This is a genomic window from Pseudomonas sp. zfem004, assembly GCF_032621715.1.
Classification (GTDB): domain Bacteria; phylum Pseudomonadota; class Gammaproteobacteria; order Pseudomonadales; family Pseudomonadaceae; genus Aquipseudomonas; species Aquipseudomonas sichuanensis.
Map to the genome: position 1 here is coordinate 1 of NZ_JAVYJF010000018.1, position 57,671 is coordinate 57,671.

A 57,671-nucleotide genomic window follows, 5' to 3' on the forward strand; every position below is an offset into this window, starting at 1 on the left:
GCGCCGGCTTCGCCGGYSYGYGMTGGCGTCGGTACAGTCGTTTTTGTCATTCCGGTCCGCCCCTTACGAGGGCAACCACCTGGAGATTCAACGCAATGAGCCAACCGATCGTCGTGGCGGCGCTGTACAAGTTCGTCACCCTGGAAGACTACCTCGAGCTGCGCGAGCCGCTGCTCAACGCCATGCTGGAAAACGGCGTCAAAGGCACCCTGCTGCTGGCCCACGAGGGCATCAACGGTACCGTGTCGGCCACCCGTGAAGGCATCGACGGGCTGCTGGCCTGGCTGCGCAACGATCCGCGCCTGGTGGACGTCGACCATAAAGAGTCTTACTGCGACGAGCAGCCGTTCTACCGCACCAAGGTCAAGCTCAAGAAAGAGATCGTCACCCTCGGCGTGCCGGGCGTGGACCCGAACAAGGCAGTGGGCACCTACGTCGAACCGAAAGACTGGAACGCCCTGATCAGCGACCCTGAAGTGCTGCTGATCGACACCCGCAACGACTATGAAGTAGCCATCGGCACCTTCAAGGGCGCCATCGACCCGAAGACCGAGACCTTCCGCGAGTTCCCCGAATACATCAAGGCCAACTTCGACCCCAGCAAGCACAAGAAAGTGGCCATGTTCTGCACCGGTGGCATCCGTTGCGAAAAAGCCTCGAGCTACATGCTCGGTGAGGGCTATGAAGCGGTCTATCATCTCAAGGGCGGCATCCTGAAATACTTCGAGGAAGTACCTCAGGAAGAAAGCCTGTGGGACGGCGACTGCTTCGTCTTCGACAACCGGGTCACCGTGCGTCATGACCTGAGCGAGGGCGAGTACGACCAGTGCCACGCTTGCCGCCACCCGATCGATGCGAAGGACCGCGAGTCCGAGCACTATTCGCCAGGCGTGAGCTGCCCGCATTGCTGGGACAACCTGAGCGAGAAGACCCGGCGCAGCGCCATCGACCGCCAGAAGCAGATCGAGCTGGCCAAGGCGCGTAACCAGCCGCACCCGATCGGTTTCAACTACAAAGCCGAGGCCTGATGCATGTCCGCACGCCTGCTCTATGTGATGGACCCGATGTGCTCCTGGTGCTGGGGCTTCGCCCCGGTGGCCGAAGCGCTGATCGCCCAGGCGCGCGAGGCCGGTGTCAGCACCCGCCTGGTACCGGGCGGGTTGCGTAGCGGTGGCAGCGCCCTGGACGCCTCGACCCGCAAGTACATCCTCGAGCATTGGCAGGCGGTGCATGACGCCACCGGGCAACCTTTCCAGTTTGAAGGCGCGATGCCGGACGGTTTCGTCTACGACACCGAGCCCGCCTGCCGCGCCCTGGTTGCGGCGCGTGAACTGGACGAGCAGCGCGCCTGGAATCTGCTCAAGCTGATCCAGTCGTCGTTCTACGAGCAGGGCGTGGATGTCACCCGCGCCCCGCAACTGGTCGAGCTGGCCGAACAGGCCGGGTTCGATCGCGAGGCATTCTCCCTGCGCTTCGCCAGCCATGACACCCGCGCCGCCACCACGGCCGATTTCGCCTGGGTGCAGGACCTGGGCATCGCCGGCTTCCCCACGCTGCTGGCCGAGCGCAATGGCCAGCTGGCCCTGCTGACCAACGGCTATCAGCCGCTGCAGAGCCTGCAACCCTTGCTCGGCCGCTGGCTGCAGCAGGCCGTTTGTGCTTGATCTGCCCGGGTCGCCAGACCCTAACCCTGGGAAGCCCCCCGCTGTGCCCGATCGCCTGAGCTGGGCGGAAATCCGCCGCCTGGCCCTGCACCACAAGAAAGCCCTGTGGAGCGCCAACCTGGTGGCCGTGTTCGCCGCCCTGTGCAGTGTGCCGATCCCCTTGCTGCTGCCGCTGCTGGTGGACGAAGTGCTGCTGGGGCATGGCGATGCCGCGCTCAAATGGATGAACCACCTGCTGCCCAGCGGCTGGCAGGTGGCCGCCGGTTATATCGGCCTGATGCTCTTTGCCACGCTGACCCTGCGTCTGGCCGCGCTGGCCTTCAACGTGGTCCAGGCCAAGCTGTTCGCCGGCCTTGCCAAGGATATCGTCTACCGCCTGCGCATCCGCCTGATCGAGCGGCTCAAGCGCATCTCGCTGCAGGAGTATGAAAGCCTGGGCAGCGGCACGGTGACGACGCACCTGGTCACCGACCTGGATACCCTCGACAAGTTCGTCGGCGAAACCCTCAGCCGCTTTCTGGTGGCGGTGCTGACACTCACCGGCACGGCGGCGATCCTGATCTGGATGCACTGGCAGCTGGCGCTGCTGATCCTGCTGTTCAACCCGCTGGTGATCTACTTCACCGTGCAGTTGGGCAAACGCGTCAAGCACCTGAAAAAGCTCGAGAACGACAGCACTGCACGCTTCACCCAGGCACTGACCGAAACCCTCGATGCCATCCAGGAGATCCGCGCCGGAAACCGCCAGGGCTATTTCCTCGGCCGCCTTGGCCTACGGGCCCGCGAGGTGCGCGACTATGCCGTTGCGTCGCAGTGGAAAAGCGATGCCAGTGGCCGGGCCAGCGGGCTGTTGTTCCAGTTCGGCATCGATATCTTCCGCGCCGCCGCCATGCTCACCGTGCTGTTCTCCGACCTGTCCATAGGCCAGATGCTGGCGGTGTTCAGCTACCTGTGGTTCATGATCGGGCCGGTGGAGCAACTGCTCAACCTGCAATACGCCTACTACGCCGCAGGCGGTGCCCTGAGCCGGCTCAACGAGCTGCTGGCGCGCGCCGACGAGCCGCAGTACCCGGCGGCCAGCGACCCGTTCGCCGGGCGTGAGACGGTGGGGATCGAAGTGCGTGACCTGCGTTTCGCCTATGCCGAAGAGCCGGTGCTGGACCAGTTGAACCTGTCCATCGCCCCGGGTGAGAAGGTGGCGATCGTCGGCGCCAGTGGGGGTGGCAAGAGCACCCTGGTGCAACTGTTGCTGGGGCTGTACAGCGCCCAGGCCGGGACCATCCGCTTTGGTGGTGCGAGCCTTCAGGAAATCGGCCTGGAGACCCTGCGCGAGCACGTCGCGGTGGTGCTGCAGCACCCGTCGCTGTTCAACGACAGCGTGCGTGCCAACTTGACCATGGGCCGCGACTGCAGCGACGACGCTTGCTGGCAAGCGCTGCGTATCGCCCAGCTGGATGCCACCATCGCGGCACTGCCCCAGGGCCTGGACAGCGTGGTCGGCCGCTCCGGGGTGCGCTTGTCCGGCGGCCAGCGCCAGCGCCTGGCGATTGCGCGCATGGTTTTGGCCGAGCCCAAGGTGGTGATTCTCGACGAGGCCACCTCGGCCTTGGATGCCGCCACCGAGTACAACCTGCACCAGGCTTTGGCGCGTTTCCTCAGCGGGCGCACCACGCTGATCATCGCCCACCGGCTGTCGGCGGTGAAGCAGGCCGACCGGGTGCTGGTGTTCGATGGTGGGCATGTGGCCGAGGATGGCGATCACCAGCAATTGATCGCCGAAGGTGGCTTGTACGCCAAGCTGTACGGGCATCTGCAGCAGACCTGAGCCCGTTCCGTGCGGGGCTTTTCATGCCTGTGAAGAATGGCCTGGCTGTGGGGGCTACGTGGGAGCGGGCTTGTCCCGCGATACAGGTGTCACGCTAATCGCGGGTCAAGCCCGCTCCCACGGTCCCTGCTTGACCAAGGCATGAAATCCCGCTTTCAAAAAGCACGCCGCAGGCATGGCAAATGGCCTACGCTGTGCTGTGTCTAGGTCGATTCGTGCCTTATCTGCCGCCGTGACAGGGACTACATGAAGGGAAATCGGACTCTCGAGGCGCCAAGGCTGCTGGGCATCATCTGGCCTTTCGTTGCCGTTGTGGTTTTCCAGGTGCTGCTGGGCAGCCTCAGCCTTTATGCGCTGTCCTCGGTGCGTGCCTACGTGGCGGGGGAAAGTCTCTGGTCCAAGGCACAGAAAGACGCCATCTACTACCTGAGCCTGTACGCCGACGACCGGCATCCGCTGACCTACCAACGCTATCGCCAGGCCATTCTGGTGCCCCAGGGCGATCACAACCTGCGCCTGGCGCTCGACCGGCCGGAGCCGGACATCGAGGCCGCGCGCAAGGGCATCCTGCAGGGCGGCAACCACCCGGACGATGTCGCCCGGATCATCTGGTTCTACCGCAACTTTCGCAACATCAGCTACATGCAGACCGCCATCGACTATTGGGATATCGGCGACGACTACTTGCGCCAGCTCGACGTGCTGGCCGGTGAGATGCGTGAGGGCTTTGTCGGCGGTACCGTCGACGCAGGCCAGGTGGCGCAATGGAAGGCCCGCATCGTCGCCATCAACGATGGCGTGACCCCGGCGGCCAAGGCCTTCAGCGATGCCCTGGGCGAGGGCTCGCGGGCGCTGCTCAAGGTGCTGATGCTGACCAACCTGGTCACCGCGCTGTTCCTCATCGCCATGGCCTGGCTGCGCTCAAGCAAGCTGCTGGCCCAGCGCCAGGCGTTCGCCAGTGCCTTGCAGGAAGAGCGGGAGCGGGCGCAGGTCACCCTCGAGTCGATCGGCGATGCGGTGATCACCACCGACGTCGATGGCTGTATCACCTTCATGAACCCCGCTGCCGAGCAGCTGACTCACTGGCAGGCGGCCCAGGCCGAGGGCCTGCCACTGGCGGCGTTGTTCAGCCTGCTCGACGAGAACGCCGAGAAGGACAGCCGGACCCTGGTCGAGCAGGTGCTCAGCGGCAGCCTCAAGGGCAGCGACGAACATGCCCGGTTGATCCAGCGTCTGGATGGCAGCACGGTCTCCATCAACCTGGTGGGTTCGCCGATCCTCACCGACGGCCAGGTCAGCGGCATCGTCGTGGTGCTCCACGACATGACCCAGGAGCGTCAATACATCGCCAACCTGTCATGGCAGGCGACCCATGACGCCCTCACCGGGCTGGCCAACCGCCGCGAATTCGAATATCGCCTGGAACAGGCGCTCAACACTCTGGCGCGCCAGGCCGGGCGGCACTCGTTGATGTTCCTCGACCTCGACCAGTTCAAGCTGGTCAACGACACCTGTGGCCATGCCGCCGGCGACGAGTTGCTGCGGCATATCTGCGCGGTGCTGCAGTCGGGCCTGCGCGAGGGCGACACCCTGGCGCGCCTGGGCGGCGACGAATTTGGCGTGCTGCTGGAGAACTGCCCGCCGGAGCAGGCCGAGCGAATTGCCGAGCAACTGCGCCAGGTGGTGCAGAGCCTGCATTTCGTGTGGAAGGGCCGGCCATTCGTCACCACCGTGAGTATTGGCCTGGTGCATATCGCCCAGGCGCCGAGCACCCTGGAGGCCTCGCTGCGGGCGGCCGACATGGCCTGCTACATGGCCAAGGAGAAAGGGCGCAACCGGGTCCAGGTGTATCACGCCGACGACAGCGAACTGTCCATGCGCTTCGGCGAGATGGCCTGGATCCAGCGCCTGCATGTGGCGCTGGAGGAGAACCGCTTCTGCCTGTACGCCCAGGAGATCGCTCCGCTGCAAGGGCAGGAAGGCCCCGGCCATATCGAGATCCTGTTGCGCCTGCACGATGAAAGTGGCCGCACCATCCTGCCCAACAGCTTCATTCCGGCGGCCGAGCGTTACGGGTTGATGACGGCCCTGGATCGCTGGGTGGTGCGCAGTGTGTTCCAGGTGATCCGCCAATGCCTGGACGAGGGACGCGAAGGGCCCTTGGCCCTATGCGCGATCAACCTCTCGGGGGCGAGCATCGGTGACGACAACTTCCTCGAATACCTGCAACGGCTGTTTGGCGAGTTCGATATCCCGCCACGGCTCATTTGTTTTGAAATAACCGAAACCAGTGCAATAGCCAATCTTGGGAGCGCTATTCGATTCATCAATGAATTGAAAGGGCTGGGTTGCAAGTTCTCCCTCGATGACTTCTGCGCCGGGATGTCGTCATTCGCCTATTTGAAACATTTACCGGTAGACTTCCTGAAGATCGACGGAAGTTTTGTCAAAGACATGCTCGACGATCCGATCAATCGGGCTATGGTTGAGGTCATCAATCATATCGGTCATGTGATGGGCAAGCGCACCATCGCCGAGTTCGTCGAGACGCCGTTGATCGAACAGGCTTTGCAGGAAATCGGCGTGGATTACGCCCAGGGTTATCTCATCGAGCGGCCGCAGGTCTTCACCTGCGACAGCCTGCAGCGCCAAAGGATTGCCGCGAGACCCCTGTTGCACCGGGCGCCGGGGACCTTTCGCTGAATACAGCCCGGAAATCACAGGGAATCAAGGAGCTGACAGTGATTGATGCATTCATAAGGATCGGACCCTTGATGGATCCGGCCAGTTATCCGGATTGGGCCCAGCAACTGATCGAGGATTGCCGCGAAAGCAAGCGCAGGGTGGTCGAGCACGAGTTCTACCAGCGCCTGCGCGATGGTCAGTTGCGCCCGGCGACCGTGCGCCAGTACCTGATCGGCGGTTGGCCGGTGGTCGAGCAGTTTTCGCTGTACATGGCCCACAACCTCACCAAGACCCGCTACGGGCGCCACGCCGGTGAAGACATGGCGCGGCGCTGGCTGATGCGCAATATCCGCGTCGAACTCAATCATGCCGACTACTGGGTGCACTGGTGCCAGGCACACGGTATTCACCTGCACGAATTGCAGGCGCAGGAAGTGCCGCCAGAGCTCAACGGCCTCAACGACTGGTGCTGGCGGGTCTGCGCCACCGAGTCACTGGCCATCGCCATGGCTGCCACCAACTACGCCATCGAAGGCGCCACGGGCGAGTGGTCGGCGGTGGTCTGCGCGAATGACACTTACGCCCAGGGGTTCCCCGACGAAACCCGCAAGCGCGCGATGAAGTGGCTGAAGATGCACGCCCAATACGACGATGCGCACCCGTGGGAAGCGCTGGAGATCATCTGCACGCTGGCGGGCGAGAACCCTACGTTGGGGCTGCGCACCGAACTGCGCCGGGCGATCTGCAAGAGCTATGACTGTATGTTCCTGTTCCTGGAGCGTTGCATGCAGCTGGAAGGGCGCCAGCAAGGGCGTATGCGCCCGGCGCTGGCGGCGGGCTGAAACAATCGCGGGGCAAGTCGCATCGGCGCACCGCCGCTCCCACGCTTTGGACTGCCTCAAGAAGTTGGACACTAATCCAACCCTAGGGGGGTAGTCCGAAGCGTGGGAGCGGGCTTGCCCCGCGATGGGTTTTACTGCGCGTTCAGCGCCTGGCCGTTCACTTCCTTGCTGTCCGGCCCCATCAGGTACAGATACACCGGCATGATCTCTTCAGGCAGCGGATTGTTCTGCGGGTTCTCGCTCGGGTAGGCCTGTGCCCGCATCGCCGTGCGCGTGGCGCCTGGGTTGATGCTGTTGGCGCGTACCGGTGCCACGCCTTCCAGTTCGTCAGCCAGGGTCTGCATCAGCCCTTCGGTGGCGAACTTCGACACGCCATAGGCGCCCCAGTAGGCCCGGCCCTTGCGCCCGACGCTGCTGGAGGTGAACACCACCGAGGCGTCATCCGACAGCTTGAGCAGCGGCAGCAGGGTGCTGGTGAGCATGAAGGTGGCGTTGACGTTGATGTGCATCACGCGCATGAAGTTGTCGCCCGACAGCTGCTCCATCGGCGTGCGCGGGCCGATGATCGAGGCGTTGTTGAGCAGGCCGTCGAGGCGGCCGAACTGCTCCTCGATCATCACCGCCAGTTCGTCGTACTGGTGCGGCAGGGCGGTTTCCAGGTTGAACGGTATGACCGCTGGCTGCGGATGACCGGCGGCTTCGATCTGGTCGTAGACCTCGTTGAGGTTGGCTTCGGTCTTGCCCAGCAGCAGGACCGTGGCGCCCAGGGCGGCATAGGCCTTGGCGGCGGCGGCGCCGATGCCGCGGCCGGCGCCGGTGACCAGGATGATCCGGCCTTTGAGCAGGTCGGGGCGGGCGGTGTAGTCGAACATGTGATTTGTCCTTCGGGTTCGGTGATGCGACACAGTCCCTGTGGGAGCGGGTTTACCCGCGAACCCCGGCATCGCCGGGGTCTTGCACCGCGGTGGATTCTTCGCGGGTAAACCCGCTCCCACAGACAGGCGCTGTCAAACGGAAATCAGCAGCCGCACAGCGCGCTGTCGATCACCTTGCGCAGCTCCAGCGGGTGGTCCACCACCACGTCGGCGCCCCAGTTGTTGGGGTTGTCCTGTGGATGAATATAGCCATAGCGCACGGCGGCGGTGCGGGTGCCGGCATCGCGGCCAGACTCGATGTCGCGCAGGTCGTCGCCGACGAACAGCACACTGGCCGGGTCCAGGTTCAGCGTCTTGCAGGCGAGGATCATAGGCTCCGGGTCGGGCTTGCTGCGCTTGACGTGCTCGGGGCAGATCAGCAGCGCCGAGCGCTCGGCCAGGCCCAGGCGCTGCATGATCGGCTCGGCGAAACGCACCGGCTTGTTGGTGACCACGCCCCACAGTAGGTTGCCGCGCTCGATGTCGGCCAAAAGCTCGGCCATGCCGTCGAACAGCTTGCTGTGCACTGCGCAGTCGCGCTGGTAGCGATCGAGGAATTCCAGGCGCAGGGCCTCGAAGCCGTCGGCGTCCGGGTCCATGGCGAAGGTCGCGGCAACCATGGCGCGGGCGCCGCCGGAGATCTCGTCGCGGATGCGCGCGTCATCGATGGCCGGCAGGCCGCGTTCGGCGAGCATCGCCTGGCAGATGGCGATGAAGTCCGGCGCCGTGTCCAGCAGGGTGCCATCCATGTCGAAGAGTACTGCTCGCAGGCGCATGCTCATTCCTCGCGCAGGGTCTGGATCATGTAGTTGACGTCGACGTCGTTGTTCAGCTTGTAGTGCTTGGTCAGCGGGTTGTAGGTGAGGCCGATGATGTCCTTCACTTCAAGGCCCGCAGCGCGGCTCCAGGCACCCAGTTCGGAGGGGCGGATGAACTTCTTGAAGTCGTGGGTGCCGCGCGGGAGCATCTTGAGGATGTACTCGGCGCCGACGATGGCCAGCAGGTAGGCCTTCGGGTTGCGGTTGATGGTCGAGAAGAACACCTGGCCGCCGGGCTTGACCATGCGGTAGCAGGCGCGGATCACCGAGGATGGGTCGGGCACGTGCTCGAGCATTTCAAGGCAGGTGACCACGTCGAACTGCTGGGGCATTTCCTCGGCCAGGGCCTCGGCGGTGATCTGCCGGTATTCGACTTCGACGCCGGACTCCAGCTGGTGCAGTTGGGCCACCGCCAGCGGTGCCTCGCCCATGTCGATGCCGGTGACGGTGGCGCCGCGCTGGGCCATCGCTTCACTGAGGATGCCGCCGCCGCAGCCGACATCGAGCACTTTCTTGCCAGCCAGGCTGACCCGCTCGTCGATCCAGTTGACGCGCAACGGGTTGATGTCGTGCAGCGGCTTGAACTCGCTTTCGCGGTCCCACCAGCGGTGGGCCAGGGCTTCGAATTTGGCGATTTCGGCGTGGTCGACGTTGCTCATCTGAACAGTCCTCTGAAGCTTCGATAAAGAGTGTCACGGGGCGGCAGCCGTGGCTGCCGGCCAGTCATTCGTTGTGCCCGCCGATGCGGGCTCCCCAGGCGCGGGCGGTGGCGGCCAGGGCCTGCTCGTCCATCCGCGTCAGGCGGCGGTCCTGCACCAGGGGGTGGCCGGCGACCCAGACGTCCTTGACGCAGTCGCGGCCGGTGGCATAGATCAGTTGCGAAACCGGGTCGTGCACCGGTTGCTGGGCCAGGCCGGACAGGTCGAACACGGTCAGGTCGGCGGCCTTGCCCGGTTCCAATGAGCCGGTCACGTCCTCAAGGCCCAGCGCCCGTGCGCCATTGAGCGTGGCCATGCGCAGTGCGCGGTGGGCATCCAGGGCGGTGGCGCTGCCGGCGACGGCCTTGGCCAGCAGGGCGGCGGTGCGGGTTTCGCCGAGCAGATCGAGGTCGTTGTTGCTGGCCGCGCCATCGGTTCCGACAGCCACGTTCACACCGGCCTGCCACAGGCGCTCCACCGGGCAGAAGCCGCTGGCCAGCTTGAGGTTGGATTCCGGGCAGTGGACCACGCTGGTGTTGCTTTCTACCAGCAGCGCCAAGTCCTCGTCGCTGACCTGGGTCATGTGTACCGCCTGCAGGTTGGGGCCGAGCAGGCCCAGGCGGGCAAGGCGCGCCAGCGGGCGCTCGCCGGTGTCGTTGAGCGCCTGCTCGACTTCGCTGGCGGTCTCGTGGATGTGCATGTGCAGCGGCGCGTCGAGCTGGTCGGCGATGATGCGGATCTGTTCCAGGTTCTGGTCACTGACCGTGTAGGGCGCGTGCGGGCCGAGGGCGATGCTGATGCGCGGGTGGTGACGCAGGTCGCCGAACAGCTCGATGGCCAGTTGCAGGCCTTCTTCAGGGCTGCGTGCGCCGGGGATCGGGAAGTCCAGCAGGGGCACGGCGATCTGTGCGCGGATGCCGCTGCGGTGCACGCGGTCGCAGGCTTCGCGGGGGAAGAAATACATGTCGGCGAAACAGGTGATGCCGCCCTTGAGCTGCTCGGCGATTGCCAGGTCGGTGCCGTCGCGCACGAAGGCTTCGTCGACCCAACGCCCCTCCGCAGGCCAGATATGCTCTTGTAGCCAGGTCATAAGCGGCAGGTCATCGGCCAGCCCGCGGAACAGGCTCATGGCGGCATGGCCATGGGCGTTGACCAGCCCGGGGCTGAGCAGGCAGTCGGGCAGTTCGCGTACCGCGTTCGCCTGGGGTGCCCGCTCACGCGGGCCGAGCCAGGCGATCAGGCCGTCGCGAATGCCCAGCGCGTGCCCCGTCAGTACCACCCCCGCCGGCTCCACGGGCACCAGCCATTGCGGTACGAGCAGCAGGTCGAGAGGGGGAGTGGCGGTGGGCATGCGCGGCATATACCTGGGTCGGTTCGGCGAAACGCGCAGTATACCCGAGCGTCCGGGGCTGAGGGTCGCTATAATCGCCGGCTTTTGATGCCAGGGCGACGGGGAGAGGCGATGCGCGAGCAACTTTTGGCGGCGGAGACGGTGACGGGCATCGAGTGGCGCGACGGCGCGTTGCACCTGCTCGACCAGCGCCTGCTGCCGCTCGAGCAGCATTGGCTGGCCTGTACCGACGTTGCGGCGGTGGTCGAGGCGATCGGCGACATGGCCGTGCGCGGCGCTTCGGCAATCGGCATCTGCGCCGCCTACGGGCTGGTGCTGGCCTTGCGTCAGCGGCTGGCCGAAGGCGACGGCTGGGAAGAGGCCCTGGAAGAAGATTTCATGATGCTGGGCGAGGCGCGCCCCACGCCGGCCAACCTGTTCTGGGCGCTCAACCGCATGCGTGAACGCCTGCAGCGCCTTCGCCCTGAAGAGGACGTGCTGGCGGCGTTGGAGGCCGAGGCGGTCGCCATCCATGAAAGCGATCGGGAGGCCAACCTGACCATGGCCCAGTTCGGCGTCGAGCAGATCCGCAAGCACCAGGGCAGCGAGCAGGTGCTGCTGACCCATGGCAATGCCGGGGCGCTGGCCAGCGGTGGTTTCGGTACTGCGCTGGGGGTGATCCGGGCCGCGGCGCTGGAAGGCATGGTCGAGCGGGTCTACGCCTGTGAGTCGCGCCCGTGGTTGCAGGGCTCGCGCCTGACGGCCTGGGAGCTGGCCGCCGATGGCGTGCCGGTGACCGTGGTCGCCGATTCTGCCGCCGGGCACTTGATGAAGGTCAAGGGCATTACCTGGGTGGTGGTCGGCGCCGACTGTATCGCCGCCAATGGCGACGTGGCGGCGAAGATCGGCACCTATCAGATGGCGGTAACGGCGATGCACCATGGCTTGCGCTTCATGGTGGTGGCGCCGAGCACCAGCATCGACCTGAACCTGGCCACGGGCGAAGACATCCCGCTGGAAGTGCGCGGTGAAGAAGAACTGCTGGAGGTGGAAGGCATCCAGGTGACGGCCGATGTGGAGGCCTACAACCCGGTGGTGGATGTCACGCCGGCCGACCTGATCGATGTGATCGTTACCGAAAGAGGCGTCGTCGAGCGCCCGGATACCGCGAAAATCGCCCAGCTGATGTGTCGCAAACGCCTGCATTGAGGGGTTTTCAGTGGCTTGGCCCTGTCCAAATGGATGGGGCTGTTGCAGGGCGCGGCGGCATCCTGCCATATCTCCCATGCGCCCAGCCTTTGTGGTAACATCCGGCAGTTTCCAAGGCCGCTCGTTGAGGCGGCCTTCATTGCGCAGATCCATGGCACAACTCATTGATTTGTCGTATGTCGTCGCACCCCTATGCGCTGCGGCGGCGAGCTTCGTTCGTCCTTCGAGGGATCAGGCGAAGTTTCACCAGAAAAAGGAATCAGGCTTCTCATGGGCGAACTGGCCAAAGAAATCCTCCCGGTCAATATCGAAGACGAACTGAGACAGTCTTACCTCGACTACGCGATGAGCGTGATTGTCGGGCGAGCGCTGCCCGATGCGCGTGACGGCTTGAAGCCCGTGCATCGTCGCGTTCTGTATGCGATGAGCGAACTGGGCAACGACTGGAACAAGCCGTACAAGAAATCCGCCCGTGTGGTCGGTGACGTGATCGGTAAGTACCACCCCCACGGCGACACTGCCGTGTACGACACCATCGTGCGTATGGCGCAGCCGTTCTCGCTGCGCTACCTGCTGGTCGATGGCCAGGGCAACTTCGGTTCGGTGGACGGCGACAACGCCGCGGCCATGCGATACACCGAAGTGCGCATGTCCAAGCTGGCCCACGAACTGCTGGCCGACCTGCATAAAGAAACCGTCGACTGGGTGCCCAACTACGACGGCACCGAGCAGATCCCGGCGGTCATGCCAACTCGTATCCCCAACCTGCTGGTCAACGGCTCCAGCGGTATCGCCGTGGGCATGGCCACCAACATTCCGCCGCATAACCTGGGCGAAGTGATCGATGGCTGCCTGGCACTGATCGACAACTCCGATATCACGGTCGATGAGCTGATGCAGTTCATCCCGGGTCCGGACTTCCCGACGGCCGGCCAGATCAACGGTCGCCAGGGCATCATCGAGGCCTATCGCACCGGCCGTGGCCGCATTTATATGCGCGCCCGCTCCGAGATCGAAGACATCGACAAGGTCGGTGGCCGTCAGCAGATCGTCATCACCGAGCTGCCTTACCAGCTGAACAAGGCGCGTCTGATCGAAAAGATCGCCGAGCTGGTTAAAGAGAAGAAGATCGAAGGCATCACCGAGCTGCGCGACGAGTCCGACAAGGACGGCATGCGCATCGTCATCGAGCTGCGTCGCGGCGAGGTGCCGGAAGTGGTGCTCAACAACCTCTACCAGCAGACCCAGCTGCAGAGCGTGTTCGGCATCAACATCGTTGCCCTGATCGACGGTCGTCCGCGCCTGCTCAACCTCAAGGACCTGCTCGAAGCCTTCGTCCGTCACCGCCGCGAAGTGGTGACCCGTCGTACCGTGTTCGAGCTGCGCAAGGCCCGCGAGCGTGGCCATATCCTTGAAGGCCAGGCCGTTGCACTGTCCAACATCGACCCGGTCATCGCCCTGATCAAGGCTTCGCCGACGCCTTCCGAGGCCAAGGAAGCATTGGTTGCCATGGCCTGGGAATCCAGCGCCGTGCAGGTGATGGTCGAGCGTGCCGGCGCCGAGTCGTGCCGTCCGGAAGACCTGCCGGAGCAATACGGCCTGCGCGAAGGCAAGTACTACCTGTCGCCGGAGCAGGCCCAGGCCATTCTCGACCTGCGCCTGCACCGCCTGACCGGCCTGGAGCACGAGAAACTGCTGGCCGAGTACCAGGAGATTCTCGAGCAGATCGGCGAGCTGATCCGCATCCTCAGCAGCGCCGAGCGCCTGATGGAAGTGATCCGCGAAGAGCTCGAAGCGATTCGCGCCGAGTACGGCGATGCCCGTCGTACCGAGATCCTCAATGCCAGCCACGACCTCAACTACGGCGACATGATCCCGGAAGAAGAGCGCGTGGTGACCATCTCCCACGGTGGTTATGCCAAGACCCAGCCGCTGTCCGCCTACCAGGCTCAGCGCCGTGGCGGCAAGGGCAAGTCGGCTACCGGCGTCAAGGACGAGGACTACGTCGAACACCTGCTGGTCGCCAACAGCCACGCCACCCTGTTGCTGTTCTCCAGCAAGGGCAAGGTGTACTGGAAGAAAACCTACGAAATCCCCGAGGCTTCCCGCGCCGCCCGTGGCCGTCCGCTGGTCAACCTGCTGCCGCTGGAAGAAGGTGAGCGCATCACCGCCATGCTGCAGATCGACCTGGAGGCGCTGCAGCAGCACGCAGACCCTGAGGAAGAGCTGGAGGACAGCGACGACAGCGTGATCGAAGGCGAGCTGGTGGAAGTCGAGGAGATCGACGAAGAAGACGGCGACACGCCGGAGTGGGTTGCCGAAGCGACGGGCGCCTACATCTTCATGGCCACCGCCTCCGGTACCGTCAAGAAGACCCCGCTGGTGCAGTTCGCCCGTCCGCGCTCCAATGGCCTGATCGCCCTGAAGCTCAAAGAGGGTGACACCCTGATCGCCGCGGCCATCACCGACGGCGCCAAGGAAGTCATGATGTTCTCCGACGCCGGCAAGGTGATCCGTTTCGCCGAGAGCGTCGTGCGTGAAATGGGCCGTACCGCCCGTGGCGTGCGTGGCATGAAGCTGGGCAAAGGGCAGCAGATCATCTCGATGCTGATCCCGGAATCCGGCGCGCAGATTCTCACCGCCTCCGAGCGTGGCTTCGGCAAGCGTACCCCGCTGTCCAAGTTCCCGCGTCGCGGCCGTGGTGGCCAGGGCGTGATCGCCATGGGTACCAAGGGGCGCAACGGCTTGCTGGTCGGCGCTATCCAGGTGCAGGAAGGCGAAGAGATCATGCTGATCTCCGACCAGGGCACGCTGGTGCGCACGCGGGTTGGCGAGGTGTCCAGCCTGAGTCGTAACACTCAAGGCGTGACGCTGATCAAGCTGGCTGCCGACGAGACGCTGGTGGGCCTGGAGCGTATCCAGGAGCCGTCCGAGGACGAACTCGATGATGTCATCGAGACGGGCGAGGAGGGCGCAACGCTCGACGCGGTGGATGCCGCTGACGAGGACAGCGCCGGCGCTGAAGAGGCGCCGCAAGAGTAAGCAAGTGCAACAACCCGAACGGGGCGACCAAGGTCGCCCCGTTTGACTGATTAGAGCAGGCATCGTCCTGAAGGGCGGTGCAATACCCTGTGGGAGCGGGTTTACCCGCGAATGAAGACGCCGCGGTGCAAGGTTCGCGGGTAAACCCGCTCCCACGGGGGTTCCGGCAGTATCGAAGATTGCAGATTTGTACTATTTGGCAGAGCGAGAGTGGATGTGAGCAAACGAGCCTTTAACTTCTGCGCAGGCCCTGCCGCGCTTCCTGATGCCGTCCTGCAGCGTGCCCAGGCAGAAATGCTGGACTGGCGCGGCAAGGGTCTGTCGGTGATGGAAATGAGCCATCGCAGCGACGACTACGTGGCCATCGCCGAGAAGGCCGAGCAGGACCTGCGTGACCTGCTGTCCGTCCCCTCCAACTACAAGGTGCTGTTCCTGCAGGGGGGCGCCAGCCAGCAGTTCGCCGAGATCCCGCTGAACCTGCTGCCGGAAAACGGCACTGCGGACTATGTCGAGACCGGTATCTGGTCGAAAAAGGCCATCGAGGAAGCGCGTCGTTTCGGCCACGTCAATGTCGCCGCCAGCGCCAAGCCCTACGACTACCTGGCCATCCCGGGCCAGAACGAGTGGCAGCTGAGCAAGAACGCCGCCTACCTGCACTACGCCTCCAACGAGACTATCGGTGGCCTGCAGTTCGACTGGGTGCCCGAGGCCGGTGACGTGCCGCTGGTGGTCGACATGTCCTCCGACATCCTCTCGCGCCCGATCGACGTGTCGCAGTTCGGCCTGATCTACGCCGGCGCGCAGAAGAACATCGGCCCGAGCGGCCTGGTGGTGGTGATCGTGCGTGAAGACCTGTTGGGGCGTGCCCGCAGCAGCTGCCCGACCATGCTCGACTACAAGGTCTCGGCCGACAACGGCTCGATGTACAACACCCCGGCCACCTATTCCTGGTACCTCTCGGGCCTGGTGTTCGAGTGGCTCAAGGAGCAGGGTGGTGTCGAAGCCATGGAACAGCGCAACCGGGCGAAGAAGGACCGTCTCTACGGCTTCATCGATTCCAGCGAGTTCTACACCAACCCGATCAGCGTCAATGCCCGTTCCTGGATGAACGTGCCGTTCCGCCTGGCCGACGAGCGTCTGGACAAGGCCTTCCTGGCCGGCGCCGACGCCCGTGGCCTGCTGAACCTCAAAGGCCATCGGTCGGTTGGCGGCATGCGCGCCTCGATCTATAACGCCCTGGGCCTGGAAGCGGTCGAGGCGCTGGTGGGTTACATGGCTGAATTCGAGAAGGAGCACGGCTGATGTCCGAACAGGAACTCAAGGCCCTGCGCGTACGCATCGACAGCCTCGACGAGAAGATCCTCGAGCTGATCAGTGACCGCGCGCGCTGCGCCGAAGAAGTGGCGCGGGTCAAGACCGCCTCGCTGGCCGAAGGCGAGAAGCCGGTGTTCTATCGCCCTGAGCGCGAAGCCGCCGTGCTCAAGCGCGTGATGGAGCGCAACAAGGGCCCGCTGGGCAACGAAGAGATGGCGCGGTTGTTCCGCGAGATCATGTCGTCGTGCCTGGCGCTTGAAGAGCCGTTGAAGATTGCCTACCTCGGCCCCGAGGGGACCTTCACCCAGGCTGCGGCCATGAAGCACTTCGGCCATGCCGTGGTCAGCCGCCCGATGGCGGCCATCGACGAAGTGTTCCGCGAAGTGGCGGCCGGTGCCGTCAACTTCGGCGTGGTGCCCGTGGAGAACTCCACCGAGGGTGCGGTCAGCCATACCCTGGACAGCTTCCTCGAGCACGACATGGTGATCTGCGGTGAGGTCGAGCTGCGCATCCACCATCACCTGCTGGTGGGCGAGAACACCAAGACCGACAGCATCACCCGCATCTACTCCCACGCCCAGTCGCTGGCCCAGTGCCGCAAGTGGCTGGATGCGCATTACCCGAATGTCGAGCGCGTGGCGGTTTCGAGCAACGCTGAGGCGGCCAAGCGGGTCAAGGGTGAGTGGAACTCGGCGGCGATCGCCGGCGACATGGCGGCGAACCTGTATGGCCTGACCCGTCTGGCCGAGAAGATCGAGGATCGCCCGGACAACTCCACGCGCTTCCTGATGATCGGTAACCAGGAAGTGCCGCCGACCGGCGACGACAAGACGTCGATCATCGTTTCCATGAGCAACAAGCCGGGCGCGCTGCACGAGCTGCTGGTGCCCTTCCATGAGAACGGCATCGACCTGACGCGCATCGAGACCCGTCCGTCGCGCAGTGGCAAGTGGACCTACGTGTTCTTCATCGACTTCGTCGGCCATCACCGCGATCCGCTGATCAAGGCGGTGCTCGAGAAGATCAGCCAGGAGGCTGTGGCGCTGAAGGTGTTGGGCTCTTATCCGAAAGCGGTGCTCTGAGGGTTGCTTGAGCGCCCATCGCGGGGCAAGTCGGCCGCTCCCACGTTTGAAGCGTGGGGGCGGCGGTGCGCCGATGCGACTTGCCCCGCGATGGGCCTCACAGACTGTCTTGATTTCTGAACAGGGTTCGCACTCGTGGTAGATGCCGTAACAAATAAATCCACCCCGCTTATCGGTCGCCTGGTCGTCGTCGGCCTCGGCCTGATCGGTGGCTCTTTCGCCAAAGGCCTGCGTGAAAGCGGCCTGTGCCGCGAAGTGGTCGGTGTCGATCTGGATGCCGAATCGCGCAAGCAGGCGGTAGTGCTGGGTGTGGTCGATCGCTGTGAAGCCGACCTGGCTGCGGCCTGTGTCGGTGCCGACGTGATTCAGCTGGCCGTACCGATCCTGGCCATGGAGAAGGTTCTGGCGCGCTTGGCGCAGCTCGACCTTGGCGATGCGGTCATCACCGATGTCGGCAGCGCCAAGGGCAATGTGGTGCGCGCCGCCCGTGAGGCCTTCGCCGCAGGGCTGTCGCGCTTTGTCCCGGGGCATCCGATTGCCGGTTCCGAGCAGAGCGGGGTGGAGGCTTCCAATGCCGCGCTGTTCCGCCGGCACAAGGTCATCCTCACGCCATTGGCTGAAACCGACCCCGCGGCCTTGGTCCTGGTCGATCGGCTGTGGCGCGCGCTGGACGCCGATGTCGAGCACATGCCGGTGGAGCGTCACGACGAAGTGCTGGCTGCCACCAGTCACCTGCCGCACCTGCTGGCATTCGGCCTGGTCGACTCGCTGGCCAAGCGCAATGAAAACCTGGACATCTTCCGGTACGCTGCGGGGGGCTTCCGCGATTTCACGAGAATCGCCGGCAGCGACCCGATCATGTGGCATGACATCTTCCTCGCCAACCGGGAAGCGGTCCTGCGTACCCTCGATACATTTCGCAGCGACCTCGACGCCTTGCGCGACGCGGTCGATGCTGGAGACGGGCACCAACTGCTGGGTGTATTCACCCGCGCCCGGGTTGCCCGCGAGCATTTCAGTAAAATCCTTGCCCGCCGGGCCTATGTGGACGCTATGAACGCCAACGACCTGATTTTCCTGGCCCAACCTGGTGGCCGCGTATCCGGACGGATTCGCGTACCGGGCGACAAATCGATTTCCCACCGTTCGATCATGCTCGGCTCCCTGGCCGAAGGCACCACCGAAGTCGAAGGCTTCCTCGAAGGTGAAGACGCGCTTGCCACCCTGCAGGCGTTCCGTGACATGGGTGTGGTCATCGAGGGCCCGCAACATGGCCGCGTGACCATTCACGGAGTCGGGCTGCACGGCCTGAAGCCGCCACCTGGCCCGCTCTATGTCGGTAACTCTGGTACCTCGATGCGCCTGCTCTCGGGCCTGCTGGCCGGCCAGCCGTTCGACGTGACCATGACCGGCGATGCCTCGCTGTCCAAGCGCCCGATGAACCGCGTGGCCAACCCGCTGCGCGAAATGGGCGCCGTGGTCGAAACCGGCCCGGAAGGGCGTCCGCCGCTGACCATCCGTGGCGGCGCCAAGCTCAAGGCCCTGACCTACACGCTGCCGATGGCGAGTGCCCAGGTTAAGTCCTGCCTGCTGCTGGCGGGCCTGTACGCCGAAGGCACCACCACCGTCACCGAGCCGGCCCCGACTCGTGACCACACCGAGCGCATGCTGCGTGGCTTCGGCTACTCGGTTGCGTCGAACGGCCCGGTCGCCTCGCTGCAGTCGGGTGGCAAGCTCACCGCGACCCGCATCGAGGTGCCGGCGGACATCTCTTCCGCAGCGTTCTTCCTGGTGGCCGCTTCGATCGCCGAAGGTTCCGAGCTGGTTCTGGAGCATGTCGGCATCAACCCCACCCGTACCGGCGTGATCGACATCCTGCGCCTGATGGGCGGCGACATCACCCTGGAAAACCAGCGTGAAGTCGGCGGCGAACCGGTGGCCGACCTGCGTGTGCGTGGCGCCAAGCTCAAGGGCATCGACATCCCTGAAGAGCTGGTGCCGCTGGCCATCGACGAGTTCCCGGTGCTGTTCGTCGCTGCCGCCTGCGCCGAAGGGCGTACCGTGCTGCGCGGTGCCGAAGAGCTGCGGGTCAAGGAATCGGATCGCATCCAGGTGATGGCTGATGGCCTGATCACCCTGGGCGTGAAGTGCGAGCCTACCCCTGACGGCATCATCATCGACGGCGGCCAGATCGGCGGCGGTGAAGTGCACGGTCACGGTGACCACCGTATCGCCATGGCTTTCAGCGTTGCATCGCTGCGCGCCACTGCTCCGATCGTCATTCATGACTGCGCCAACGTCGCCACGTCGTTCCCCAACTTCCTGGCACTGTGCAAGGAAGTCGGTATTCGCGTCGCAGAAGAGGGCAAGTCGTGAATTCGCAAGCGCCGGTCATCACCATCGACGGGCCGAGCGGCTCGGGCAAGGGTACGGTCGCAGGGCTGCTGGCCCGTGAGCTGGGCTGGCGTCTGCTCGACTCCGGCGCCTTGTATCGCCTGCTGGCATTCAATGCCAGCAACCATGGTGTCGACCTGACCAATGAAGAGCTGCTCAAGGCGCTGGCGGCCCATCTGGATGTGCAGTTCATCGCCGCCGAGCCTGGCAAGCTGCAGCAGATCATTCTCGAAGGTGAGGATGTCAGCAACGTCATCCGTACCGAAACGGTTGGTGCTGGCGCCTCGATGGTCGCCTCGCTGCCGGCGGTGCGTGAGGCGCTGCTGCAGCGCCAGCGGGCTTTCCGCGAAGCGCCCGGGCTGATCGCCGATGGCCGTGACATGGGCACGGTGGTGTTCCCGGACGCGCCGTTGAAGGTGTTCCTCACCGCCAGTGCCGAGGAGCGTGCCCGTCGCCGTTACCTGCAGTTGAAGGGCAAGGGCGAAGATGTTAGTCTGTCGAGTCTGCTAGATGAGATCCGTGCGCGCGATGAGCGCGACACCCAGCGCGCAGTGGCCCCGCTCAAGCCGGCGGCCGATGCGATCCAGCTGGATTCCACGGAGTTGTCCATCGAGCAGGTGCTGCAACGCATCAGAAGCGAGCTCGCCCTGCGCGACTTGGTCTGATGGAGAGGAGAGCGGGCAGGGGCACCAGTCAACGTCCTGTCAGCACTTCTTAACTTAACGAAACCCACATTGTCTGGAATGTGGCTATGGGCGTCTTTTTCGCCCGAATCTACAGGAATTAAAATGAGCGAAAGCTTTGCAGAACTCTTTGAAGAAAGCCTGAAAACCCTCAATCTTCAGCCGGGTGCCATCATCACCGGTATCGTTGTCGACATCGACGGCGACTGGGTTACCGTACACGCTGGCCTGAAGTCCGAGGGTGTCATCCCGCTCGAGCAGTTCTACAACGAAGCTGGCGAACTGACCATCAAGGTCGGTGACGAAGTTCACGTTGCGCTGGACGCGGTCGAAGACGGCTTCGGCGAAACCAAGCTGTCCCGTGAAAAAGCCAAGCGCGCTGAGTGCTGGATTGTTCTGGAAGCTGCTTTCGCTGCTGAAGAAGTGGTCAAGGGCGTTATCAACGGTAAGGTTAAAGGCGGCTTCACTGTCGACGTTAACGGCATCCGTGCGTTCCTGCCGGGCTCCCTGGTTGATGTCCGCCCAGTGCGCGACACCACCCACCTCGAAGGCAAAGAGCTGGAATTCAAGGTCATCAAGCTGGACCAGAAGCGCAACAACGTTGTCGTTTCCCGTCGCAGCGTCCTGGAAGCCGAAAACAGCGCCGAGCGCGAAGCTCTGCTGGAATCGCTGCAGGAAGGCCAGCAGGTCAAAGGTATCGTCAAGAACCTCACCGACTACGGTGCGTTCGTTGACCTGGGCGGCGTCGATGGTCTGCTGCACATCACCGACATGGCCTGGAAGCGTATCAAGCACCCGTCCGAGATCGTCAACGTTGGCGACGAGATCGACGTCAAGGTCCTGAAGTACGATCGCGAGCGCAACCGCGTTTCGCTGGGTCTGAAGCAACTGGGTGAAGACCCATGGGTTGCTATCAAAGCCCGTTACCCAGAGAGCACCCGCGTCACCGCTCGCGTTACCAACCTGACCGACTACGGCTGCTTCGCTGAGCTGGAAGAAGGCGTTGAAGGCCTGGTACACGTTTCCGAAATGGACTGGACCAACAAGAACATCCACCCGTCGAAAGTCGTTCAGGTTGGCGACGAAGTGGAAGTCATGGTTCTGGACATCGACGAAGAGCGTCGTCGTATCTCCCTGGGCATCAAGCAGTGCAAGTCCAACCCATGGGAAGACTTCTCCGGCCAGTTCAACAAGGGTGACAAGATCACCGGTACCATCAAGTCGATCACCGACTTCGGTATCTTCATCGGCCTGGACGGCGGCATCGACGGTCTGGTTCACCTGTCCGACATCTCCTGGAACGAAGCCGGCGAAGAAGCCGTGCGTCGCTTCAAGAAGGGCGACGAGCTGGAAACCGTCATCCTGTCGGTCGACCCAGAGCGCGAGCGCATCTCCCTGGGCATCAAGCAGCTGGAGGACGATCCGTTCTCCAACTTCGTTTCGATCAACGACAAGGGCGCTATCGTCAAAGGTATCGTCAAGGAAGTTGACGCCAAGGGCGCTATCGTGACCCTGGCCGACGACATCGAAGCTACTCTGAAGGCTTCCGAAATCAGCCGTGACCGCGTTGAAGACGCCCGTAACGTGCTGAAGGAAGGCGAAGAGATCGAAGCCAAGATCATCAGCGTCGACCGCAAGTCCCGTGTCATCAGCCTGTCCATCAAGTCGAAGGACGATGCTGAAGAGCGCGAAGCCATCCAGAGCCTGAAAAACGCTCCGGAAGCGGCTGCCGATACCACCATGGCTGCGCTGCTGCGCGAAGCAATGGCCAAGCAGAACTGAGTTCTGTTTGATCGGTAAGAAAAAGGGCGACTTCGGTCGCCCTTTTTCATGCCTGCAGTTTCAGCTGCTTGCGCCCTGGGTTGTCGGTAATCGCGGCTCAGGCGTGTTGTGGCCTTATCTTGAATTTTTTCTTTTAGTCAAGAACTACCCTGTTCAAATGTTCCGGAGCGTGCTACAACCTGATTAAGCAATGATCTAGCTGCTTGATAACGAAGGGAAAAATATGACGAAGTCGGAGCTGATCGAACGTATTGTCACCCATCAGGGGCTGCTCTCGTCCAAGGACGTCGAGTTGGCCATCAAGACCATGCTTGAGCAGATGTCGCAGTGCCTGGCGACCGGGGATCGCATCGAGATTCGCGGCTTCGGCAGCTTCTCTTTGCACTACCGCGCTCCGCGTGTAGGCCGCAACCCCAAGACCGGCCAGTCGGTCAGCCTCGAAGGCAAATTCGTGCCGCACTTCAAACCGGGCAAAGAGCTGCGGGATCGCGTCAATGAAGACGAGCACGAACCTATCTGAATGCAAGGAACACTCTGATGCGTAACCTCAAGCGCGCCTTGGTGGTGCTGTTCGTGCTGCTGTTGGCGGCGGTGGTGGTGTTCTTCGTGCTGGAGAACCAGCAGTCGGTGGCTCTGGTGTTGTTCGGCTGGTCGGCGCCGGCGATGCCGGTTGCGGTGCTGGTGCTGGCTGCCCTGGTGCTCGGGCTGGCGGTGGGGCCTCTGCTCGGGGCCTACGGCCTGATGCGCGGCAAGCGCAAGATCCGTGCATCTGTGCGCAGGGAAATGCTTTCCGATAACTGAGACTTGTCTCACAGCAGGCGTCCTGTTCGTGTTCTATGTAGTCTGTTGAAGGGGTGGATTAATGGGTCACTTCTTCCAAGGCTGCCGAAGGACCCAGCAGAATGCACTTTCCCTCGATCTCCCATCATGGCGGTACCCGCGGGGTAACCGGCTCCTGTCATCGGCTTCATCTTGATCCTGCCACCAGCCTGCTGATTGATTGTGGGCTGGAGCAAGGTGTGGATGTCGCACCTGGGGTGAGTAGCGCCACGCTCGGCTTCGATGTCTCCGGCATCCAGGCCTTGATCGTCACCCATGTTCATCTTGATCACGTCGGTCGCATCCCCGCCCTTTTTGCGGCGGGTTTTCGTGGCCCCATCTATTGCAGTGAGCCGTCGGCCAGGTTGTTGCCGATCGTCCTGGAGGACGCGTACAGGCTTGGGGTCAGTAGTGAGCCCGGGCAGGTGGCTCGGTATGTGGCATTTCTGCAGCAGCATATTGTCCCGGTGCCGTTCGAGCACTGGCAGGTGGTGGTCGAGCGTCCGGCGCTGTGTTGCAGTATCCGGCTTCAGCGGGCAGGGCATCTGCTTGGCTCGGCGTATATCGAGTGCGAGGTGGAACTGGATGGCAGCAGTACTCGAGTGGTCTTCTCGGGTGATCTGGGGGCCTGCGGCAATCCTTTGTTGCGCCCGTTGCTGCCGCCCGAGCGCGCCGATGTTCTGGTGCTGGAAAGCACCTATGGAGATCGCTTGCATCCGGATCGCAGTGGGCGGCGTCAGCAGCTGGAAGCGGCTGTTGATCGTGCATTGATTGATCAGGGTACGATTCTGATCCCTGCTTTCAGTCTTGGCAGGACTCAGGAGTTGCTCTATGAGCTGGAGGATCTGCTCCATCACAAGAATCTGTTGAACAAGCCGGCCGACGAGGTCGCTGGTGACTTCCCTGGCTGGTCCCATCTGCCTGTGATTCTCGATTCTCCGCAGGCTCAGCGGGTTACCCGTGTGTACAGGGAGTTGCATCAATTCTGGCGTTCCGAGGCCAGGGAGCGCCTGGTTCAGGGGCGTGATCCGCTGGGGTTTCGCCAGCTCATCACGGTCGACTCCCATGCCCAACATCAGCAGGTCGTCAATTACCTCAAGAGTACCGGTCGCCCGGCCATCGTGATCGCGGGCAATGGTATGTGTTCGGGTGGGCGAATCGTCAATTACCTCAAGGCCATGCTCGGGGATGCGCGCCATGAGGTCATGTTCGTCGGGTATCAGGCCAAAGGTACGCCAGGGGCGGTAATCCAGGCCAGCGAGGGGGCCGAGGGTTTCGTGTCGATCGATCTGGATGGGCGGTTGTACGAAATTCGCGCCAAGGTAATGACCTTGGCTGGGTACTCCGGGCATGCAGATCAGCAAGAGCTGGTGCGCTTTGCCATGGGGCGTGGCGATCCGGCCAGGCGCGTGGTGCTCGTGCACGGAGAGGCTGGTGCCAAGCGCGCCCTGGTGCGAGCCTTGAGCGCGCGTCACGCGGAGGTTGGTCATGCGGTGGAGGTCGTGGTTGCGCAGAGTGATCAGGAAGAATAATGGCTATTTGCCTCATTTTTTCGGGGGAAACCCGACCAGACGATTATCGGCAGTGCATTTTCAGAAGCCAACCCGGCTCAGAACGGGCATAATGCGCCGTTTCCGTCTTGGGCTGTCGAGGTTGCCGAGTTGACCTTGCGGCCTTGAGGGGCCTGTAAAGGCGATGTTAAAGCCTGAGAAGTTTGTGCATTCCGGCGCGTGGGCCGATAGCGATACCGACCGCGGCAAGCAATAAGTTCATCGACAGTGCCAGGCAAATGCCTGGCACTGCATACACCGTATTAGTGTTAGAGAAGGGGAGTTTCATCGATATGTCGGTTATCAAGCAGGCGAGCATCGCCAAATTCAAGGGCAAGGATGCGCTGATAGGGATTGTCGGGCTGGGTTACGTAGGCCTGCCCTTGATGCTGCGCTATAACGCGATTGGCTATCGTGTGCTGGGTATCGATATCGATGAAGGCAAGGTTGCCAGCCTGAATGCGGGTAAGAGCTATATCGAGCATATCCCTGCCCAGAGCATCGCTGCCGCCCGAAACAGTGGTTTTGAAGCCACTACCGACTTCAAGCGTGTGGCCGAGTGCGACGCCCTGATCCTCTGCGTGCCGACGCCGCTGAACAAGTACCGCGAACCCGACATGAGCTTCGTCATCAACACGACCGAAGCGATCAAGCCCTACCTGCGTGCTGGCCAGGTCGTGTCGTTGGAGAGCACCACCTATCCAGGCACTACCGAAGAAGAACTGCTGCCGCGTGTTCAGGAAGGTGGCCTGGTCGTGGGCGAAAGCATCTTCCTGGTGTACTCGCCCGAGCGCGAAGATCCGGGTAACCCGAACTTCGAAACCCGTACCATTCCCAAGGTGATCGGCGGCCACACGCCGGCGTGCCTGGAAGTAGGTATCGCCATGTACGAGCAGGCCATCGACCAGGTCGTACCGGTCAGCTCGACCAAGGCTGCAGAGATGACCAAGTTGCTGGAAAACATCCACCGTGCGGTCAACATCGGCCTGGTCAACGAAATGAAGGTCGTCGCTGATCGCATGGGTATCGACATCTTCGAAGTGGTCGATGCCGCGGCTACCAAGCCATTCGGCTTCACCGCCTACTATCCAGGCCCCGGCCTGGGTGGTCACTGCATCCCGATCGACCCCTTCTACCTGACCTGGAAAGCACGTGAGTATGGCCTGCACACGCGTTTCATCGAACTGTCGGGTGAAGTCAACCAGGCCATGCCTGAATATGTTGTGACCAAACTGATGGATGGCCTGAACAACAAGGCCAAGGCGCTCAATGGCAGCAAGGTGCTGGTGTTGGGTATCGCCTACAAGAAGAACGTCGATGACATGCGTGAGTCGCCGTCCGTCGAGATCATGGAGCTGCTGGAAGCCAAGGGTTGCCAGGTTGCCTACAGCGATCCGCACGTGCCGGTGTTCCCGAAGATGCGCGAACATCATTTCGACCTTTCCAGCGTCGCGTTGACCGCAGAGAATCTGGCGGCCTTCGACGCCGTGGTATTGGCCACCGACCACGACAAGTTCGATTACGAACTGATCCGTCAGCATGCCAAGTTGGTCGTCGATAGCCGCGGTAAATACCGTGCACCAGAAGCCCATATCATCAAAGCCTGATGACAGGAGTGTTGCAGTGAAACGTTTTGCCCTCATTGGTGCTGCTGGCTATATCGCGCCACGCCACATGCGTGCCATCAAGGACACCGGCAACGAGCTGGTGTCTGCGTACGATATCAACGACTCGGTCGGTATCATCGATAGCCTGTCGCCACAGAGCGAATTCTTCACCGAGTTCGAGCGCTTCAACGAGCATGCCTGGCGGCTCAAGCGCGACCCAGCCACGGCACTGGACTACGTGTCCGTTTGCTCGCCCAACTACCTGCACCATGCACATATCGCTGCCGGCCTGCGCCTGGGCTGCGATGTGATTTGCGAGAAGCCGCTGGTGCCGACGCCAGAAGTGCTCGATGAGCTGGCACAGGTAGAGCGGGAAACCGGTAAGCGTGTCTACAACATCCTGCAGCTTCGCCACCACCAGGCCATTCTCGACCTCAAGGAAAAAGTCGCCCGCGAACAGCGTGACGGCAAGTACGACGTCGAGCTGACCTACATCACCTCCCGTGGCAAGTGGTACATGGAGAGCTGGAAAGGCGATCCGCGCAAGTCCTACGGTGTTGCCACCAATATCGGCGTGCACTTCTACGACATGCTGCACTTCATCTTCGGCAAGCTGCAGCGCAACGTGGTGCACTTCGCCAACGACTTCAAGGCTGCCGGTTACCTGGAGTACGAGAAGGCACGTGTGCGCTGGTTCCTGTCGATCGATGCCAATGACCTTCCCGAGTCGGTCAAGGGCAAGAAGCCGACTTACCGTTCCATCACCGTGGACGGTGACGAAATGGAGTTCTCCGAAGGCTTCACCGATCTGCACACCACCAGCTACCAGGAAATCCTGGCCGGCCGCGGTTACGGCATCGAAGATGCCCGCCACTGCGTGGAAACGGTGAACACGATTCGTTCGGCGAAGATTGAAGCGCCGATGGATCAGGAAGGTCATCCATTCGTTCACGCGCTGCTGCGCTGATCGATGAGTGACGGGTGGCCGGTATTGGCCACCCGATTCCAGAGACGTTCCTCTACAGGGCCGTGAGTCAACGTGTCAAACGCAAAACCGACAATCCCAGGCGCCGGCTTCCCGGGGCGCTCGCAGAACAGCATCAGACTGGATATCCAGGGCTTGCGCGCGGTCGCGGTGCTGGCCGTTTTGGTCTATCACGCCAACGCAGCCTGGCTGAAGGCCGGTTTCGTCGGTGTTGACGTATTTTTCGTCATTTCGGGTTTCATCATCACGGCGTTGTTGACTGAGCGCGGTGCAAAGGTCGAACTCGGCGCATTCTATGCCAGCCGTATCAAGCGAATCCTGCCCGCTTACCTGGCCATGTTGCTGATTGTCTGCGTCGGGGCGGCGATTTTCTTCCTGCCCGCTGATTTTTCCCTGTTCTTCAAAAGCCTGAAATCATCATTGCTGTTTACCAGTAATCGTTATTTCGCGGATTTTGGCAGTTACTTTGCCCCTCAGGCACATGAACTGCCCTTGCTGCATACCTGGTCGCTGGCCATCGAGATGCAGTTCTATCTGTTCTTCCCGCTGTTAGTCATCCTGTTGCCCCGCGCCTGGCGGTTGCCTGTCTTCGTTGTGGCAGCACTGGCGTTGTTCGGCTGGAGTGGCATTCGCGTGCTTGGTGACAACACCGATGGCGCGCTGTACTTCTCGCTGCTTGCGCGAGTGCCCGAGTTCCTGGTCGGCGCTGCGATCATGCTGGCGCTGCGTGATCGCGAACTGCCATTGCCGGTTTCGGTACTGCTGGGGTTGCTTGGTGCGCTCGTGCTGGGCAGTAGCCTGTGGCTGGTCGACCGCTCCTACTTCCCCGGCTTCTGGTCCATGCTGCCCTGCCTGGGTGCGGGGATGTTGATCGCGGCGCGTCGAGGGCCAGTCAGCAGCCTGCTGGCTTGCGCACCCTTGGTCTGGGTCGGTGGTATTTCGTACTCGTTGTATCTGTGGCATTGGCCGGTTCTGGCGTTCATCCGCTACTACACCGGGGAGTACGTCCTGTCGGGTACGTGGCTTGCGGTGTTCCTGTTGGCCGCGCTATCGCTCGCCTGGCTATCGTACCGGTTTGTCGAGTTGCCGGTCCGGGCATCCGGGCGCATTCGTCGTCAGTTGCCGAAGTGGGCGCTGGCCCTGGGCGTGCTGGTACTTTCGGCGATGGGTGCAAGGTTGCTGAACGAGCGCATGCTGGCACCCTTGCCGGTGGAGATGACAACCTACGCACCCGATGAGCAGATCTGCCACGGTACGTTGGTGGGCGAATGCAAGCGAGGCCGTGCGGATGAACCGGTTTCTGCGCTGGTCATAGGCGACAGCCATGCTGCCCAGCTGAACTTCTTCTTCGATGAAGTGGGCAATGAGCTTGGCACGGCCTACCGCCTGATCAGTTCGAGCAACTGCGTGCCATTCCCGGGCTTCGATGTCGAGCGACTGGCAGGGTGGGCTCAGCCAGGGTGCAAGGCGCAGATGAGCGTGGTCGCGGCTGATCTGCCGAACATGCAGAATGTCGTCATTGCCGGCATGTGGCAATTCCAGGTGCAGAGCCCGGCTTTTCTCGAGGGCTTCGAAGCGTTCCTGCGCAGCGCCAGTCAGCAAGGCAAGGCAATTGTCGTGTTGGCCCAGGTGCCGATGTTTGTTTCGAACCCGCTGCGCCTGCGGCGCTTCCATGAGCTTGGGATGCCCGTGCACGTGGTGGAGAATGACAGCTGGCGGTCGGCGAACGCCACGATCAGGCAGATTGCAAATGGCATCCCGGGCGTGAGCTTCATCGACATGTCCGATGCCGAGCTGTTCAAGCAGGCCCCTTATTACAACGGTTCCTTGATTTACCTGGACAATCACCACCTCAATCAGATGGGCGCGCGTGAGTACGGCCATTTTGCGGCAGGCCAGTTCAGGCAGGTATTCAAACAGTTAATTGCGAACAAGAGCTCTGAGCCATGAACCATTATCAGCATGCCACTGCCATTGTGGATGAAGGCGCGCAGATCGGTAAGGATTCCCGCGTTTGGCATTTCGTACACGTTTGCGGCGGTGCCAGGATCGGTGCTGGCGTTTCCTTGGGCCAGAACGTGTTCGTGGGCAACAAGGTGGTGATCGGCGATCACTGCAAAGTCCAGAACAATGTCTCGGTCTATGACAACGTCACCCTCGAAGAGGGCGTGTTCTGTGGGCCGAGCATGGTGTTCACCAATGTGTACAATCCGCGTTCGCTGATCGAGCGCAAAAGCGAATACCGCAACACGCTGGTACGCAAAGGGGCTACGTTGGGTGCCAACTGCACCATCGTCTGTGGTGTGACCATTGGCGAGTACGCCTTTGTGGGCGCTGGTGCGGTTATCAACAAGGACGTGCCGGCCTACGCCTTGATGGTGGGTGTGCCGGCACGTCAGATCGGCTGGATGAGCGAGTATGGCGAACAGCTGGAACTGCCCCTCGAAGGTCAGGGGCGCGCGGTGTGCGAGCACAGCGGTGCAAACTACGTATTGAATGGCAAGGTGCTCGCCAAGGAGAGCGAACAATGATCGAGTTCATCGATTTGAAGGCCCAGCAGGCCATCATCAAAGACAAGATCGACGCGGGTATCCAGCGCGTCCTGTCCCACGGTCAATATATTCTCGGCCCGGAAGTGGCCGAGCTGGAAGAGCGCCTGGCCGCATTTGTCGGCAGCAAGCACTGCATCAGTTGCGCCAACGGTACCGATGCCTTGCAGATCGTCCAGATGGCGTTCGGCATCGGCCCGGGCGATGAAGTCATCACGCCAGGCTTCACCTACATCGCAACGGCAGAGACCGTTGCGCTGCTGGGCGCCAAGCCGGTCTATGTGGATGTCGACCCACGTACCTACAACCTCGACCCGGCGAAGCTGGAGGCGGCCATCACGCCCCGTACCAAGGCGATCATCCCGGTTTCCCTGTATGGCCAGTGCGCCGACTACGATGCGATCAATGCCATTGCCGCCAAGCACGGTATTCCGGTCATCGAGGATGCCGCGCAGAGCTTCGGCGCCAGTTACAACGGCAAGCGTTCGTGCAACCTGACCACCGTCGCCTGCACCAGCTTCTTCCCGAGCAAGCCCCTGGGCTGCTACGGCGATGGCGGCGCGATCTTCACCAATGACGATGAGCTGGCAAAGGTGCTGCGCCAGATCGCCCGACACGGCCAGGATCGCCGTTATCACCACATCCGTGTTGGGGTGAACAGCCGTCTGGACACCCTGCAGGCGGCGATTCTGCTGCCCAAGCTGGAAATTTTCGAGACCGAGCTGCAACAGCGCCAGCAGGTCGCCGAGCGCTATGCGCAGCTGCTCGAGCAGCAGGGGATTGCCGCGCCATTCATCGCCGAAGGCAACACCTGTGCATGGGCCCAGTACACCGTCCAGGTCGAAGCCCGCGACAGCGTCCAGGAGCAGCTCAAGCAGGCCGGCGTACCAACGGCCGTGCATTACCCGATCCCGCTCAATCAGCAGCCGGCGGTCAAGGACGAGCAGGCCAGCCTGCCAGTCGGTGATGCGATCGCCCGCAAGGTCATGAGCCTGCCGATGCACCCTTATCTTACCGAGACCGACCAGCAAGCTATCTGCGCTGCACTGGCGGCCGCCACCCGTATTTAAAGGAGTACACCCCCGTGAAAGTCCAAGGTTCCAAGATCCTCGTCATCGGTGGCGCAGGTTTCATCGGCAGCTTCGTGGTTTCCGAGCTGCTCAAGGAAGGCGCAGAGCAGGTCGTCATCTACGACAACCTGGCCCGCGGCAAGCTCAGCAATGTCGCCGAGCAGCTGAAAGACCCACGTTGCACCATGTACCCGCACGGTGGCGACATTCGTGAGATCGATCTGCTCAACGATGCCATGAAAGGCATGGATGGCGTCATCCACCTGGCCGCGATGTGGCTGCTGCACTGCAAGGACTTCCCGCGCACCGCGTTCCACGTGAACATCGAAGGCACCTTCAACGTGCTCGAAGCCTGCGTGAACAACAACATCAAGCGCCTGGTCTACTCCTCGTCGGCTTCGGTGTACGGCGACGCCGTGCAGGTGCCGATGACCGAAGACCACCCGTTCAACAACCGCAACTTCTACGGCGCCACCAAGATCGCCGGCGAAGCCATGTGCCATGCCTACCATGACCGCTTCGGCCTGAGCTACGTCGGCCTGCGCTACATGAACGTCTACGGCCCGCACCAGGACCAGACCGCCGCCTACACTGGCGTAATCCCGATCATGCTGAACAAGATCGACGCCAACGAAGGCCCGGTCATCAACGGCGACGGTACCCAGGCTTACGACTTCATCTATGTTGAAGACGTCGCTCGCTGCAACGTCCGCGCCCTGGAATCGGAAGTCACCGACCAGTTCTATAACGTCGGTACCGGCGTGCAGACCAGCATCAAGGAACTGTGCGACACCATCCTCGACCTCAAGCAGTCCGAACTGAAAGTGCAATACCGTCCTTACAGTGCCGATGATGCCCGCCGCATGGTGCAGAACCGCATCGGCTGCCCGAAAAAGGCCACCAACGACCTGGGCTTCACTTACAAGTACGAACTGCGTGAAGGCCTGCAGAAACTGATCGACTGGCGTGCAGAGAACGGGGCGGAGTGAGTTCGATGGAAAAGCGCAATATCGCCATCTCGCTGCCGTGCACTGGTGAAGAAGAGTGGCAGGCCACTCGCGAACCGCTGATGAGCGGCTGGTTGACCCAGGGGCCGAAAGTCGCCGCTTTCGAAAAAGCCTTTGCCGAGCGTCATCAGGTGCCCCACGCCTTGGCGGTCACCTCCTGCACCACCGGCCTGCACCTGGCGCTGGCCGGCCTGGGCATTGGCCCGGGTGACGAGGTAATTGTCCCGGCGTTCACCTGGGTCGCCACCGCCAACGTCGTGCTGTACTGCGGTGCTACCCCGGTATTCATCGACGTCGACCCGCAGACCTTCAACCTCGACCTCGAGCAGGTCAAGGCCAAGGTCAGCGACAAGACCCGCGCAGTGATTGCCGTGCATCTGTTCGGCCGTTGCCTGGACATCGACACCCTGCGTGCCGCGCTGCCGCCGTCGGTGGCCATCGTCGAAGACGCCGCCTGCGCCGCAGGTGCCAGCTGGAAAGGGCGCCCGGCAGGTAGCCTGGGTGATGTCGCTGCATTCTCGTTCCACCCGCGCAAGTCGGTCACCACGGGCGAGGGCGGCATGGTCACCACCGCCAACGCAGAATTGGCCGAACAGATGAACCAGTTGCGCAACCACGGTGCGTCGCTCTCTGAAGAGCAGCGTCACCATGGCCCGCGCCCGTACCTGCTGCCAGAGTTCAACTTGCTCGGCTTCAACTACCGCATGACCGACCTGCAGGGTGCGGTCGGCCTGGTGCAGCTGGCCAAGCTCGACGGCTTCATCGATGAGCGTGAGCAGTGGGCCCAGTACTACTGCGAGCAGCTGGCGGGCATCGAATGGCTGCGCCTGCCGACCGTCCCGGAAGGCGGGCGTCACGGCTGGCAGGCGTTCGTGCTGTATGTCGACCCGGCCAAGGCGCCAATGCCGCGCAACGAGATGATGGAGATCCTCCAGGCCAAGGGTATCGCTACCCGCCCGGGCACCCACGCGGTGCACATGCTGGCGTACTATCGTGACCGTTTCGACCTCAAGCCGGAAGACTTCCCGGCGGCGCGTGACTGCAACGATCACAGCATGGCGATTCCGCTGCACAACCGGATGGTTGCTGAAGACTATGCCTATGTCGTCGAGGCGATTCGCCAATTGGGCTGACAGTCAGGCATATCCCCGGCGGTAGACCGGGGCGCACTATCCGAGGCGGCGGTCCGGGAGCAGGGAGGCTTCCGGACCGCCGCCTTCACGAATTTCAGGAGCAGTAAAACGCATGTGTGGCATCACCGGCCTCATTCATCTCAACAACAACCCGGTTTCCCCGGTTGTCCTGCAGCGCATGACGGATGCAATCGCTCATCGCGGGCCGGATGGCGAAGGGCACTGGATCGAAGGGAATGTCGGGCTGGGGCATCGTCGCCTGGCGATCATCGACCTGTCGCCGGCCGGGCATCAGCCGATTGCCTCGGTGTCCCAGCGTTATGTGATGGCCTACAACGGTGAGGTCTACAACTTCCGTGAGTTGCGTACAGAACTGGAGTCGTTGGGCTATCAGTTCCGCTCCCGCACGGATACCGAGGTTGTCCTCAATGCGTTGATCGCCTGGGGCACGAAAGCCCTCGAGCGCTTCAACGGTATGTTTGGGCTGGCCTTGTGGGACCGTCAGGAGCAGACCTTGCTGCTGGCCCGTGACCGTTATGGCATCAAACCGCTCTACTATTCGTTGCAGGGCCAGACCCTGGCCTTTGGCTCCGAGCAGAAGGCGATTCTCGCCATCCCCGAATTCAAGCGCAGCCTCGACAAGGAAGCGCTGCTCGAATATTTCACGTTCCAGAACATCTTCACCGATAAGACGCTGCTCAACGATGTGAAGCTGATGCCGGCCGGGCACTATGCCGTGCTGGATCTCAAGCGCAAGTCGCCGCAACTGGAGATGACCCAGTACTGGGACTTCGACTTCCGTGAGCCAGAGCATGACATCAGCGATGAGGAGTATCGCGAAGAGCTCGACCGCCTGTTCAAACAAGCGGTCAATCGTCAGCTGGTCACCGATGTGGAACTTGGCAGCTACCTCAGCGGCGGCATGGATTCGGGGTCCATCACGGCCCTGGCAGCGCGCTCCTACCCGTACATGAAAACGTTCACCTGTGGTTTCGACCTGAACTCGGCTTCCGGCATCGAGATGAACTTCGATGAGCGCAGCAAAGCGGAGTACATGTCTTACCACTTCAAGACTGAACATTATGAAATGGTGCTCAAGGCTGGGGACATGGAGCGGGTGTTGCCCAAGTTGGCTTGGCACCTGGAAGAGCCGCGGGTCGGTCAGAGCTACCCCAACTACTATGCCGCACAGCTGGCTTCGAAGTTCGTCAAGGTCGTGATGTCTGGCGCAGGTGGTGACGAGCTGTTCGGTGGCTATCCCTGGCGTTACTACCGTGCCGTGGTCAATGACGACTTCGAGCATTACATCGACAAGTATTATCAGTTCTGGCAGCGACTGATCCCCAACAGCGAAATCAAGCAGGTATTCGCCCCGATCTGGGGGGATGTGAAGCATGTGTGGACACGCGATATTTTCCGTGATGTGTTCAAGCACCATGCCGATAACCTCTACTCCCCCGAGGATTACATCAACCACTCGCTGTATTTCGAGGCCAAGACATTCCTGCATGGCCTGCTGGTGGTGGAAGACAAGCTCAGCATGGCTCACGGCCTGGAGAGCAGGGTGCCGTTCCTTGACAACGACCTGGTGGATTTCACCATGCGTTGCCCGGTGCGCCTGAAGCTCAACAATCTCGCGGACGTCGTGCGGCTGAATGAAAACGAGCCGGGGCGCAAGGCCAGCAAGTACTTTGAGAAAACCAACGACGGCAAGCAGATCTTGCGGGATGTCATGGGGCGTTATATTCCCCAGGATATTTCCAAGGCCGACAAACAAGGCTTTTCGGCGCCGGATGCCAGTTGGTTCAAAGGCGATAGCATCGAGTTCGTCAAGAACCGCCTGTTGTCTTCCGATCACGGCATATACGAGTATCTGGACAAAGGCTCGGTTACCAAGTTGCTCAACGAGCATTTGTCTGGCCAGAACAACCGGCGTTTGCTGATCTGGTCGCTGCTTAGCTTCGACGCTTATTTGAAGGGTTTCCACGCATGATCAATGTAGTCGTTCTCGGTGGGCATGGTGATGGCCTGGTTGCAGCGGGTGTCATTCATGACATGGCTCAGGCCGGCATCGCCATCCGTCTTGCTGGTTATCTGAATGACGCGCTGTCGGTGGGTGATCTGATTCACGGAGCACCAGTGCTCGGTGGTACCCGCGATTGGCGAACGCTGGATGACTCGCATGTCTTTCACGTGTGTTTGCACAAGGTTGGCCAGATGCGTCAGCGCAGCGAGCTGATTGAATCGTTCGCGATTCCGGACGAGCGCCTGGTGAGCCTGATTCATCCAACCGCCACCATTGCCTCGGATGTGATCATCCAGCCAGGGGCCCTGATCGCCTCCCATGTGACCTGCCAGCCGGGTACAAAGATCGGGCGTTATGCCACGGTTCGCGCGGGAGCAAACCTTGGGCATGACACGGTGATGGAAGATTTCGCCTACCTTGGCCCAAATGCCACGTTGTGTGGGTGCGCGCGGTTGTTGCGGGGCGCTCATGCTGGGCCGAACAGCGTGGTGATCGATGGGCTGCAGGTGGGGGCGTTCAGTGTCCTGGCGGCGGGCGCGGCAGTGATGCGCAATACCGAAACAGACTCTGTATGGATGGGCAACCCGGCCAGGTGTGTACGATGATCAATCTGGATTTTGAGTTCAAAGGTGAGCGCAACTACATCCAAGGCGGCGATATCTTCAACGGCGTGGAGGGGCTCGCCAGAGAAATGTTCAGCGATGGATTCGTTTCGCTTCTCGTATTTCGAAATCTGACCCGGCGCCATTGTGTGCTTGCATTCGAAAGTCAGACTTCCATGCAGGTAGTGGCGACGGGGAATATTTCGACCGCGGATGGGCAGCGACACGGTTTCTGGTTGTATGAGCGAGACGAAGAAGTTATCGGGCGTTATCCTTTCGATGAGGAGGCTGTGCTGAGCACCTCCAGCCTGAAGCCCGAGGAGAAGTTGATCAGCATGCAGTCCGGCGATTCGGTTACGCCGATTGAATACGTGATTGCGCTGACAAAGAGACTGAGTTATGCGTTGGCCCCGAATATCGATGGGAAGTGGTTGTTCGGTCAGCTCAATCTGGATCAGCCGCTCGTTCCCGCTGGTATCATCAAGATTGTGCAGAAATCTATTTTGCACGGGCGAATGAGCGTTAATGAAATCTGGTTGGACGATGTAATGGTCGGAACTATTCGCTTCATCGTTGGAAAACCCTGAATGATCGGCATCAAGAGCATTGCCAGTTATGTGCCTGAAGGTGCGCTAGACAATGTCGAGCAGGCCGTACGGTTCGATAAGTCGGCCGACTTCATCGAAAACAAGGTCGGCGCCCTTCGCCTTCCCAGAAAGGCGGCTGATCAGGAAACGTCCGATCTTGCCGTGCAAGCGGTCGAGAATCTGTTGGCGCGCAATCCACAGCTAAGCCGTGAGCAGATCGATGCGATTGTCGTGGTCACGCAGAATGGTGATGGTGCTGGCCTGCCACATACAGCCGCTATCGTTCAGGCGAAGCTGGGGCTGGAAACCCGGGTCGCCGCGTTTGATCTTTCCCTGGGCTGCTCTGGTTATGTGTATGGCCTCTACATGCTGGCGGGCTTCATGCGCCAGGTCGGCCTGCACAATGGTGTACTGGTCACGGCTGACCCTTATTCGAAGATCATCGACGATAACGACGCCGTGACGGCGATGCTGTTTGGTGACGCTGCGACTGCCACCTGGTTGGCAGAGGACGCTGCCTGGCAGCTGGGGGCCATGAGTTTCGGTACGGATGGCCGGGGCCGGGAAAGTCTCTGTGTCGAGAACGACGTACTGCATATGGATGGTCGAGCCGTATTCAACTTTGCCGCGACGCGGATACCTGCCGAGATCAAGGCGCTGTTGACGCAGGCCGGGTGGCAGGCGGACGACGTGGACGCGTATTGCCTGCATCAAGGCAGTTACGCAATTATCGATACGATCAGTAAGCGCTTTCCTGAAGTGTCGGATCGGTTTGTAAAAGACATTCAACAGGTTGGAAATACAGTGTCTTCAAGTATTCCGCTGTTGCTGGAGCACCGCCTTGACCAGGCAGGGTGGCAGAAGGTGCTGGTGTCTGGCTTCGGGGTCGGGTTGTCATGGGCAACCGCATTATTGACAAAAAAGAGTGATAAGTGATGAACGCAGATAAAGTTAAAGAGCTGTTGAAAGAGGCCGGTGTGAGTGTTGATGTGTCGACCATCACTGATAATGATCAGTCGTTGCGTGAAGTCTATGGGCTGGACAGCCTCGACATGTTTAATGTTTTGCTCGAGATTCAGGCCTACACGGGGCGTGAGGTTCCGGAGTCTGATATCGAGGGTCTGCGTACAGTCAATGATTTTGTTGCATATTTTTCCAAGTAAAAAGCTGGAATGCCATGAACGTTTGTACTCGCTGTATTTACGACGAAAAAGTATCCAATATAAGCTTTGACCACGAAGGCGTGTGTAACTATTGCCGTCAGCTGGAGAAATTGACAGTCGACTACGGTACCGGTGGCGAGCGAGGCGCACGCAAGATTGACGACATCGTGGCAGCGATCAAACGCGATGGCAAAGGCAAGCAGTACGACTGTGTCATTGGCGTCAGTGGCGGAACGGATTCATCTTATTTGCTGGTGTGGGCAAAGAAAGTGGGCCTTCGCCCTTTGGCGGTGCATTACGACAATACCTGGAACTCGGCAATCGCGACGCAGAATATCTATAAGGTCTTGAGTGCCTTGGATATCGACCTGTACACGCATGTTCTCGATAACAAGGAAGCGGATGACTTGCTGCGTTCCTTCATTGTTTCAGGTATTCCTAGCATTGATGCGCCTACAGATCTGGCGCTGGCTGAGGTGATGTATCGCGCGGCGGCAAAGTATCGAGTGAAGTACATCCTCGAGGGTCACTCCTTTGTAACTGAAGGTATTTCACCTGTAGGCAGTCACTATTTTGATGGTGGCCTTATCCGGTCTGTGCATCAGCGTTTCGGTCGGCGCGCGATGAAAACCTACCCCTTGATGACATTCTGGCGTTTCGTCTGGTGGGTGTGCTGCGCGCGTATCCAGAAAGTCAGGCCATTCTGGTATTTGGATTACTCCAAGGAAGTGGCGCAGGACTACTTACAGAAGCAGTTCGGTTGGACCTACTACGGTGGTCACCACCTGGAAAACAGGATTACTTCGTTCAGTCACACGTATTACTCGCCAGTGAAATACAAGCGTGATTTTCGCAATCTGACCTTGGGTGCGTTGGCGCGTAATGGCAAGATGCCGCGAGAAGAAGCGATGGCGATATACGCTCGCCCGCCCGCTTACGACCCTGACCTTATCGATTATGTGAAAAAGCGTTTGGGTTTCTCCGATAGCGACTTCGATGAAATCATGCAAGCACCGCCAAGGCAGTGGTGGGAGTTTCGTACCTACAAGAAACGCTTCGAACGTTGCCGGTTCTTGTTCAAGATGTTGGCCGAAAAAAACCTGGTGCCCATGAGTTTTTATTTGAAATATTGCTTCCCGATCAAGGGTGCCAAAAAATGATTGTGATCGTCGATTATGGTGTTGGCAACTCGCGCTCCATAAAAAATATGTTCAAGCGTATTGGCGCTGACACGGTGGTTTCTCAGGATATCGCGGTGATCGAGCAGGCGGACAAGTTGCTGCTTCCGGGGGTGGGCGCATTCGACCCGGCCATGCAGGCCATTCATGATCGTGGTCTGTACGATGTTCTACAGCACAAGGCAGTGGTGGAAAAGGTGCCGGTGTTGGGCATATGCCTTGGTATGCAGCTGCTTGGGCTTGGCAGCGAAGAAGGCCAGTTGCCCGGGCTTGGTTGGGTCGATATGCGAGCACGCAAGTTTCCGCCCATGGAAGGGTTGAAGGTGCCGCACATGGGCTGGAACCGGGTGTATCCAACCGGAAACGGTAACTTGCACTGTCCCGACGAGCAGGCACGTTTCTACTTTGTTCACTCCTACTATGTGCAGACCGAGGACCGCTCGCATGCGGTCATGACGGCAACGCACGGCATCGAGTTCGACGCCGTTGTTCAGTGCGGCAACGTCTACGGCGCCCAGTTCCATCCAGAGAAAAGCCATCGGTTCGGCATGGGGCTTCTTGAGTCCTTCATGAGGTTGTAATGCTTAGAAAACGAGTGATACCAACGTTGCTGGTCCAGGACGGAAGCCTGGTAAAAACCAGGCATTTCAAGAGCCCTGTCTATGTTGGCGATCCGTGCAACACGGCACGCATTTTCAATGAGTTCGAAGTGGATGAACTCATTGTGCTGGATATTGGTACTGGTCAGGTGGAAGAGCCGATTAATTATCGCCTGCTCGAAGAATTGGCCAGCGAGTGTTTTATGCCTCTGGGCTACGGCGGCAGAATCACGAATATTGACCAGGCAGCACGAATTTTCGACCTGGGCTACGAGAAAGTTTCCGTCAATACCGCTGCACTTGAGAATCCCGAACTGATAAGCGACCTGGCTCGAAAATTCGGTACCCAGGCGGTCGTCATTTCGATTGATGTCAACAAAGACCTGTTTGGCCACCCTCAGGTGCGCTGGAAGGGCCACCGTGGCAAATATCAGCAGACACCGATTGAATGGGCTTCAAAGGCTTGTGAGTTGGGCGCGGGAGAGATCCTCTTCACCTCGGTGGAGCGCGAAGGCTCCTGGCAAGGTCTGGATCTGGAACTGCTGAGATCTTTGGTCGCCCATGTGAGCGTGCCGGTGATTGCTCACGGCGGTGCCGGTAGCAACGCACATATACAACAGGCATTCGACCTGGGTGTAGATGCCGTGGCCTTGGGCAGCATGGTGGTATTCCAGAAACAGGGTAGCGGTGTATTGGTTCATTACGAAGGGAATCTGCTTCATGATTAAGTTGGCATTGTCGAGATGCATTGCATTGCTCATGTGGCCCTGCTTTCTCGGCGTTGCATTTGTCTACGCGCTCTGGTTGCGCAGGCAGCCTGCGCCAACGCCCGGTAAAGAGCGCCTGGTTTTTGGTACTACGCCGATTCTGAACTTGATGTACTGGTCTGCGGCGCTGCGTGCTCATGGTTATGACACGCATACATTGGTCAATGGTTTTTACTCAAAAATCAACAAGCGTTCCGACTGGGATAGCTTGCTGGATGAGCGCTTCGGTCATCTGCCCGCGCGCTTCAGAAAGTTTGCCGCTTTTCTGTGGGCGTTGGGCCGTTTCGATGTGTTCTTTATTTCCTTCGATGGTTTTTTATTGGGCGGCACACGTTTCCAGTTTTTGGAATCGGCAATCATGCGTTTGGCACGCAAGAAAACGATCGTCACGCCGTACGGTGGCGATGCCTATGTGTATCGTAATATTCGGTCGTTGTCGCTGCTGCATTGCCTCATGATCAGCTACCCCGCTGCGGCGAAAGCGCAGGACGCCATCGAGGCCCGGGTCAGGCACTGGACCCGCATGGCGGATGCTGTGGTAATCGGCAACATGGGGCCGGATGGCTTTGGTCGCTGGGATGTGCTGACGCCCAGCGCTTTGCATATCGATACAGACAAATGGGTGGCTTCCAGCGAGCGGCGCAAGCTGCCCGGTGACCCAGTGGTGATCGGCCATATGCCCAATCACCGCGGGGTGAAAGGCACGGAGTTTCTAATTAGTGCCGTCGAGCAATTGAAGGCTGAAGGGTGCAACGTCGAGTTGCTACTGATCGAGGGGCGGCAGAACGAAGAAGTTCGCATGCTCATGCAGACTCAGGTCGACATTCTGGTCGAAGACCTCAACATGACCGGCTACGGGCTGACCGGGTTGGAAGGTATGGCCTGCTCGTTGCCGGTCATCTCGAATTTCGAGAATGACGCGACATTGACGCATTTCCGTCGCTGGTCGTACCTCTCGGAGTGCCCAATCGTTTCGGGTTGCCCGGAGAATATCTATCAGTTGCTCAAACGCTTGGTGAACGACTCGGCCTTGCGCAGCGAGCTAGGTCGGGCAGGGCGTGAATACGTCGAAAAGTACCATAGCTATCATGCGGCGCATTACCTGTTCAGCCGTGTCATCGACTACGTTTATGGTCGTCGTGAGCACGCAGATATGATCAACCTGTTCCACCCGATTATCGGCGAACATGGCCGCCAGGAAAAAATCGCGCACCCACTGAAAAACAATAGGCTGCCGGATTGATATGAGGGGCTCGATCTGGAATACATTGATGAAAGACTCCGCCATTTATGGCGGGGCTGACTTTTTATCAAAGGTCCTCAGCTTCATGTTCTTCCCGCTGATCGCTCGCTACATCAGCGTGGTTGAGTTCGGTGCAATGGAGCTGATATTCACGGTTATTGGCTTGCTGGGCGTGGTCGTCAATATCGGGCTGAATAATGCGGTGCAGCGCTTTTACTGGGACAAGGACACCTTGGAGTCCGCGCGTCCGGTGATCGTTTCCAGCGCGCTGCTGGTGCAAGTGTTGTCCGGCGTCGTGGTCACTGTGCTGGCGGGGGCGCTTGTACTTTTGTACGGTGTCAGCTTTGGCTGGCAGGGGCAGCCATTCGATGGGCGTGTGTTGCTGTACGCATTGGTGTTTATGGCTGCCTCGCAGTGGATTCAGTTTGCATTGGATGTTGTGCGGCTGCATTTCAAGCCTTGGCGCTTTTTTGCCCTGTCCATCCTTTTCCGCGTCTGTGGTTTGCTGCTCGCAGCCTGGTTGGTGATTGAGGTAGGGGCAAGGCTGGATGGGATTCTGGGTGCCCAGGCGCTGGTGGCGGTGCTGGTCCTTCCGCTCGCCTTGATGCTCATCTCCAAGGACCTTGTGCTCAGCTTCAGTCGCACATGGATCAAAGCACTGGTTTCATACGGCTATCCGTACATTTTTGCCGCTTTTGCCTACTGGATATTTGGGGCGATTGATCGCTGGATGCTGGCATCCATGTCGTCGGTTGAAGAAGTTGGCGTGTACTCGGTCGCGTTTCGCTTTTCGTCCATCGTGCTGTTCGTCTCCATGGCATTCGGGCAGGCTTGGAGCCCGGTAGCGATGAAGATTCGGACAGAGAATCCTGAACGTTATCGACGTATCTTCGCCAACGTGTTGCTGATTTTATTCATGGTGATGGCTTTGGTCGGCGGAAGTATCTCACTGTTCGCAGGTGAAGGTATCGGCCTGTTGTTGCCCGCCGAATATCACGACAGTGCCATCGTACTCATTCCGCTGTGCCTGGGCGTAGTCCTTCAGGCTACCCAGCAGGTTACCGCTGTCGGTATATCAATCGAGCGCAAGAGCCACCTGATCGCCAAGATTTCCTGGTGCGCGGTGGGGGTCAATGTGCTGCTCAACCTCTGGTTGATTCCTTCCTTTGGTGCGCAGGGGGCCGCTTGGGCCACGGCGGTCACTTACCTGTTCATTACTGCCACCTATCTGGCATTCACTCAGCACCTGCACCCGCTGGAAGTTTCCTGGAGCAGGTTGATTGCTGGGAGCATTGGCGTAGTCGCCTTGTTCTGTGTGGCAATCGTGACCTGTCAGACTGAACTGCAGTTTTCCGTTATCATGCTGAAACTCTTCGCGCTGGCCGTGTTCTGCGGCGTCGGTGCTTTTGTTTTGCCCCTTAAAAAAGTGCTCTCATGAAAAAGCAGCTACGTATCCTGATCACAGGAGCGGCCGGCTTGCTCGGCTCGCAGGCTATCAGGTTCTTCAGCCAGAACCATGACGTCCACGCGATTGTGCATAACCCGGTCGCTGAGCCAATCGACGGGGTGACCTATCACTCGGTTGACCTGTCTTCCGATTTCGATGCATCCGGGTTGCCGGGCCAGATCGATGCGGTGCTGCACCTGGCGCAATCATCGAAGTTTCGCGATTTCCCGGCCCAAGCGCTGGATGTGTTCAATGTGAACGTCGCGGCATTAGCGAAGCTGCTGGATTATGCGCGGCTGGCTAATTGTCAGAAGTTTATCTATGCCTCATCCGGCGGTGTCTACCAGAGCGGTTTGCCGGTGGTGCATGAAAATTCGCCCATCACCTCGCACGGTGAATTGGGGTATTACCTGGCCAGCAAGTTGTGTGGTGAGGTGCTGGTGCAGAACTACTCGTCCATCATGGACGTCGCGGTACTGAGGTTTTTCTTCATCTATGGCGAACAGCAACGGCGTTCAATGTTGTTGCCGCGGTTGGTGGATAACGTCATGGCAGGCCGCCCGGTTCAGCTTCAGGGGGAGGATGGCCTGGTGATCAACCCCGTCCATGTTTCTGATGCGGTGCGGGCGTTGGAGACCATACTGCAAGCGCCGGGCAGTGCCACGTTCAACGTGGCGGGTGGCGAGGAGGTATCGATTGCTGCAATATGCCGGCAAATTGGCGCGGCGCTTGGGAAACAGCCCGTGTTCGAACGAAGCTCGGCAGAAGCCGGTCGCCTGGTCGCCAATATCAGTGCCTTGCAAGCGTTGGGCTGGAGCCCTGAAGTCAGTATTGAGCAGGGATTGAAAGACCTCATTCCATGAAAAAGATAAAAGTACTGCACGCCCCTACCGCCGTTGGTGGAAATCCGCCTGCGTTGAGCAAGGCATTGCGCAAGCAGGGCATTGACAGTGAGTGCTGCATCATTAGCCAGAACTACCTTGCCTATGAGGTTGATCGGGTGCTGGTGCCCGCTGGTGCACGGTTTCTGCAGTGTGAGTTAAAGCGTTTCAAGTTTATTCTTGAGTGCCTCTTCAAGTACGACATCATTCACTATAATGCTGGTACAACGATCGCTACTGCCAATATCATTGAGTGGCCTGGTAAAAAAAATAGTGTTTCGTCACTGAAGCGATTTGTCTATTCCGCGTACCTGCGTGGGCTGCAGTATTTCGAAGTTTCGCTGTTTAGGTTGTTCCGTAAAAAATTGTTTCTCACTTATCAGGGGGATGACGCTCGGCAAGGTCAATACTGTCTTGACCACTACTCAGTGAGCATAGCCACGCAGGTTGACGATTCTTACTACTCTGCGAAAACCGACGCGTTCAAGCAAAAAAATATTGCTTACCTATCTCGGCGCTGCCAGCAAGTCTATGCACTCAATCCAGATCTGCTGAATGTATTGCCTGCTGCGACGAAATTTATCCCATATTCCCACGTTTTTTTCGATGAGTGGCCAGCATCATTTGAAAAAATATTGGAAAAAAGACCCTTGAGAATCGTTCATGCGCCAACCAATCGGCGTGTAAAGGGTACCGATCTCATTATCGAAGCGCTGAACAGCTTGAGTGAAGAGGGACTGGAGTTTGAACTGGTTCTTGTTGAAGGGCTCTCTCAGGCTGAAGCCAGGAAATGTTATGAACAAGCCGATGTGCTGATCGACCAAATTTTTGCAGGTTGGTATGGTGGCTTGGCTGTTGAATTGATGGCTTTGGGAAAACCAGTGCTAGTGTATTTGCGGGATGAAGACCTTCACTTTATTCCGGATGCCATGCGCGAGGAGCTGCCATTTATTCGCGTGACACCCGCGTCGTTGAAAGAGGTGTTGCGCGAGGTGATCTTGACACCTCGGGAAGAGTTGCTGGAACGGGCAAAGAATAGCCGTGCATTTGTGGAAAAGTGGCATGATCCCGAACGTATAGCCAGGCTCATTTCTCAAGACTACGCTGATTCTTTTAATGGTCGTTGAAGTCGGTGCATTCGAAAAATATGAAAACTGTATTGCTGCTAAGTTTTTCGAATTTGATTCGAGATCCGAGGGTCCATCGCCATGGTGTTTGCCTTGCTGAAACGTTTCGAGTTGTAACGGCCGGCTACGGAGGTGCGCCTTCCTATGCTTCCGAGCACATTGAGATTCCTTCTCCTCGCCAGTCAGGTCTGTTCAAGAAGCTGTTGAAGGCCGTGTTTCTGTTCCTTAGGATTTACGCGCCAGTCTATTGGCTTGACGACGACAAGCGTAGGGCGCGGGCCCTCTTGAAAGATAGGCAATACGATGTAATTGTCGCCAATGATGCCTCTTCGCTGCCCGTAGCGTTCTCCGTTAGTGGTAAGCAAACACCCGTCCTCGCCGACATGCATGAGTTTGCACCTGGCGAACAGTTAGAGGGTTGGAAGTGGAATTTTTTCTGGAAAGGATATCCGGAATATTTGTGCCGGCGATATCTGATAAAAGCTAAGAAGGTTGTTACGGTTTGCGAATCGATTGCCGAGCTTTATCAGGCTGAATTTCTGGGTGAGCGGCCCGGGGTGCTGATGAATTGTCCGTCGTATATCGATGCTCGTCCGCGTCCACTTCATGCGCAGATCAAATTGGTTCATCACGGATTGGGTTGTCCAAGCCGGAAGCTGGAGTTGATGGCTGAGGCGGCATTGTTACTTGATGAGCGCTTTGTATTCGAGTTTATGCTGGTGGAGTCGAATAAAGCCTATTGTGATAGCCTCAAGGCCAAGTACTCCGGGGCGAAGATCACCTTTCGCGAGCCGGTACCAATGACGGAGATCGCCAAGGTCCTCAACGAAGACTATGACATGGGGGTGTTTCTTCTTGAGCCGGAGGCAGTCAATTACAAGTACGCACTGCCTAACAAATTATTCGAGTTCATCCAGGCGCGGCTTGCTGTCGCAATTTCGCCAAGCGTTGAGATGGCCGCGCTGGTCAGTGCGACGGGGGTGGGTGTAATTGCCGAAGACTTCACCTCGATTTCGCTGGCGAGGGCGATCAACGCCTTGGATAATGACCAGATCATGGCGATGAAAGAAGCATCCTCCGTAGCAGCCCAGCGCTATTCGTCTGAGGCCGTATATCGTGATTTCAAGCGTCTGGTAGACGCCGTAGCAGGTTGACTATTTATGTGTGGAATTCTGGGTGGTGCTTGGTTTGGTGGTTCTGAAGTTCCGCTGAATCGGGTAGACGATGCGATACACGCACTACGTTTTCGCGGGCCCAATGACAATGGCAAGGAGCTCTACTCCCATGGCACCACCAAGGTAGCTCTGGGACATACGCGTCTTTCGATCATTGACTTGTCGTCGGGCGGCCATCAACCGATGAGCACGCCCGACTACGCGATGTCAATCGTCTTCAATGGTGAGATCTACAACTATCGTGAATTGCGTGCTGAGTTGCAGGGCATGGGCCTGGTGTTCCGATCCGACTCGGACACTGAAGTGCTGCTGGCTGCCTGGAAGACCTGGGGTGTGGCCTGTCTGAAACGACTTGTCGGCATGTTCGCCTTTGTGGTCTTTGATCACGTTCGCGGCACATTGACCTGTGTGCGCGATGCATTTGGCATTAAACCTTTTTTCTACGCGGTGGAGGATGGCAACTTCCTTTTCGCCTCTGAACTGACCGCCGTCAAAGCGATGAAGGCACATAAGGTACGTCTGGATTGGCAGCGAGCCTATGACTACCTGGTGCATGGCGACTATGACAGCAATTCTTCTACTTTCTTCGAAGATGTCTCGCACCTGCTGCCGGGCCACATTTTGACGCTCGACCTCAGCACTGGCGAGCTCAGTGAACCAGCATGCTGGTGGACGCCAACAATCACGGAGCGCAAGGACCTGAGTTTCGACGAAGCCGCCGAACAGGTCAGAGAGCAGTTCCTGTCCAACATTCGCCTGCACCTGCGCAGTGACGTGGCGCTGGGGGCGGCGCTTTCTGGAGGCATCGACTCTTCTGCCGTGGTTTGCGCGATGCGGCACGTGGAGCCAGACCTGCCAATCAATACCTTCAGCTACATCGCTCGCGGGAGTGAGGTAAGCGAGGAAGTATGGGTCGATCGAGTCAACGAGCATGTAGGTGCTGTTGCACATAAGGTGGTCGTCAGTGCCGACGAACTTGCTCGCGATCTCGATTCGATGATCCTTGCGCAGGGAGAGCCTTTTGGCAGCACCAGCATCTATGCGCAATATCGGGTATTCCAACTCGCTCGCGAGCAGGGTGTCACCGTAACGCTGGACGGTCAGGGTGCGGACGAGATGCTGGCTGGTTACAGTGGTTATCCTGGCCAGCGGTTGCGTAGCTTGTTGGAAAAGGGGCGCCTGGGCGAAGCCTGGAGCTTCCTCAATGAATGGGCTCAATGGCCTGGGCGCGACCGCATGGCCGGAGCCAAGCGCGCTGTGGCTGAAATGACCCAAGGCTCTTTGTACCAGGCATTGCGCTCGCTGAATGGAATGAACGCCCTACCGGGTTGGATCAACGCTGAACCGCTGGTCGAGCGAGGCATCATCCAGCAGTTCCCGCATCAACGCGCCACGGTGAACCAGTCCGGACGTCGGGTGATGGCCGAGCTCGGCTTGTCGCTGACCCGACGCGGACTGCCAGGGCTTCTTCGCCACGGCGATCGTAACTCCATGCGGTTTTCGGTGGAGAGTCGCGTGCCGTTCCTTACTTTGGATATGGTCGATCTGTTGCTTTCTATGCCGGAGTCCTATCTGATTTCTCCCAAGGGCGAGACGAAATCAGTATTTCGAGCTGCGATGCGCGGTATAGTGCCCGACGATGTACTGGACCGTCGGGACAAGATTGGCTTCGCCACCCCAGAGCAAGTACTGCTTGCATCAATGATCGATACCATTCGCGGTTGGTTGACGACGGACTTGCACTTGCCGTTCTTCAATCAGGCCGAGGCGCTTGTTGAGTTCGAGTTGATCATGGCAGGTAAGAAGCCATTTTCCTGGCAGGTCTGGCGATGGATCAACTTCTGCCGCTGGCATGAGCACTTTATCGCTTGAGTTTGGATTAAGGTTTTATTTTGAAAAGCGTGTTGATCATCTCTTTCTCGGTTATCCAGAGCGATCCTCGGGTGATGCGCCAGACGCACCTTCTCAAGGGGGATTACCAGGTCACAATTGCCGGTTATGGCTCGAAGCCGGATGTAAGGGCCGATTTCGTTCAGCTGCAGAAAGGCCCTGCTAGCCTGCTGAAAAAGGCCTACTGGGCCGGCAAATTGTTGATCGGTGCTTTTGACAGTTACTACTGGAATCAGGAGCAGGTCCAGAGTGCCGTGCGCCTTCTGGGCGGCAAGCGCTTCGACCTGGTCATCGCCAATGATGTGTCCAGTGCGCCACTGGCGTTCAGGCTGGCGGGCGAGGCACCGGTCATGGTCGACGCGCACGAGTACTCCCCCCGCGAGTTTGAGGACAAGCGCTTGTGGCGCATGCTGTTCGGTCGCTACATCAATGACCTCTGCGCCCGCTACCTGCCACGTGCGGCCTCGATGACCACGGTCTGCCGTGGGATTGCCGATGAGTACTCGCGTGTTTACGGGGTCAGGCCCCTGGTGATCCACAACGCGCCTGTTCATCAGTGCCTGGCGCCGACTCCGGTGGTGGAAGGGCGCATCCGCCTTATCCACCATGGTGCCGCCATTCGCTCGCGTCACCTCGCCGTGATGATCGAGATGATGGGCTACCTGGATCAGCGTTTCAGCCTGGATTTCATGCTGATGGACAGCGACTCGGCCTACCTGTTGGAGTTGCGCGAAGCGGCGAAGGGCGATCCGCGCATTCGATTCATCCCGCCTGTGCCGATGCCTGAAATCTGCCTGCACCTCAATGGCTATGACATTGGGGTGTTCTTGCTGCCGCCCGTCAACTTCAACTACGAGCATGCGCTACCCAACAAGTTCTTCGAGTTCGTGCAGGCTTGCCTGGGCGTAGCGATCGGCCCTTCGCCAGAAATGGCGAACCTTTTGCGGGCCTATGAGTGTGGGGTCGTCGCCGAATCCTTTGCCGCCAGGTCTCTTGCCGCGTCGCTGCAGCAACTGGATACCGAGGCTGTGACGGCCTTCAAGCAGGCTTCCCATGCCGCCGCAGCCGAGTTGAATTATGAACACGACGGTGAACGACTGTTGTCGGAAGTGGCACGCTTGGTCTGAAACCGCGTGCATGAGCGGCAAAGCAATGAAAGCAGGCGCCGAAATCTGCAGGTTTCGGCGCGCAGGCTCGCGAAGGAGCGGCATTTGAGGGGGAAGGCATGAAGGTGCTGTTTCTGCACCCGGCGGGCGCCTTTGGTGGCGCCTCCAAAAGTTTGATCGAGCTGTTCACCTGCCTGAGATCGATGGGCGTTCAGGGGACCGTGCTGACCCCGGGGGGGAGCGCCGTACCGGCATTCTCCAAGGCCGGCATGTCTGTTCGAACCGTCAAGGGGCTTAGCCAGTTCGACAATACCCGTTACGGTCATTATCGCCGGTTGCGCTGGATCATTCTGCTGCGGGAACTGCTACTGCTGCCGTTCTCGCTGGTAGCAATCTGGCGCTTGCGCCGCGAGCGATTCGATCTGCTGCATGTCAACGAAATCACGCTGCTGCCGCTAGCCCTGCTGGCCAAGCGTTTGCTGCGGGTTCCAATGGTAGTTCACGTACGCTCACTGCAACGGGCACCGGGGTCGGATCTGCGTACCCGGGTCATCAACAGCTGGCTGCATCGCTTCGCCGACGCTGTGGTTGCCATCGACCATACCGTGGCGGCGACGCTGGACCCGTGCTTGCCGGTCACGGTGGTGCACAATGGCCTGGGTATCCATGGCCCTGTCGCTGGCCCTGTTGCGCGCGCAGCCGCGCAGCCCGTTAGCGTGGGGTTCCTTGGGGTGTTGATTGCCCTCAAGGGGGTCTACGAGCTGGTGGAGGCCATGCGCATACTCAAGCAACGGGGCGTCAGGCTGCAGTGCCTCATCGCTGGTGAGAATGCTCGAGAGCTGTCAGGGCTCAAGGCATGGGTGCTCGCGCGGTTGGGTTTTGCCCGTGATGTGCGGGCTGACCTCGAGCGTCTTGTCGAGCAGCATGGGCTGCATGAGCATATCCGGCTGCTGGGCTTCGTGGGGGATGTGCGGACCCTCTATCCGCAGCTCGACATCCTGTGTTTCCCATCGCATCTGGATGCGGCCGGCCGGCCGGTTTTCGAGGCGGCGTTCTACTCGATACCCAGTGTGGTGGCGGTCGCCAACCCAGTGGAGGACGCAATCATCCACGAAGTGACCGGCCTGGCCATTGCCCGGCCCGACCCTGAATTACTGGCCGATGCCTTGCAACGCCTGGTCGAAGACGAGGCGCTTCGCCTGACCTTGGGGCGCCAGGCTCGGCAGTGGGCCCAGGACAACTTCGCGATACAGCCCAATGCCGAGCGAGTGCATCAGTTGTACCTGCAACTCGTGTCATGCCCTTCGAGCCCGGAACCGGACAAAAGTAAATGACAGATATCGATTGCATGGTCATAGGCGCTGGTGTCATCGGCCTGGCCTGCGCCGCGCAGATGGCCCGTGATGGCAACAGCGTGATGCTGGTGGAGCAGGAGTGCCGAATTGGCGACCACACCTCCAGCCGCAACTCCGAAGTCATCCACGCCGGCATCTACTATGCACCTGGGTCGCTGAAGGCGCGCCTGTGTGTCGAAGGGCGCGAACTGCTTTACCGCTGGTGCGAGGAACGCGGTGTGAGCCATCGACGGATCGGCAAGCTGCTGGTCGCGGTGAGCGAAGCAGAAATCGATGCGCTCGAGGCATTGCAGCTCAATGCCCAGCGTTCGGGCGTGGAAAGCCTGCAAGAAGTGTCGCGGGCCCGCCTGCGCGAGATGGAGCCTGCCGTCGCCGGCGTGGCTGGGCTGTTCTCGCCGCAAACCGGCATCATCGACAGCCATGCTTTCATGGAGTCATTGTTGGCCGAAGCGCAGGCCCATGGCGCGGATCTTGCGCTGGAGACGCGGGTCACGCGCATGGCGCCCTCAACCGAAGGGTGGGTTGTCGAAGGGGTGAGCTGTGGCGAACCCTTCAGCATCACGGCGCGCAGGGTGATCAATGCGGCCGGGCTGTTCGCCAGCAAGTTGGCCGAGGTAATCGAAGGGCTGGCGTCTGAGCATGTGCCTGTCACCTACTGGTGCCAGGGGCGATACTTTTCCTACGCTGGTCGCGCGCCATTCAACCACTTGGTCTATCCAATGCCGGAGGCAAACACGGCAGGCCTCGGCGTGCACGCTACCCTGGATCTTGGCGGGCAGGTGCGCTTCGGGCCTGATGTCGCCTGGACGCAGTCGCTGGACTACCGGGTGGATGAGTCTCTTTGCGAGGGATTTTCCTACGCCATAAAGAGATATTTCCCTTCGATTGACAAGAAGAAGCTACGTCCCGGATACAGTGGGATAAGGCCTAAACTTTCCGCTCCAGGCCAACCAGCTGCCGACTTCATGATCCAGGGGCCAGAAGTACATGGTTTGCCTGGGTTGGTTAATCTTTACGGAATTGAATCGCCCGGGCTGACAGCAAGCCTTGCAATTGCACAGCATGTTTCCCGGCTATTTGACTGAGTTTCCTGGCGCCCCATGAAGATCCTCGTTCTCTCGCAATATTTCTGGCCTGAAAGTTTCATCATCAACGACATCGTGCGCACCCTCGACGAGCAGGGGCATGAAGTGGTCGTGGCAACCGGCAAGCCCAACTATCCGGATGGCGACATCTTCGAGGGCTACCAGGCGGGAGGTACGCAGCGCGAGCGCTACCTCGACCGTGTCGATGTCGTACGTGTACCGCTGTGGCCCCGGGGGGCGGGTGGGGCGAAGAACCTCATTCTCAACTACCTGTCGTTCGTCCTGTCGGGGCTGTTCTGCCTCCCCTGGTTGCTGCGCAAGCGTCAGTTCGACGCGATCCTGGTGTTCGCGCCGTCGCCCATTCTCCAGGCTATCCCAGCGATACCGTTGAAGTGGCTCAAGGGGGCACGGTTGGCATTGTGGGTACAGGACTTGTGGCCAGAGAGCCTGGCGGCCACCGGTTTCGTGCGCAACCGTCATGCCCTGCGTTTGGTCGGTTGGCTCGTACGCGGCATTTATCGCTGCTGCGACACCTTGCTGGTGCAGTCGCGCGCCTTCGTCGAACCGGTATCGCGCTACGCGGCCCGCGACAAGATCGTCTACTTTCCCAACTCCATGGATTCGCGCGCCATGGCGCAAGCCCCGGCATTGCCAGAGCCATTGGCTGAGGTGCTAGCCGGCCACTTCTGCGTGGTATTCGCCGGTAACCTGGGGACCGCTCAGGCGCTGGACACCCTGGTCGAGGCGGCCGTGCAACTGCGCGACGATGCCGACCTGCGCCTGGTCCTGGTGGGCAGCGGCAGCAGGCTGGCCTGGCTGCAGGAGCGCAAGCAGGCCCTGGGCCTCGATAATCTCATTCTGCCGGGGCGTTTTCCCATGCAGGTGATGCCGGCCATCTTTGAGCGCGCTGCGGTGTTGCTGGTCTCGCTGAGCGACCAGGACATCTTTGCCCAGACCGTACCGAGCAAGATCCAGGCATACCTCGCCGCTGGCCGGCCGATAGCGGCCAGCCTTAATGGCGAAGGTGCACGGGTGGTGATCGAGGCCGGCGCCGGCATGGCGTCGGCGGCCGAGCAGGCCAGTGCACTGGTGGATAACCTGCGTCGGCTCAAGGCCATGGATGCATCCGCTCGCGAACAGATGGGGAGTGCCGGGCGGGCCTACTTCGACCAGCATTTCGAGATGAGCGCCCAAGTTCAAAGGCTAGTGCACATCCTTTCAGGTAACATCGCGCCAGGACGGTAGCGGTAATGTTTGGCAGGAGGTTGTCATGTATGAGTTTGTCTAAATGATTTCTATTATCAATGCGGCGCAAATCAAAAGGCATTTCCCAATATTTGTAATATTGGCGATCTACCTGCCTGCCGCATGTTTGGGGCATTACTTGTTCAGAGATGAATCCTCTAGGGATTTTCTGATCTTGCTGCTTCTTTTCAGTTTGTCCTACGGCATTAGTTTTCCTTACTTTTCCCGACTCTATGTTTCCATGGCGCGCCGCGCGGCGGTGATGCGCGATGTTTCATCTTCTTGTTGGCAAGCGCTGGCATGCGGCTGCTTGCTGATTTATCTCATGGCGCTGGCGTACGTCTCCTGGCGGGCACCCTCAGTACCTTTGCTGGTTGCTCTCAACGGCGGCAGCCTCATGGATATCGCCCATTCGCGCAGCCAGTTTCTAGCCGGGCTCACAGGTTTTGAAAGCCTGCTGCGTTATGCGGTATTCATCCTCGGCCGCTCGATCATACCGCTGATTCTGGTGGCAGCCTTCATGACCGGCGCCCGTGCGAGGTTTGCCTTGCTCGGGGTAGTGCTGGTGCTCTCGCTGTTATCCATGGAAAAGGCCGCGCCGATTTTCGTGCTGTTGCCTCTGGTCCTGCATTACGCCTTTGCGAAGAACTGGAGGGCCTCGGTGTGTGTGCTGCTGCTGTTGGTGGGCAGTATCTTGCTGATGTCGTTCCTGGCCATGGGTGGCAACAGTAGTCCGGCGGCGGACACTGGTGCGGCCGTGGCCAGTAGCGAAGCTGCCGACATGAGGTTGCCGGCCGGCACGCTGATCACTGAACCTATCGCTCCCCCGGAGCGCTCACTGCTTCCGTATTACCTGTCCGTGAAATACGACACGGAGGAGTACAGGTTCGATCCGGCGACTGTCACCGGAAAGGCGACCTTGCTGCTTAACCGAATTGTCTGGGTGCCTTATGTCACTGCTTACAACTGGCTGGAGTTTCAGCGAATCGTTCTGCAAGGGCACAACACCTACGGGCGCTCGATCAGCCTGGTACACCTGCTTTACGGTGAGCCGAAAATGAACCTGGAGAAGATGGTATATGTCTTCGAATACGGAGCATCTCCGGGCGGGGAGGGGGGATCGAACACGGTGTTCTTCGTCGATGCGAAACTGGCGTTCGGCTGGTTCGGCGCAATTGCCTATTCCCTGCTGTTTACGTTCTGCGCCGCCTGTATCCTTGCTTCGGGCAGGCGTGAACTGATCGTGGCGAGCATTGTCTGTTTGCTGGTCGCTTCGGTCAGTTCGTTGACCGCGACACTACTCAGTGGTGGGCTGTTCATCTACGTGGTGTTGTCACTGCTGACAGGCACGCCTTCAAACCGCAGTATTGCCGGCCAGGAGACCGCGCGATGAGTCCAGGGATGGCGATTTCGACGTTCAAGACCGCAAGCGGGCAGTTTTTCGGCCTGCTGTTCGGCGCGTTGGCTGTCAAGCTGCTGGCAGTCCTCACTGGGCCGGCGGGTGTGGGGCTGTATTCGGTGCTGCGCCAACTGCAGCAAATGCTTTCGTCGGTGGCCTCGATAGGCGGACAGAACGCCGTTGTGCAGGGCATGAGCAGCCATACCGGAACTGCACGGCAGCGCTTTTTCCTCTCCACGCTTTACGTGTTCCTGGGCATGAGCCTGCTCATGTGCGGTGCGGTGCTTGCCGGTGCTGATCTGATCGCGGATTTTGCGCTGGCCGGGGATCATGCCTCGGCGGTGCGCTGGCTGGTGATCCCTATTACGCTCGGAACGCTGCTGTTCTTCCTGCGAGGGGTACTGACGGCAGACATGCAGTATGGTTCGGTGGCGATGATCAACCTGCTCACCGGCCTGGGGGCGGCGTTGGTCGCTTTGCCGGCGGGGCTGGCTTTCAGTCGGGGCTACCCGGAGCTGCTGGTGCTGATGGTGGGAGGGGGGCTGGTGCCGGCACTGCTGATCGCACTTGTCCATGTGCGTCGGCTCGGCTACCTCGGCAGCCTCGCCGAGCTTGCGCCCAGAGGCGCCAGCCGTGAGGCGACCATACGTTTTCTGCAGGTGGCACTGCCGTCGCTGCTATCGCTGATGCTGACCATGGGGTGCATCCTGGTGGTCCGGGCCAGTGCCGTGCACTTGTATGGCCTGGAAGGAGCCGGCCAGTTCGATGCGGCCTGGAGCATCAGTGCCATGTACCTGGCATTATTTCTGACTTCGCTGCAAAGCTACCTGCTGCCGGAGTTGAGCAAGACGGAGAATGGCCACGCCTTGCACGCCGCACTGTCCAAGGCATTCCATTTTGCTTTGATGCTATCCTTGCCGCTGGTCGTCAGCCTGGTGGTTTTCAAGCCGCTGGTGATGAACCTGTTGTTCAGCAAGGCGTTCCTGCCGGCACTCGACGTGCTGCGCTGGGTGCTGCTAGGCGACTTTGTGCGAGTGCTGGGCTGGGTCATGTCTACCACGCTGATGGCCCGCGCCGACATGAAAGGCTACGCGTTGGCCGAAGGGCTCTGGAGCCTGGTCTTTGTGTCTGTCGCACTGCTGTTGCTGCCGTATGGTATCGAGTGGGTCGGCGTGGCTTATCTGCTGGCGTATATCGCGTACCTGGTTTTCCTTGGCTGGCGCTTGTGGCGGGTACATGGCGCCAGGCTTCCACTGCGTCGGGTCGGCCAGTGGTTTGCCGCGCTGGCATTGATCATCCTGGCCTCCTGGCTGTGCTGGCATGAGCAACAGGTCCTGTCCTGGTCGATGCTGATGATCATTCCGGCCTGCCTGTTCAGTTGGAGCATCATGCAACCAGACGAGCGCGATTTTGCCCGGCACCTGGTCACTCAAGCCTTGGGGCGTTTGAAGCGGTTTACTGGCCGGCGCTGAGCCGGCCTCAGTTTTTTGAGGGAAGTGATGAAAATTCTGGTTCTGGGTGTAACCGGCATGCTGGGCAATGCCGTTTTTCGCGTGTTTGGTGCAGACCCTGCGCACGAAACATGGGGCACATTGCGCGGCCAGGCGGCCTTGCGTCACTTTCCCCTGGCCAGCCACGACCGCCTGATCAGCGGTATCGATGTACTCGACCAGGACGCCTTGGCTGCGGTGCTGGGCAAGGTGCGCCCCGATGTAGTGATCAACTGCGTCGGCCTGATCAAGCAGTTGGCCGATGCCAAGGACCCGCTCACTGCGTTGCCCATCAACGCCATGTTGCCGCACCGTCTGGCTCGGCTGTGCAATCTGGCTGGCGCACGGCTCATCCACGTCAGTACCGACTGCGTGTTCGACGGGCGCAAGGGCAACTACCTGGAAAGCGATCTCTCCAATGCCGAGGACCTGTACGGTAAATCCAAGTACATCGGCGAACTGCATGACGCACCCAACGCGATCACCCTGCGCACCTCGATCATCGGGCATGAGCTGGGCTCCAGCCATGCGCTGGTCGACTGGTTCCTGTCCCAGCAAGGTAGCGTGAGAGGGTTCACCAAGGCCATATTTTCCGGTTTGCCGACCGTTGAGCTGGCACGGGTCATGAAAGACTTTGTCATTCCCCGTCCTGCACTCTGCGGGCTTTATCATGTTGCTGCAGAGCCGATCGCCAAGTTCGATCTGCTGGGGTTGGTTGCAGCCGAATATGGCAAGCAGATCGAGATCCGACCGGACGCCACGCTGGAGATTGATCGTTCGCTCGATGGGGCGCGTTTCCGTGAGGCAACGGGTTATGTAGCGCCCGCCTGGGGGGAGCTGATCCGCGGTATGAAGATGGGCCGCTGAAGGGCTCAGTCCAGCGCCAGCAGCAAGTGCCAGGCGCTTTGTGTGTCAGGCAAGCAGAGACTTGTCTGGCCGCGAGTATCTCTCGCGGGGTATAAGCCTGATCAAGTAGGCATCATGTCGAGAGCAAGACTTGATGCCTACAATCCCGGCACCACAGTTCTCAAGCAGAACATTCCCGTTATGCCTGCACGATGGAAGTCCAGCGTACGAGCGGCGCCGTCAATGTGTTCGATGTCGTGTCACTGGTGAAGCGCAGTGAATATGGGCTGTCGCCGGTATGGCGTTTACCTCATCCGGCGTCATGCGCTGCGGTTCTGGCGCGATGGCAGTTCCTACCAGTTGCTCGTTTAGCTCTCAATCGTTTAATTGCAGGGATTGCATAGACCTCGCCTAGCCCAAGGCGCTGAACACTCGACCATGTACTTGGGCGTGCCGTTTTTCGGCAACTGGGCCTCTTGGGATCCCGACAGTGTTATCCACTCCGAGGTTCTCGATATTCTCGCCTTGCAGTCAGGCGCAAAATCTCCATCAATCATGGAATTGTGAGCGTTGACCGTAGGATTATTCTGATTTTCTTCCCTCCACGCTGATCTGACTTGTCGTGAGTGTATAGTCACCTTCCGAAGTCACCCGTTCCATATATATTTACAGCCACTATTTTGGTTGGTTGTGAGTGTGCGTTGCTGGGATGTTATTTCTCGGTTTTGCTCTGTCTGATTGCTTTATAAGTGGTTGGGTTTTAACTGGCCGCAGTCGGTACTCGCGCCTTATGAAGCAAGTTTGAATGATGGCGTAAGGCCGCCAGTCTCTGATGGTGGGTTTTCTCGGCGTATCACAGGTATGCCTATTAGGCAGTCGCACGTAGAAACTGATAACCCGGTCAGAGAGTCATGATGCACGTATTTGCTTTTCCTGTAGCGGTAATGACCAACCTATTCGCCATGATGGTTCTGATGATCGCTCTGAGTTTGTTTGGTAAATCAGAAGTGGCGGCTGAGGTGGGGTTGGTTCATGGTGCTACAGTGGCACTGTTCTATTCATTTTCAGGCAACGCGCGCAGCCTGATTATTTCTGACGCAAGCTCTTTGTGGGCGCCCCAGATTCTGCGCTGGCGAATGTTGCTGCTAGTGCCATTGTGTATTGCAGCCTGGTTGCTATGCGCTGGTAGTCTGCAGGGGCGGGAAGCATTCATTGCCCTGTTGATTTTTAGACGGGCCATGGAATGGTTGGCTGAAGTTTTTCTCAGTGAGCAGGAACGGCATCAGCGATTTGGTGAATGCATTGGGTTTACCCTGATCCAATGCGCTGCCTTGATACTCGTGTCGATGGCCATCATTTTTGACAGGGCGGTCATTGCAGTGACCTTTATTTGGGCATGTTCGCCGTTGCTGAGCTGTATAGGGAGTAATTTATTCCGGCAGGCGCTGGTGTGTGGGG

Annotated in this window: 48 protein-coding genes (1 of these 48 running past the window's edge); 44 read left to right on the forward strand and 4 right to left on the reverse strand. The window is 59.9% G+C overall.

What is annotated here, in order from left to right:
* The first annotated feature begins 95 nt into the window (after positions 1-95).
* The 5 genes from RTH46_RS18975 (at position 96) to RTH46_RS18995 (ending at position 7,016) form a co-directional block, all read left to right on the forward strand.
* Positions 96-1,028, forward strand: coding sequence for a rhodanese-related sulfurtransferase (locus RTH46_RS18975; RefSeq protein ID WP_153786969.1), 933 nt, complete (start codon positions 96-98; stop codon positions 1,026-1,028).
* A gap of 3 nt (positions 1,029-1,031) precedes the next feature.
* Positions 1,032-1,664 carry a DsbA family protein gene (locus tag RTH46_RS18980; protein WP_153786968.1) on the forward strand — a complete coding sequence of 211 codons (633 nt, stop codon included), beginning with the start codon at positions 1,032-1,034 and terminating at the stop codon, positions 1,662-1,664.
* On the forward strand, positions 1,657-3,489 hold the full coding sequence (locus RTH46_RS18985; RefSeq protein ID WP_316906352.1) for an ABC transporter ATP-binding protein: 1,833 nt from the start codon (positions 1,657-1,659) through the stop codon (positions 3,487-3,489). Before RTH46_RS18980 ends, RTH46_RS18985 begins: the two co-directional genes overlap by 8 nt.
* A 246-nt stretch (positions 3,490-3,735) precedes the next feature.
* Positions 3,736-6,192 (forward strand): EAL domain-containing protein, encoded by a 2,457-nt coding sequence (locus RTH46_RS18990; protein ID WP_153786966.1) that lies wholly within the window; start codon positions 3,736-3,738, stop codon positions 6,190-6,192.
* Between the two features lie 38 nt (positions 6,193-6,230).
* Positions 6,231-7,016 carry a TenA family transcriptional regulator gene (locus tag RTH46_RS18995; protein WP_316906353.1) on the forward strand — a complete coding sequence of 262 codons (786 nt, stop codon included), beginning with the start codon at positions 6,231-6,233 and terminating at the stop codon, positions 7,014-7,016.
* Between the two features lie 131 nt (positions 7,017-7,147).
* On the opposite strand, the gene RTH46_RS19000 is transcribed toward RTH46_RS18995, so the two are convergent.
* The 4 genes from RTH46_RS19000 to RTH46_RS19015 form a co-directional block, all read right to left on the reverse strand.
* Complete coding sequence (locus RTH46_RS19000) at positions 7,148-7,888, reverse strand: YciK family oxidoreductase (protein ID WP_110992514.1); 741 nt, start codon at positions 7,886-7,888, stop codon at positions 7,148-7,150.
* Positions 7,889-8,034: 146 nt separating this feature from the next.
* The gene (mupP, locus tag RTH46_RS19005) at positions 8,035-8,706 is read right to left on the reverse strand and encodes an N-acetylmuramic acid 6-phosphate phosphatase MupP (protein ID WP_316906354.1); all 672 of its coding nucleotides are present in this window, start codon (positions 8,704-8,706) and stop codon (positions 8,035-8,037) included.
* Between the two features lie 2 nt (positions 8,707-8,708).
* Positions 8,709-9,407, reverse strand: a complete 699-nt coding sequence (gene ubiG, locus RTH46_RS19010) for a bifunctional 2-polyprenyl-6-hydroxyphenol methylase/3-demethylubiquinol 3-O-methyltransferase UbiG (protein ID WP_110992516.1) — start codon at positions 9,405-9,407, stop codon at positions 8,709-8,711.
* 64 nt (positions 9,408-9,471) lie between these two features.
* Positions 9,472-10,797 (reverse strand): TRZ/ATZ family hydrolase, encoded by a 1,326-nt coding sequence (locus RTH46_RS19015; protein WP_316906355.1) that lies wholly within the window; start codon positions 10,795-10,797, stop codon positions 9,472-9,474.
* Positions 10,798-10,908: 111 nt separating this feature from the next.
* Here RTH46_RS19015 and mtnA point away from each other — a divergent pair, with 111 nt between their 5' ends.
* From mtnA to RTH46_RS19210, 39 genes are all read left to right on the forward strand, one after another.
* Positions 10,909-11,985 carry an S-methyl-5-thioribose-1-phosphate isomerase gene (gene mtnA / locus RTH46_RS19020; RefSeq protein ID WP_153786962.1) on the forward strand — a complete coding sequence of 359 codons (1,077 nt, stop codon included), beginning with the start codon at positions 10,909-10,911 and terminating at the stop codon, positions 11,983-11,985.
* 270 nt (positions 11,986-12,255) lie between these two features.
* Positions 12,256-15,027 (forward strand): DNA gyrase subunit A, encoded by a 2,772-nt coding sequence (gyrA, locus tag RTH46_RS19025; RefSeq protein ID WP_153786961.1) that lies wholly within the window; start codon positions 12,256-12,258, stop codon positions 15,025-15,027.
* 216 nt (positions 15,028-15,243) lie between these two features.
* Positions 15,244-16,329: a 3-phosphoserine/phosphohydroxythreonine transaminase gene (gene serC / locus RTH46_RS19030; RefSeq protein ID WP_153786960.1), complete on the forward strand. Its 1,086-nt coding sequence runs from the start codon at positions 15,244-15,246 to the stop codon at positions 16,327-16,329.
* Positions 16,329-17,423 carry a prephenate dehydratase gene (gene pheA / locus RTH46_RS19035; protein WP_153786959.1) on the forward strand — a complete coding sequence of 365 codons (1,095 nt, stop codon included), beginning with the start codon at positions 16,329-16,331 and terminating at the stop codon, positions 17,421-17,423. The genes serC and pheA overlap by 1 nt, the downstream gene beginning before the upstream one ends.
* A 135-nt stretch (positions 17,424-17,558) precedes the next feature.
* Positions 17,559-19,799 (forward strand): bifunctional prephenate dehydrogenase/3-phosphoshikimate 1-carboxyvinyltransferase, encoded by a 2,241-nt coding sequence (locus RTH46_RS19040; protein WP_153786958.1) that lies wholly within the window; start codon positions 17,559-17,561, stop codon positions 19,797-19,799.
* Positions 19,796-20,482, forward strand: coding sequence for a (d)CMP kinase (cmk, locus tag RTH46_RS19045; protein ID WP_110992523.1), 687 nt, complete (start codon positions 19,796-19,798; stop codon positions 20,480-20,482). The genes RTH46_RS19040 and cmk overlap by 4 nt, the downstream gene beginning before the upstream one ends.
* 123 nt (positions 20,483-20,605) lie before the next feature.
* Positions 20,606-22,282 carry a 30S ribosomal protein S1 gene (gene rpsA / locus RTH46_RS19050; RefSeq protein WP_110992524.1) on the forward strand — a complete coding sequence of 559 codons (1,677 nt, stop codon included), beginning with the start codon at positions 20,606-20,608 and terminating at the stop codon, positions 22,280-22,282.
* Positions 22,283-22,505: 223 nt separating this feature from the next.
* A complete protein-coding gene (gene ihfB / locus RTH46_RS19055) occupies positions 22,506-22,802 on the forward strand; it encodes an integration host factor subunit beta (RefSeq protein WP_110992525.1) in 297 nt (98 codons plus the stop codon).
* A gap of 17 nt (positions 22,803-22,819) precedes the next feature.
* Positions 22,820-23,083 carry a lipopolysaccharide assembly protein LapA domain-containing protein gene (locus RTH46_RS19060; protein ID WP_153786957.1) on the forward strand — a complete coding sequence of 88 codons (264 nt, stop codon included), beginning with the start codon at positions 22,820-22,822 and terminating at the stop codon, positions 23,081-23,083.
* 101 nt (positions 23,084-23,184) lie between these two features.
* Positions 23,185-24,633: an MBL fold metallo-hydrolase gene (locus RTH46_RS19065; protein WP_316906356.1), complete on the forward strand. Its 1,449-nt coding sequence runs from the start codon at positions 23,185-23,187 to the stop codon at positions 24,631-24,633.
* A 311-nt stretch (positions 24,634-24,944) separates the two neighbouring features.
* Positions 24,945-26,258 carry a UDP-N-acetyl-D-glucosamine 6-dehydrogenase gene (wbpA, locus tag RTH46_RS19070; RefSeq protein WP_371923699.1) on the forward strand — a complete coding sequence of 438 codons (1,314 nt, stop codon included), beginning with the start codon at positions 24,945-24,947 and terminating at the stop codon, positions 26,256-26,258.
* Positions 26,259-26,274: 16 nt separating this feature from the next.
* On the forward strand, positions 26,275-27,225 hold the full coding sequence (wbpB, locus tag RTH46_RS19075) for a UDP-N-acetyl-2-amino-2-deoxy-D-glucuronate oxidase (RefSeq protein ID WP_316906357.1): 951 nt from the start codon (positions 26,275-26,277) through the stop codon (positions 27,223-27,225).
* A 72-nt stretch (positions 27,226-27,297) separates the two neighbouring features.
* The gene (locus RTH46_RS19080) at positions 27,298-29,193 is read left to right on the forward strand and encodes an acyltransferase family protein (RefSeq protein ID WP_316906358.1); all 1,896 of its coding nucleotides are present in this window, start codon (positions 27,298-27,300) and stop codon (positions 29,191-29,193) included.
* Positions 29,190-29,774, forward strand: coding sequence for a UDP-2-acetamido-3-amino-2,3-dideoxy-D-glucuronate N-acetyltransferase (gene wbpD, locus RTH46_RS19085; RefSeq protein ID WP_153786954.1), 585 nt, complete (start codon positions 29,190-29,192; stop codon positions 29,772-29,774). Before RTH46_RS19080 ends, wbpD begins: the two co-directional genes overlap by 4 nt.
* Positions 29,771-30,862 (forward strand): DegT/DnrJ/EryC1/StrS family aminotransferase, encoded by a 1,092-nt coding sequence (locus RTH46_RS19090; protein WP_279847213.1) that lies wholly within the window; start codon positions 29,771-29,773, stop codon positions 30,860-30,862. The genes wbpD and RTH46_RS19090 overlap by 4 nt, the downstream gene beginning before the upstream one ends.
* A gap of 14 nt (positions 30,863-30,876) precedes the next feature.
* Positions 30,877-31,851, forward strand: coding sequence for an SDR family NAD(P)-dependent oxidoreductase (locus RTH46_RS19095; protein ID WP_153786952.1), 975 nt, complete (start codon positions 30,877-30,879; stop codon positions 31,849-31,851).
* A gap of 5 nt (positions 31,852-31,856) precedes the next feature.
* Entirely contained in the window at positions 31,857-33,002 is a 1,146-nt protein-coding gene (locus RTH46_RS19100; RefSeq protein WP_153786951.1) for a DegT/DnrJ/EryC1/StrS family aminotransferase, read from the forward strand.
* Between the two features lie 112 nt (positions 33,003-33,114).
* Entirely contained in the window at positions 33,115-34,995 is a 1,881-nt protein-coding gene (asnB, locus tag RTH46_RS19105) for an asparagine synthase (glutamine-hydrolyzing) (RefSeq protein WP_153786950.1), read from the forward strand.
* A complete protein-coding gene (locus tag RTH46_RS19110) occupies positions 34,992-35,633 on the forward strand; it encodes a hypothetical protein (RefSeq protein ID WP_316906359.1) in 642 nt (213 codons plus the stop codon). Before asnB (RTH46_RS19105) ends, RTH46_RS19110 begins: the two co-directional genes overlap by 4 nt.
* Positions 35,630-36,217: a hypothetical protein gene (locus RTH46_RS19115; RefSeq protein ID WP_316906360.1), complete on the forward strand. Its 588-nt coding sequence runs from the start codon at positions 35,630-35,632 to the stop codon at positions 36,215-36,217. Before RTH46_RS19110 ends, RTH46_RS19115 begins: the two co-directional genes overlap by 4 nt.
* Complete coding sequence (locus RTH46_RS19120; RefSeq protein ID WP_316906361.1) at positions 36,218-37,153, forward strand: ketoacyl-ACP synthase III; 936 nt, start codon at positions 36,218-36,220, stop codon at positions 37,151-37,153.
* Positions 37,153-37,380 carry an acyl carrier protein gene (locus RTH46_RS19125; protein ID WP_258705941.1) on the forward strand — a complete coding sequence of 76 codons (228 nt, stop codon included), beginning with the start codon at positions 37,153-37,155 and terminating at the stop codon, positions 37,378-37,380. Before RTH46_RS19120 ends, RTH46_RS19125 begins: the two co-directional genes overlap by 1 nt.
* A gap of 14 nt (positions 37,381-37,394) precedes the next feature.
* Entirely contained in the window at positions 37,395-38,540 is a 1,146-nt protein-coding gene (locus tag RTH46_RS19130; RefSeq protein WP_316906362.1) for an N-acetyl sugar amidotransferase, read from the forward strand.
* A complete protein-coding gene (gene hisH, locus RTH46_RS19135) occupies positions 38,537-39,139 on the forward strand; it encodes an imidazole glycerol phosphate synthase subunit HisH (protein ID WP_153786944.1) in 603 nt (200 codons plus the stop codon). Before RTH46_RS19130 ends, hisH begins: the two co-directional genes overlap by 4 nt.
* Positions 39,139-39,885, forward strand: coding sequence for a HisA/HisF-related TIM barrel protein (locus RTH46_RS19140; RefSeq protein ID WP_279847218.1), 747 nt, complete (start codon positions 39,139-39,141; stop codon positions 39,883-39,885). Before hisH ends, RTH46_RS19140 begins: the two co-directional genes overlap by 1 nt.
* A complete protein-coding gene (locus tag RTH46_RS19145) occupies positions 39,878-41,167 on the forward strand; it encodes a glycosyltransferase family 4 protein (RefSeq protein WP_153786942.1) in 1,290 nt (429 codons plus the stop codon). The genes RTH46_RS19140 and RTH46_RS19145 overlap by 8 nt, the downstream gene beginning before the upstream one ends.
* Before the next feature lie 28 nt (positions 41,168-41,195).
* On the forward strand, positions 41,196-42,605 hold the full coding sequence (locus RTH46_RS19150; protein WP_316906363.1) for a flippase: 1,410 nt from the start codon (positions 41,196-41,198) through the stop codon (positions 42,603-42,605).
* Positions 42,602-43,477, forward strand: coding sequence for an NAD-dependent epimerase/dehydratase family protein (locus tag RTH46_RS19155; RefSeq protein ID WP_153786940.1), 876 nt, complete (start codon positions 42,602-42,604; stop codon positions 43,475-43,477). The genes RTH46_RS19150 and RTH46_RS19155 overlap by 4 nt, the downstream gene beginning before the upstream one ends.
* A complete protein-coding gene (locus RTH46_RS19160; protein ID WP_153786939.1) occupies positions 43,474-44,622 on the forward strand; it encodes a glycosyltransferase family 1 protein in 1,149 nt (382 codons plus the stop codon). The genes RTH46_RS19155 and RTH46_RS19160 overlap by 4 nt, the downstream gene beginning before the upstream one ends.
* Before the next feature lie 20 nt (positions 44,623-44,642).
* Complete coding sequence (locus tag RTH46_RS19165; protein ID WP_316906364.1) at positions 44,643-45,776, forward strand: glycosyltransferase; 1,134 nt, start codon at positions 44,643-44,645, stop codon at positions 45,774-45,776.
* 6 nt (positions 45,777-45,782) lie between these two features.
* Positions 45,783-47,669 (forward strand): asparagine synthase (glutamine-hydrolyzing), encoded by a 1,887-nt coding sequence (gene asnB / locus RTH46_RS19170; RefSeq protein WP_153786937.1) that lies wholly within the window; start codon positions 45,783-45,785, stop codon positions 47,667-47,669.
* A 29-nt stretch (positions 47,670-47,698) separates the two neighbouring features.
* Entirely contained in the window at positions 47,699-48,814 is a 1,116-nt protein-coding gene (locus tag RTH46_RS19175) for a glycosyltransferase (RefSeq protein WP_316906392.1), read from the forward strand.
* A gap of 98 nt (positions 48,815-48,912) precedes the next feature.
* Positions 48,913-50,127 carry a glycosyltransferase family 4 protein gene (locus tag RTH46_RS19180; protein WP_316906365.1) on the forward strand — a complete coding sequence of 405 codons (1,215 nt, stop codon included), beginning with the start codon at positions 48,913-48,915 and terminating at the stop codon, positions 50,125-50,127.
* The gene (locus RTH46_RS19185; protein WP_316906366.1) at positions 50,124-51,233 is read left to right on the forward strand and encodes an NAD(P)/FAD-dependent oxidoreductase; all 1,110 of its coding nucleotides are present in this window, start codon (positions 50,124-50,126) and stop codon (positions 51,231-51,233) included. The genes RTH46_RS19180 and RTH46_RS19185 overlap by 4 nt, the downstream gene beginning before the upstream one ends.
* 15 nt (positions 51,234-51,248) lie before the next feature.
* Complete coding sequence (locus RTH46_RS19190) at positions 51,249-52,478, forward strand: glycosyltransferase family 4 protein (RefSeq protein WP_153786933.1); 1,230 nt, start codon at positions 51,249-51,251, stop codon at positions 52,476-52,478.
* Between the two features lie 43 nt (positions 52,479-52,521).
* Positions 52,522-53,871, forward strand: a complete 1,350-nt coding sequence (locus RTH46_RS19195; RefSeq protein ID WP_316906367.1) for a hypothetical protein — start codon at positions 52,522-52,524, stop codon at positions 53,869-53,871.
* Between the two features lie 8 nt (positions 53,872-53,879).
* Positions 53,880-55,349, forward strand: coding sequence for an oligosaccharide flippase family protein (locus RTH46_RS19200; protein ID WP_316906393.1), 1,470 nt, complete (start codon positions 53,880-53,882; stop codon positions 55,347-55,349).
* Positions 55,350-55,376: 27 nt separating this feature from the next.
* Positions 55,377-56,234: a dTDP-4-dehydrorhamnose reductase family protein gene (locus RTH46_RS19205; protein WP_153786983.1), complete on the forward strand. Its 858-nt coding sequence runs from the start codon at positions 55,377-55,379 to the stop codon at positions 56,232-56,234.
* A gap of 890 nt (positions 56,235-57,124) precedes the next feature.
* Positions 57,125-57,671 carry the start of a hypothetical protein gene (locus RTH46_RS19210; RefSeq protein WP_316906368.1) on the forward strand. 2,072 nt of this gene lie beyond the right edge of the window, so 547 of the gene's 2,619 nt are visible here — the first part of the coding sequence; the start codon lies at positions 57,125-57,127; its stop codon lies beyond the right edge, outside the window.

Bases quoted from the DNA above. Each gene is read 5' to 3' on its own strand.
- RTH46_RS19130 (WP_316906362.1), top strand. From the start codon at position 37,395: ATGAACGTTTGTACTCGCTGTATTTACGACGAAAAAGTATCCAATATA.
- RTH46_RS19000 (WP_110992514.1), bottom strand. From the start codon at position 7,888: ATGTTCGACTACACCGCCCGCCCCGACCTGCTCAAAGGCCGGATCATC.
- RTH46_RS19200 (WP_316906393.1), top strand. From the start codon at position 53,880: ATGGCGATTTCGACGTTCAAGACCGCAAGCGGGCAGTTTTTCGGCCTG.
- mupP (WP_316906354.1), bottom strand. From the start codon at position 8,706: ATGCGCCTGCGAGCAGTACTCTTCGACATGGATGGCACCCTGCTGGAC.
- RTH46_RS19195 (WP_316906367.1), top strand. From the start codon at position 52,522: ATGATTTCTATTATCAATGCGGCGCAAATCAAAAGGCATTTCCCAATA.
- ihfB (WP_110992525.1), top strand. From the start codon at position 22,506: ATGACGAAGTCGGAGCTGATCGAACGTATTGTCACCCATCAGGGGCTG.
- RTH46_RS19115 (WP_316906360.1), top strand. From the start codon at position 35,630: ATGATCAATCTGGATTTTGAGTTCAAAGGTGAGCGCAACTACATCCAA.
- RTH46_RS19165 (WP_316906364.1), top strand. From the start codon at position 44,643: ATGAAAACTGTATTGCTGCTAAGTTTTTCGAATTTGATTCGAGATCCG.
- RTH46_RS19015 (WP_316906355.1), bottom strand. From the start codon at position 10,797: ATGCCCACCGCCACTCCCCCTCTCGACCTGCTGCTCGTACCGCAATGG.
- RTH46_RS19140 (WP_279847218.1), top strand. From the start codon at position 39,139: ATGCTTAGAAAACGAGTGATACCAACGTTGCTGGTCCAGGACGGAAGC.
- hisH (WP_153786944.1), top strand. From the start codon at position 38,537: ATGATTGTGATCGTCGATTATGGTGTTGGCAACTCGCGCTCCATAAAA.
- RTH46_RS19160 (WP_153786939.1), top strand. From the start codon at position 43,474: ATGAAAAAGATAAAAGTACTGCACGCCCCTACCGCCGTTGGTGGAAAT.
- RTH46_RS19155 (WP_153786940.1), top strand. From the start codon at position 42,602: ATGAAAAAGCAGCTACGTATCCTGATCACAGGAGCGGCCGGCTTGCTC.
- asnB (WP_153786950.1), top strand. From the start codon at position 33,115: ATGTGTGGCATCACCGGCCTCATTCATCTCAACAACAACCCGGTTTCC.
- RTH46_RS19125 (WP_258705941.1), top strand. From the start codon at position 37,153: ATGAACGCAGATAAAGTTAAAGAGCTGTTGAAAGAGGCCGGTGTGAGT.
- RTH46_RS19205 (WP_153786983.1), top strand. From the start codon at position 55,377: ATGAAAATTCTGGTTCTGGGTGTAACCGGCATGCTGGGCAATGCCGTT.
- RTH46_RS19150 (WP_316906363.1), top strand. From the start codon at position 41,196: ATGAAAGACTCCGCCATTTATGGCGGGGCTGACTTTTTATCAAAGGTC.
- pheA (WP_153786959.1), top strand. From the start codon at position 16,329: ATGTCCGAACAGGAACTCAAGGCCCTGCGCGTACGCATCGACAGCCTC.
- RTH46_RS19090 (WP_279847213.1), top strand. From the start codon at position 29,771: ATGATCGAGTTCATCGATTTGAAGGCCCAGCAGGCCATCATCAAAGAC.
- RTH46_RS18975 (WP_153786969.1), top strand. From the start codon at position 96: ATGAGCCAACCGATCGTCGTGGCGGCGCTGTACAAGTTCGTCACCCTG.
- RTH46_RS19180 (WP_316906365.1), top strand. From the start codon at position 48,913: ATGAAGGTGCTGTTTCTGCACCCGGCGGGCGCCTTTGGTGGCGCCTCC.
- RTH46_RS19060 (WP_153786957.1), top strand. From the start codon at position 22,820: ATGCGTAACCTCAAGCGCGCCTTGGTGGTGCTGTTCGTGCTGCTGTTG.
- RTH46_RS19190 (WP_153786933.1), top strand. From the start codon at position 51,249: ATGAAGATCCTCGTTCTCTCGCAATATTTCTGGCCTGAAAGTTTCATC.
- RTH46_RS19145 (WP_153786942.1), top strand. From the start codon at position 39,878: ATGATTAAGTTGGCATTGTCGAGATGCATTGCATTGCTCATGTGGCCC.
- RTH46_RS19100 (WP_153786951.1), top strand. From the start codon at position 31,857: ATGGAAAAGCGCAATATCGCCATCTCGCTGCCGTGCACTGGTGAAGAA.
- rpsA (WP_110992524.1), top strand. From the start codon at position 20,606: ATGAGCGAAAGCTTTGCAGAACTCTTTGAAGAAAGCCTGAAAACCCTC.
- gyrA (WP_153786961.1), top strand. From the start codon at position 12,256: ATGGGCGAACTGGCCAAAGAAATCCTCCCGGTCAATATCGAAGACGAA.
- RTH46_RS18990 (WP_153786966.1), top strand. From the start codon at position 3,736: ATGAAGGGAAATCGGACTCTCGAGGCGCCAAGGCTGCTGGGCATCATC.
- wbpD (WP_153786954.1), top strand. From the start codon at position 29,190: ATGAACCATTATCAGCATGCCACTGCCATTGTGGATGAAGGCGCGCAG.
- RTH46_RS18980 (WP_153786968.1), top strand. From the start codon at position 1,032: ATGTCCGCACGCCTGCTCTATGTGATGGACCCGATGTGCTCCTGGTGC.
- RTH46_RS19110 (WP_316906359.1), top strand. From the start codon at position 34,992: ATGATCAATGTAGTCGTTCTCGGTGGGCATGGTGATGGCCTGGTTGCA.
- mtnA (WP_153786962.1), top strand. From the start codon at position 10,909: ATGCGCGAGCAACTTTTGGCGGCGGAGACGGTGACGGGCATCGAGTGG.
- RTH46_RS19065 (WP_316906356.1), top strand. From the start codon at position 23,185: ATGCACTTTCCCTCGATCTCCCATCATGGCGGTACCCGCGGGGTAACC.
- RTH46_RS19120 (WP_316906361.1), top strand. From the start codon at position 36,218: ATGATCGGCATCAAGAGCATTGCCAGTTATGTGCCTGAAGGTGCGCTA.
- RTH46_RS19185 (WP_316906366.1), top strand. From the start codon at position 50,124: ATGACAGATATCGATTGCATGGTCATAGGCGCTGGTGTCATCGGCCTG.
- asnB (WP_153786937.1), top strand. From the start codon at position 45,783: ATGTGTGGAATTCTGGGTGGTGCTTGGTTTGGTGGTTCTGAAGTTCCG.
- ubiG (WP_110992516.1), bottom strand. From the start codon at position 9,407: ATGAGCAACGTCGACCACGCCGAAATCGCCAAATTCGAAGCCCTGGCC.
- wbpA (WP_371923699.1), top strand. From the start codon at position 24,945: ATGTCGGTTATCAAGCAGGCGAGCATCGCCAAATTCAAGGGCAAGGAT.